The organism is Actinomadura sp. NPDC023710, assembly GCF_040639875.1.
Lineage (GTDB): Bacteria > Actinomycetota > Actinomycetes > Streptosporangiales > Streptosporangiaceae > Spirillospora > Spirillospora citrea.
The window spans coordinates 55,390-110,981 of sequence record NZ_JBFAGB010000020.1 but is presented as its reverse complement, the minus strand read 5'-3'; the positions used below and the strand labels follow the sequence as shown (position 1 = coordinate 110,981).

50 protein-coding genes and 2 riboswitches (1 of these 52 running past the window's edge) are annotated in these 55,592 nt (G+C 73.8%); of the genes, 17 read left to right on the top strand and 33 right to left on the bottom strand.

Annotated features, from left to right (window positions below):
• From menD to AB0H37_RS23495, 4 genes are all read right to left on the bottom strand, one after another.
• On the bottom strand, positions 1–902 hold the 5' portion of the coding sequence (menD, locus tag AB0H37_RS23510; RefSeq protein WP_360615119.1) for a 2-succinyl-5-enolpyruvyl-6-hydroxy-3-cyclohexene-1-carboxylic-acid synthase. The gene continues 766 nt to the left of window position 1, outside the view; 902 of the gene's 1,668 nt are visible here — the first part of the coding sequence; it begins with the start codon at positions 900–902; its stop codon lies off the left edge, out of view.
• The gene (locus tag AB0H37_RS23505) at positions 899–1,849 is read right to left on the bottom strand and encodes an o-succinylbenzoate synthase (protein ID WP_179834870.1); all 951 of its coding nucleotides are present in this window, start codon (positions 1,847–1,849) and stop codon (positions 899–901) included. The genes menD and AB0H37_RS23505 overlap by 4 nt, the downstream gene beginning before the upstream one ends.
• 406 nt (positions 1,850–2,255) lie before the next feature.
• The gene (locus AB0H37_RS23500) at positions 2,256–2,603 is read right to left on the bottom strand and encodes a hypothetical protein (RefSeq protein ID WP_360615116.1); all 348 of its coding nucleotides are present in this window, start codon (positions 2,601–2,603) and stop codon (positions 2,256–2,258) included.
• Positions 2,604–2,691: 88 nt separating this feature from the next.
• Entirely contained in the window at positions 2,692–3,009 is a 318-nt protein-coding gene (locus tag AB0H37_RS23495; RefSeq protein ID WP_360615115.1) for a hypothetical protein, read from the bottom strand.
• Between the two features lie 806 nt (positions 3,010–3,815).
• On the opposite strand from AB0H37_RS23495, the gene AB0H37_RS23490 reads away from it, so the two are divergent.
• Positions 3,816–4,202, top strand: a complete 387-nt coding sequence (locus AB0H37_RS23490; protein WP_329090888.1) for a hypothetical protein — start codon at positions 3,816–3,818, stop codon at positions 4,200–4,202.
• A gap of 162 nt (positions 4,203–4,364) precedes the next feature.
• On the opposite strand, the gene AB0H37_RS23485 is transcribed toward AB0H37_RS23490, so the two are convergent.
• The gene (locus tag AB0H37_RS23485; RefSeq protein WP_360615113.1) at positions 4,365–4,577 is read right to left on the bottom strand and encodes a hypothetical protein; all 213 of its coding nucleotides are present in this window, start codon (positions 4,575–4,577) and stop codon (positions 4,365–4,367) included.
• 537 nt (positions 4,578–5,114) lie between these two features.
• Here AB0H37_RS23485 and AB0H37_RS23480 point away from each other — a divergent pair.
• Positions 5,115–6,779 (top strand): TROVE domain-containing protein, encoded by a 1,665-nt coding sequence (locus tag AB0H37_RS23480; protein ID WP_360615111.1) that lies wholly within the window; start codon positions 5,115–5,117, stop codon positions 6,777–6,779.
• A 748-nt stretch (positions 6,780–7,527) separates the two neighbouring features.
• Here the strand turns inward: AB0H37_RS23480 and AB0H37_RS23475 are convergent.
• On the bottom strand, positions 7,528–8,427 hold the full coding sequence (locus tag AB0H37_RS23475; protein ID WP_179834861.1) for a 1,4-dihydroxy-2-naphthoyl-CoA synthase: 900 nt from the start codon (positions 8,425–8,427) through the stop codon (positions 7,528–7,530).
• A gap of 111 nt (positions 8,428–8,538) precedes the next feature.
• On the opposite strand from AB0H37_RS23475, the gene AB0H37_RS23470 reads away from it, so the two are divergent.
• The 3 genes from AB0H37_RS23470 to AB0H37_RS23460 all read left to right on the top strand — a co-directional run bounded on the left by AB0H37_RS23470 (position 8,539) and on the right by AB0H37_RS23460 (position 12,421).
• Positions 8,539–9,702: an AMP-binding protein gene (locus AB0H37_RS23470; RefSeq protein ID WP_360615109.1), complete on the top strand. Its 1,164-nt coding sequence runs from the start codon at positions 8,539–8,541 to the stop codon at positions 9,700–9,702.
• A 73-nt stretch (positions 9,703–9,775) separates the two neighbouring features.
• Positions 9,776–10,813, top strand: a complete 1,038-nt coding sequence (locus tag AB0H37_RS23465) for a cation diffusion facilitator family transporter (RefSeq protein ID WP_360615107.1) — start codon at positions 9,776–9,778, stop codon at positions 10,811–10,813.
• A gap of 255 nt (positions 10,814–11,068) precedes the next feature.
• Entirely contained in the window at positions 11,069–12,421 is a 1,353-nt protein-coding gene (locus AB0H37_RS23460; RefSeq protein ID WP_329090898.1) for a sigma-70 family RNA polymerase sigma factor, read from the top strand.
• A 79-nt stretch (positions 12,422–12,500) separates the two neighbouring features.
• Here AB0H37_RS23460 and AB0H37_RS23455 read toward each other — a convergent pair whose 3' ends face one another.
• From AB0H37_RS23455 to AB0H37_RS23445, 3 genes are all read right to left on the bottom strand, one after another.
• Complete coding sequence (locus AB0H37_RS23455) at positions 12,501–13,703, bottom strand: esterase-like activity of phytase family protein (RefSeq protein WP_360615105.1); 1,203 nt, start codon at positions 13,701–13,703, stop codon at positions 12,501–12,503.
• A 79-nt stretch (positions 13,704–13,782) separates the two neighbouring features.
• On the bottom strand, positions 13,783–14,670 hold the full coding sequence (locus AB0H37_RS23450; RefSeq protein WP_329090901.1) for an ABC transporter permease: 888 nt from the start codon (positions 14,668–14,670) through the stop codon (positions 13,783–13,785).
• Positions 14,671–14,672: 2 nt separating this feature from the next.
• The gene (locus tag AB0H37_RS23445) at positions 14,673–15,656 is read right to left on the bottom strand and encodes an ATP-binding cassette domain-containing protein (protein WP_329090903.1); all 984 of its coding nucleotides are present in this window, start codon (positions 15,654–15,656) and stop codon (positions 14,673–14,675) included.
• 117 nt (positions 15,657–15,773) lie between these two features.
• On the opposite strand from AB0H37_RS23445, the gene AB0H37_RS23440 reads away from it, so the two are divergent.
• Positions 15,774–16,301 carry a MarR family transcriptional regulator gene (locus AB0H37_RS23440; protein WP_360615102.1) on the top strand — a complete coding sequence of 176 codons (528 nt, stop codon included), beginning with the start codon at positions 15,774–15,776 and terminating at the stop codon, positions 16,299–16,301.
• Here AB0H37_RS23440 and AB0H37_RS23435 read toward each other — a convergent pair.
• The 4 genes from AB0H37_RS23435 to AB0H37_RS23420 all read right to left on the bottom strand — a co-directional run bounded on the left by AB0H37_RS23435 (position 16,253) and on the right by AB0H37_RS23420 (position 20,774).
• A complete protein-coding gene (locus tag AB0H37_RS23435; protein WP_360615101.1) occupies positions 16,253–16,984 on the bottom strand; it encodes a sirohydrochlorin chelatase in 732 nt (243 codons plus the stop codon). The genes AB0H37_RS23440 and AB0H37_RS23435 overlap by 49 nt on opposite strands.
• Entirely contained in the window at positions 16,977–18,191 is a 1,215-nt protein-coding gene (locus AB0H37_RS23430; RefSeq protein WP_360615099.1) for a uroporphyrinogen-III synthase, read from the bottom strand. The genes AB0H37_RS23435 and AB0H37_RS23430 overlap by 8 nt, the downstream gene beginning before the upstream one ends.
• Complete coding sequence (gene nirD, locus AB0H37_RS23425) at positions 18,175–18,567, bottom strand: nitrite reductase small subunit NirD (protein WP_179834854.1); 393 nt, start codon at positions 18,565–18,567, stop codon at positions 18,175–18,177. The genes AB0H37_RS23430 and nirD overlap by 17 nt, the downstream gene beginning before the upstream one ends.
• Positions 18,568–18,668: 101 nt before the next feature.
• Positions 18,669–20,774, bottom strand: a complete 2,106-nt coding sequence (locus AB0H37_RS23420; protein ID WP_360615097.1) for a molybdopterin oxidoreductase family protein — start codon at positions 20,772–20,774, stop codon at positions 18,669–18,671.
• A gap of 290 nt (positions 20,775–21,064) precedes the next feature.
• Here AB0H37_RS23420 and AB0H37_RS23415 point away from each other — a divergent pair, with 290 nt between their 5' ends.
• A complete protein-coding gene (locus AB0H37_RS23415) occupies positions 21,065–21,559 on the top strand; it encodes an NUDIX hydrolase (protein ID WP_179834852.1) in 495 nt (164 codons plus the stop codon).
• A 69-nt stretch (positions 21,560–21,628) separates the two neighbouring features.
• On the opposite strand, the gene AB0H37_RS23410 is transcribed toward AB0H37_RS23415, so the two are convergent.
• Complete coding sequence (locus AB0H37_RS23410) at positions 21,629–21,877, bottom strand: hypothetical protein (RefSeq protein ID WP_179834851.1); 249 nt, start codon at positions 21,875–21,877, stop codon at positions 21,629–21,631.
• Positions 21,878–22,065: 188 nt separating this feature from the next.
• On the opposite strand from AB0H37_RS23410, the gene AB0H37_RS23405 reads away from it, so the two are divergent.
• Positions 22,066–23,439 (top strand): nitrate/nitrite transporter, encoded by a 1,374-nt coding sequence (locus AB0H37_RS23405; RefSeq protein WP_329090911.1) that lies wholly within the window; start codon positions 22,066–22,068, stop codon positions 23,437–23,439.
• On the opposite strand, the gene AB0H37_RS23400 is transcribed toward AB0H37_RS23405, so the two are convergent.
• Together AB0H37_RS23400 and AB0H37_RS23395 are read right to left on the bottom strand one after the other, a co-directional pair.
• Positions 23,387–24,112 carry a maleylpyruvate isomerase N-terminal domain-containing protein gene (locus AB0H37_RS23400; RefSeq protein WP_179834849.1) on the bottom strand — a complete coding sequence of 242 codons (726 nt, stop codon included), beginning with the start codon at positions 24,110–24,112 and terminating at the stop codon, positions 23,387–23,389. The genes AB0H37_RS23405 and AB0H37_RS23400 overlap by 53 nt on opposite strands.
• Positions 24,113–24,291: 179 nt before the next feature.
• Positions 24,292–24,708, bottom strand: a complete 417-nt coding sequence (locus AB0H37_RS23395) for a plectin (RefSeq protein ID WP_360615094.1) — start codon at positions 24,706–24,708, stop codon at positions 24,292–24,294.
• Between the two features lie 117 nt (positions 24,709–24,825).
• Here AB0H37_RS23395 and AB0H37_RS23390 point away from each other — a divergent pair, with 117 nt between their 5' ends.
• Positions 24,826–25,425: a TetR/AcrR family transcriptional regulator C-terminal domain-containing protein gene (locus AB0H37_RS23390; protein WP_329090915.1), complete on the top strand. Its 600-nt coding sequence runs from the start codon at positions 24,826–24,828 to the stop codon at positions 25,423–25,425.
• A 6-nt stretch (positions 25,426–25,431) separates the two neighbouring features.
• On the opposite strand, the gene AB0H37_RS23385 is transcribed toward AB0H37_RS23390, so the two are convergent.
• From AB0H37_RS23385 to AB0H37_RS23375, 3 genes are all read right to left on the bottom strand, one after another.
• The gene (locus AB0H37_RS23385; RefSeq protein WP_360615092.1) at positions 25,432–26,073 is read right to left on the bottom strand and encodes an LUD domain-containing protein; all 642 of its coding nucleotides are present in this window, start codon (positions 26,071–26,073) and stop codon (positions 25,432–25,434) included.
• Positions 26,070–27,431 (bottom strand): lactate utilization protein B, encoded by a 1,362-nt coding sequence (locus AB0H37_RS23380; RefSeq protein ID WP_360615186.1) that lies wholly within the window; start codon positions 27,429–27,431, stop codon positions 26,070–26,072. The genes AB0H37_RS23385 and AB0H37_RS23380 overlap by 4 nt, the downstream gene beginning before the upstream one ends.
• Before the next feature lie 110 nt (positions 27,432–27,541).
• The gene (locus AB0H37_RS23375) at positions 27,542–28,270 is read right to left on the bottom strand and encodes a (Fe-S)-binding protein (protein ID WP_329090917.1); all 729 of its coding nucleotides are present in this window, start codon (positions 28,268–28,270) and stop codon (positions 27,542–27,544) included.
• Between the two features lie 279 nt (positions 28,271–28,549).
• On the opposite strand from AB0H37_RS23375, the gene AB0H37_RS23370 reads away from it, so the two are divergent.
• The gene (locus tag AB0H37_RS23370) at positions 28,550–28,753 is read left to right on the top strand and encodes a DUF5999 family protein (protein WP_179834844.1); all 204 of its coding nucleotides are present in this window, start codon (positions 28,550–28,552) and stop codon (positions 28,751–28,753) included.
• 34 nt (positions 28,754–28,787) lie between these two features.
• Here the strand turns inward: AB0H37_RS23370 and AB0H37_RS23365 are convergent, their stop codons facing one another.
• A complete protein-coding gene (locus AB0H37_RS23365) occupies positions 28,788–29,468 on the bottom strand; it encodes an alpha/beta family hydrolase (protein ID WP_329090920.1) in 681 nt (226 codons plus the stop codon).
• Positions 29,469–29,519: 51 nt separating this feature from the next.
• On the opposite strand from AB0H37_RS23365, the gene AB0H37_RS23360 reads away from it, so the two are divergent.
• Positions 29,520–29,945, top strand: coding sequence for a PPOX class F420-dependent oxidoreductase (locus AB0H37_RS23360; protein ID WP_360615089.1), 426 nt, complete (start codon positions 29,520–29,522; stop codon positions 29,943–29,945).
• Here the strand turns inward: AB0H37_RS23360 and AB0H37_RS23355 are convergent.
• On the bottom strand, positions 29,942–31,063 hold the full coding sequence (locus tag AB0H37_RS23355; protein ID WP_360615087.1) for a tetratricopeptide repeat protein: 1,122 nt from the start codon (positions 31,061–31,063) through the stop codon (positions 29,942–29,944). The two genes, AB0H37_RS23360 and AB0H37_RS23355, sit on opposite strands and share 4 nt — an antisense overlap.
• Positions 31,064–31,383: 320 nt before the next feature.
• On the bottom strand, positions 31,384–34,263 hold the full coding sequence (gene gcvP, locus AB0H37_RS23350; RefSeq protein WP_360615085.1) for an aminomethyl-transferring glycine dehydrogenase: 2,880 nt from the start codon (positions 34,261–34,263) through the stop codon (positions 31,384–31,386).
• A 172-nt stretch (positions 34,264–34,435) separates the two neighbouring features.
• Positions 34,436–34,530, bottom strand: a riboswitch (glycine riboswitch).
• Positions 34,531–34,801: 271 nt separating this feature from the next.
• On the opposite strand from gcvP, the gene AB0H37_RS23345 reads away from it, so the two are divergent.
• The gene (locus AB0H37_RS23345) at positions 34,802–37,276 is read left to right on the top strand and encodes a lysylphosphatidylglycerol synthase transmembrane domain-containing protein (protein ID WP_179834839.1); all 2,475 of its coding nucleotides are present in this window, start codon (positions 34,802–34,804) and stop codon (positions 37,274–37,276) included.
• 9 nt (positions 37,277–37,285) lie between these two features.
• Here AB0H37_RS23345 and AB0H37_RS23340 read toward each other — a convergent pair whose 3' ends face one another.
• From AB0H37_RS23340 to AB0H37_RS23305, 8 genes are all read right to left on the bottom strand, one after another.
• Entirely contained in the window at positions 37,286–37,891 is a 606-nt protein-coding gene (locus AB0H37_RS23340; protein ID WP_179834838.1) for a MerR family transcriptional regulator, read from the bottom strand.
• Positions 37,892–38,214: 323 nt separating this feature from the next.
• Positions 38,215–38,685 carry a bifunctional nuclease family protein gene (locus AB0H37_RS23335; protein ID WP_179834837.1) on the bottom strand — a complete coding sequence of 157 codons (471 nt, stop codon included), beginning with the start codon at positions 38,683–38,685 and terminating at the stop codon, positions 38,215–38,217.
• Between the two features lie 142 nt (positions 38,686–38,827).
• Positions 38,828–39,559 (bottom strand): MerR family transcriptional regulator, encoded by a 732-nt coding sequence (locus AB0H37_RS23330; protein WP_360615082.1) that lies wholly within the window; start codon positions 39,557–39,559, stop codon positions 38,828–38,830.
• Between the two features lie 39 nt (positions 39,560–39,598).
• Complete coding sequence (locus tag AB0H37_RS23325) at positions 39,599–40,129, bottom strand: FHA domain-containing protein (RefSeq protein ID WP_179834835.1); 531 nt, start codon at positions 40,127–40,129, stop codon at positions 39,599–39,601.
• Positions 40,130–40,440: 311 nt separating this feature from the next.
• Positions 40,441–41,259, bottom strand: coding sequence for a DUF881 domain-containing protein (locus AB0H37_RS23320; RefSeq protein WP_360615080.1), 819 nt, complete (start codon positions 41,257–41,259; stop codon positions 40,441–40,443).
• Positions 41,256–41,588: a small basic family protein gene (locus tag AB0H37_RS23315; protein WP_179834833.1), complete on the bottom strand. Its 333-nt coding sequence runs from the start codon at positions 41,586–41,588 to the stop codon at positions 41,256–41,258. The genes AB0H37_RS23320 and AB0H37_RS23315 overlap by 4 nt, the downstream gene beginning before the upstream one ends.
• A gap of 22 nt (positions 41,589–41,610) precedes the next feature.
• The gene (locus tag AB0H37_RS23310; RefSeq protein ID WP_360615078.1) at positions 41,611–42,534 is read right to left on the bottom strand and encodes a DUF881 domain-containing protein; all 924 of its coding nucleotides are present in this window, start codon (positions 42,532–42,534) and stop codon (positions 41,611–41,613) included.
• Positions 42,535–42,619: 85 nt separating this feature from the next.
• Entirely contained in the window at positions 42,620–43,255 is a 636-nt protein-coding gene (locus tag AB0H37_RS23305; protein WP_329090937.1) for a LysE family translocator, read from the bottom strand.
• A gap of 93 nt (positions 43,256–43,348) precedes the next feature.
• Between AB0H37_RS23305 and AB0H37_RS23300 the strand changes: the two genes are divergently transcribed.
• The 3 genes from AB0H37_RS23300 to AB0H37_RS23290 all read left to right on the top strand — a co-directional run bounded on the left by AB0H37_RS23300 (position 43,349) and on the right by AB0H37_RS23290 (position 47,875).
• Positions 43,349–44,689, top strand: a complete 1,341-nt coding sequence (locus AB0H37_RS23300; protein ID WP_360615076.1) for a PLP-dependent aminotransferase family protein — start codon at positions 43,349–43,351, stop codon at positions 44,687–44,689.
• Positions 44,690–44,761: 72 nt separating this feature from the next.
• Positions 44,762–46,354, top strand: coding sequence for an ATP-binding cassette domain-containing protein (locus tag AB0H37_RS23295; RefSeq protein ID WP_329090941.1), 1,593 nt, complete (start codon positions 44,762–44,764; stop codon positions 46,352–46,354).
• A 141-nt stretch (positions 46,355–46,495) separates the two neighbouring features.
• Positions 46,496–47,875, top strand: coding sequence for an aminotransferase class V-fold PLP-dependent enzyme (locus AB0H37_RS23290; protein WP_329090943.1), 1,380 nt, complete (start codon positions 46,496–46,498; stop codon positions 47,873–47,875).
• Between the two features lie 7 nt (positions 47,876–47,882).
• Here AB0H37_RS23290 and AB0H37_RS23285 read toward each other — a convergent pair whose 3' ends face one another.
• The 3 genes from AB0H37_RS23285 to AB0H37_RS23275 all read right to left on the bottom strand — a co-directional run bounded on the left by AB0H37_RS23285 (position 47,883) and on the right by AB0H37_RS23275 (position 52,355).
• The gene (locus AB0H37_RS23285; protein ID WP_179834827.1) at positions 47,883–50,381 is read right to left on the bottom strand and encodes a mannose-1-phosphate guanyltransferase; all 2,499 of its coding nucleotides are present in this window, start codon (positions 50,379–50,381) and stop codon (positions 47,883–47,885) included.
• Positions 50,378–51,061 (bottom strand): CDP-alcohol phosphatidyltransferase family protein, encoded by a 684-nt coding sequence (locus AB0H37_RS23280; protein ID WP_360615073.1) that lies wholly within the window; start codon positions 51,059–51,061, stop codon positions 50,378–50,380. The genes AB0H37_RS23285 and AB0H37_RS23280 overlap by 4 nt, the downstream gene beginning before the upstream one ends.
• A 130-nt stretch (positions 51,062–51,191) precedes the next feature.
• Complete coding sequence (locus AB0H37_RS23275; protein WP_360615071.1) at positions 51,192–52,355, bottom strand: histidine kinase; 1,164 nt, start codon at positions 52,353–52,355, stop codon at positions 51,192–51,194.
• Between the two features lie 178 nt (positions 52,356–52,533).
• On the opposite strand from AB0H37_RS23275, the gene AB0H37_RS23270 reads away from it, so the two are divergent.
• Together AB0H37_RS23270 and thiC are read left to right on the top strand one after the other, a co-directional pair.
• The gene (locus AB0H37_RS23270) at positions 52,534–53,529 is read left to right on the top strand and encodes a hypothetical protein (protein ID WP_360615069.1); all 996 of its coding nucleotides are present in this window, start codon (positions 52,534–52,536) and stop codon (positions 53,527–53,529) included.
• Between the two features lie 50 nt (positions 53,530–53,579).
• A riboswitch (TPP riboswitch) is annotated at positions 53,580–53,693 on the top strand.
• The gene (gene thiC, locus AB0H37_RS23265) at positions 53,689–55,455 is read left to right on the top strand and encodes a phosphomethylpyrimidine synthase ThiC (RefSeq protein ID WP_360615067.1); all 1,767 of its coding nucleotides are present in this window, start codon (positions 53,689–53,691) and stop codon (positions 55,453–55,455) included. Its footprint overlaps the riboswitch before it by 5 nt.
• Positions 55,456–55,592: the final 137 nt, after the last annotated feature.

Here is a 55,592-nt window from a genome sequence, read left to right as displayed (position 1 = left end):
TGCTCCTCCGCGCGGCGCAGCAGCGACAGCAGCGGGCGCGACAGTCCCGGCTTGCCCAGCGTCACCACCACCTCGGGACGGTGCCGCTCCACGAACTCCGGGACGCCCAGCAGGAAGTGGTGCGACGACAACGCGTGGTCGCCGTAGCGGGCGTTGCCGTTCGGCTCGGAGAGCACAGGCCAGCCGGCCATCGACGCCGCCGCCACGTACCGCTTGACGTTCACCGCGCCGTCCCCGACCACCAGGACGCCGCGCCGCGTCGGCGGGACGTGCAGCACCGACCCGGGCGTCGCCGGACGCACCCTCGTCCACGCGCCGGTCGCGTCCCCGTCCAGGGGCTCGCACCACGTCTCGTCACCGTCGGGGATCAGCGGCTCGCGGAACGCCGCGTTCACGTGCACCGGCCCGGGGACGGGCGCCTGCGCCAGCCCCCACGCGCGGCTCACCAGCGACCGCCAGTACGCCACCATTCCCGGACGGTTCTCCGGGACGCCGATCTCGGCGCTCCACCGCACCGCCGTCCCGTACAGCTTCACCTGGTCGATCGTCTGGTTCGCGCCCGTGGCGCGCAGCTCCGGCGGCCGGTCCGCCGTGATCACGATGAGCGGGACGCCGGACTCGTGCGCCTCCACCACCGCCGGATGGAAGTTCGCCGCCGCCGTCCCCGACGTGCACACCAGCGCGACCGGCCGCCCCGACCGCTTCGCCATGCCCAGCCCGAGGAACGACGCCGACCGCTCGTCGATCCGCACGTGCAGCCGCAGGAGGCCGGCCTCCTCGGCCGCGTGCAGCGCCAGCGCCAGCGGCGCCGACCGCGACCCCGGCGCCAGCACCACGTCGGTCATCCCGCAGCGCTGCAGCTCGTCGACCAGGACGCTCGCCAGCGCGGTCGCCGGGTTCACGGCGCCACCTCGACCACCGCGGGGCCGTCCAGATGGGCCTGCGCGGCCAGCGCCCGGCTCCGCCAGGACGCGCCGGGCGCCTCCCAGCGGCGCAGCGCCTCCTCGTCCACCGCCGGCCGGCGCACCTCGAGCTCCCCCGCGACCGGACGCAGCGGATCGCGCACCACGTCGCCCTCCAGCAGCGACAGCGTCCCCAGCCCGCAGGCGTACCGCAGCTCCGGCAGCGCGGCGGCCAGCGCCACCCCGGCCGCCAGCCCCACCGACGTCTCCACCGCGCTCGACACCACCACCGGCAGCCCGCACGCCTCCGCGACGCGCAGCGACGCCGCGACCCCGCCCAGGGGCTGCACCTTCAGCACCGCAACGTCGGCGGCGCCCGCCGCGCGCACCTTCAACGGGTCCTCGGCGCGGCGGATCGACTCGTCCGCCGCGATCGGCACGTCCACACGCCGGCGCACCGCCGCCAGCTCCTCCAGCGTCGCGCAGGGCTGCTCGGCGTACTCCAGCTCCCACCGGTCCAGCGACCGGATCATCCGGGCGGCGCGGTCGACGTCCCAGGCGCCGTTCGCGTCGATCCGGACCCTGCCCTCCGGGCCGATCGCCGCGCGAACGGCCTCCACCCGGGCCAGGTCGTCGGCATCGGTCTGGCCGCGCTCGGCGACCTTCACCTTCGCGGTCCGGCAGCCGGACTCGCGCGTCATCGCAAAGGCCCGCTCCGGGCCGACCGCCGGGATCGTCGCGTTCACCGGGATCCGGTCGCGGACGGGCGCCGGCCAGCCCTCCCGCGCGGCCTCGCGGGCCGCGGCCAGCCAGCGGGCGCACTCGGCCGGCCCGTACTCGGCGAACGGAGAGAACTCCCCCCAGCCGGCGGGGCCCTGCAGCAGGGCGCCCTCCCGCCGCGTCACGCCACGGAACCGCGTCCGCATCGGGATGGAGTACACCCGCACTCGCCGACCCCCTGACCTGCCCGTTTCATCACGGCATTTCCGAATCACACCGCGCGCTCGGACCCTTAGTAGTACCACCGAAAACGTATCGGATGGTGATGGCTGATGATGGCCCCGCCCGTTCCCGCCCGATACGGCCGCCTCGCCATGCCGGATGGTGTCAACGGATCCGCCCTGGGCAAGGGCCGTCCCGTCCTGCCGGGCTCCTGCGGGCTCCCCCGCTTCGGCATCGAGCGCCCAACCGCGACCTCGCCTGGACCTGCGGGCGACCGCCCGTGCCTTCGGCCAGGTGGAGCGAAGGTGGTGGGCCGGGAAGTGTCCCTAACAAGATCCAGAACACGCCGTTTTCGCAGGTGGCAGCACGCGGCCCGATGATCTTTGCTCTTCTCCGCCTGCGGGCGGCCCCCTAGCTTGTCCGGCGGAACTCCTCTAGGCGCTTGGCGAACGCGTCAGCATCCTCACTCGGCTCCGGGTACATCTCGGCCGGCCCCTCGGGTGGGCGCCGTCCCTCGTCGTCAAGACCGGGCTCAGGCTCCGGTTCCACCCCGAGCTCCTCACCGGTGTCCAACGACTCGGGCCCCGGGTCATGCTCGATCGTGAAAACGCTGCCGTGCTCTACCCCGCGCTCCTCATGAATCGTCATGTACGCCGGAACCCGCGGAGCAAGAAAGACCGTCACGACCTCGGTGTTCGCGGGGACGTTGTCGAACTCCTCGATCCAGGACCCATCAATCAGAGCCCGCAGGAACTCCAATGCCAGACGCTGGTTCCCCGGGCCCTGCTCCCCCGCCCACTCCGCTACGACTGCCCACGTCTCTTGGTAAGCCGCAGCGGGCGCATGGCTACCCCTCCAGGCGCCTCAGCAGATCCTCGACGTCGGCCGGGTCGGCCGGTTCGGGCACCGCGTTCCGCTGGTCGCGGATCCGCTGACGCAGATCGGTGGTTGACTCCAGACGAACCATCCGGTCAACACTCTCCGCAAAGCGGGTGAGGTGGTCAATATCCTTCGTGTGGCCGTAGGCGGCAACCGTCCGGTACAACGACTGAAACACCTCACGCTGCTCGTCCGACGTGAGCGCATCCCACACTCCCATCGCGACCTTGACCTGCGGATCGTCCTTCGCCGGTACACCAGGGCGGGCCACATCAACGGGCTTCATCACGACCTCCGTCGCCAGGGATACATGTTCGTTGTAACGGGACGCTTCGACAAAGTAGAGGCGGCACGGTGATCGGGTCAGGTGTTGCGGGAGACGGTGGCCGATGTGGGCCCATCCCTCCGGCAGGTGAACCGGAGCGGCGCCCAACACGTCCCAGTGAACCAGCGCGGCTCAGAAGACCGGCATCCCCAACGCAGGCGCGCGAGCCCCACAAACGACTCCACGCCACGCCCTCAGTTCACAACCTGACCGGCGGCATCGCCGCGTTCCTCTTCGGCGGACTCGTGTTCCTCCTCAGCACCGATCCCCACGGACGCCAAGAATCCACCACGCCTTCAGACTCCTGCTCACGGCCTTCTTCGGCTTCGTCACAATGGCCTACTTAACGGCCGGCATCTCAGAGGAGCAGACCGCCATGGGGCGCTCGCTACGCGTCTGGTGGGACGCGCCGCCCGCACGCCACCCTCGCGCTCGTCGTCGCCGCCCTCCAAGGTGGGCAGGTCGGCAACAAGCAACTCCAGCAGTGGAAGTTGTACGGAAGAGGGATCAAGCTCTAGCCCTGCTGGAGGACGTGGCGACCATCTTCAGTTCGTTGCTTCCGCAGTTCGAACGAACTGTGTAGCACCCCGCCAACACGCTGGACCGCTAAGCAACTTCCCCATGCGTGGCGGGCGTTCCAAATACGTGGTTGAGGCAGCGGTACCGACGCCATTCTGGCATCGCCACCGACTTGCCGCTGCGCCTTAATACAGGACGGTCTCCACTGTTTCCCGTCATCGCGATGGGAAGTCACCAAAGGAGAGACCATGCACAAGTCGGCACTCACCAGCGTTGCCTTCGGCATCGGCGGGGCGCTCTTCGGAGTCCTCGTCATGGCTCTGGCGCTCGGCATCTGGGACTCGGACCTGACCACCGCCTTCACCATCCGCGGCGCCAGGTTCCCCATCCGCACCGGGGCCATCGCCGGTTTCGCCGGTGGCCTCATCGGGGGCCTGGTCGGAAGCCGCATGAGGCGTGACGCCGCGGTCTTCGTCCTGTGCCTGTGCGGGGGCATCGGTCTGGTGGTCGCCTGTGGAGAGACCGTCGACGACCGCATCCTGAACTACTACACCGTCGGTTACGGCGTTGTACTGCTCAGCATCGGCATCAGCACCATGATCGCCAACCGCATCGCCGCTAGAAGGCGGCGGTGACCACCTGAGGTGTCCGGCCTGCCGGGCACCACTTGAAGGGGCCCGGCGAGCCGGGCCCCTTTCTTGATATCCAGCGCGATCAGTCCGACGCATTCGTCGGTGTGGCTAATCAAGTAGGTTATGTCCGTCACGGGTCCTGACGGCCGGGGTCCCGCCAGCCGTTCACGGGTCCTGCCGCCCAGCCGTATGAGAGGCGCTTCTGCTCTTCCACTGTGGGCGACCGCGGACCTCGATGTCCTCGTCGAAGCGAACCGGGCCGTAACCGCGGTCGGCGAGGCGGGCGTAGATCCCGGAAGGGCCGGTGTCAGGCATCGCCAAGGCGACGCTGCCGGCGTACCGCATGGGGATGTAGAAGACCGCGATCGGGATCAGCACGTCTGGACGTGGTGCCTGCACGGCGCAGGCGTCGGAGGCGGAGTACCGCGAGTTGAAGCGGGCGCGTGCGGAGCGGTGGAGTCTCGCCGATCAGCTACAGGGCCACCCGTGGCGGGGCACCGTGGACGACCGGCTCGCTGCGGAAAGGCGCACGCGAGCAGTCCTGCCAATATCAAGGTGCGCACGGTTCTGGAACGGGTTACCTTCTGATCAACGCGTCGGGCCCGGTGCCCGCACGGGTCGAAGACCATCGGTTACCTTAGACGGATTCCCCGGTGGTCATTCACACATCCGTGCGAGCGCCCGGCCCTACGGGTCGAGCAGGACGTACAGGGGAGGGCGGGTCGAAGCCCGTCGGTTATCCGGATCCGAGGGTCGCAGGTTCAAATCCTGCCCAGCCGACAATGTCGGGTGGTAGCTCAGCCAGGCAGAGCATTGGACTAAAAACCCGGTGGGCACCACCACATCCGCCCTCCCCCACGCGCCGGCTCCTCCCCCACATCCGCCCCTGAGGCGGGTCGAAACCCCTGGAGGCCCATGATGGCCCGTGATCCTCTCGCGTCGATCTCCACCATCCGGACGCCGCAGAACCAGCCGATCCCCGGCCGCGAAACCGAGCAGGTCCGCAACAACGCCGGCGGCTACGGGTTCGCGAAGGACCTGTGGACCCGGCTGGAGGACTTCCTCATCCTCGGCACCACCGGCGGCACCTACTACGTCGGCGAGGACAAGCTCACCGCCGACAACGCACAGGTCGTGTTCGACGCGATCGCCGCGGACGGTGTCCGTGTTGTGGATTTCGCGACGGAGATCTCCACGGCGCGTCCGCCGCGGGCTCCGAAGAACCGTCCCGCGCTGTTCGTCCTCGCCGCTGCGGCGGCTCGTGGTGACGCGGACACCCGGCAGGCCGTGAAGGCGTCGCTGGCGAAGGTCGCACGGACCACGGACCACTTCGCGTCGTTCTTCGGGTACTGGAAGAACCTCGGCGGTAAGGCCACTGGTAACGGGACGGCGCCGGTGATCGGGCGGGCGATGCGGACTGCGCTCGCGTCGTGGTTCCTCAACGGCGACGTCGACCAGGTCGCGTGGCGGGTGTGCAAGGCACGGCAGCGCAAGACCCCCGCGGGTGAGGGGTTCGCGCTGCGGGATGCTCTCCGCATCGCGCACCCCAAGGCGGACTCCCCGGCGCGGCGAGCCCTGTTCGGGTGGATCGCCGGGAATGTCTCTGACGGGGACGCCCGCGCGCTGGTGCCCGCGGTGGACGCGTTCCTGGCGGCGCAGGCTGTCACCAGCGTGGCCGACGCGATCGACGTCGTGCAGGACCGTGGCGTGCCGTGGGAGTTCCTCCCCGACGCGGTTCTCACCGACGCGGGCGTGTGGGGCGAGCTCGTCGACACGATCGGGATGACCGCACTGATCCGGAACCTGTCCCGGATGACGCGGATCGGGACGCTGACCCCGATGGGGGACGCGACCCGGCGCGCCACCGAGCGGCTCACGAACGCCGACGCGCTCGCGAAGGCGCGGATCCACCCGATGGACCTGTTCCTCGCCCTGCGCGTTTACGGGGGCGGCCACGCGTGTCCGAACCCGCGCGCCGACGTGCAGCACTGGACGCCGGTGCCCGCAATCGTCGACGCGCTCGAGGAGGCGTACGAGCTGTCGTTCGGGCACCTGGAGCCGTCCGGTCGGCGCCTGCTGATCGCGGTCGACTCGTCGGGGTCCATGAGCTACCACCGCATCACCTCGGGTGGTGCGTCGCTCGGGTCCTGCTATGAGGTCGCGAACGCGATGGCGGTCATCCTGAACCGGATCGAAGGGTCCAACGCTCACGTCATCGACGTCGACACCAGCGTCCACGCATCCCGGGTGACGAAGCGGACGAACCTGCGGGAGATCTCCCAGTGGCGGCCGTCGGGTGGCGGCACGGACCTCTCGCTGCCGTTCCAGTGGGCGCAGCAGCAGCGTCTCAATGTCGACGGGGTGGTCGTGTTCACCGACAACGAGACGTGGGCAGGCCGTCAGCATCCGTCGCAGGCGCTCACCGCCTACCGGCAGGCCGTGAACAGCGACGTGCGGGTCGTGGTGGCGGCGATGGCTGCGAACGGGCACCGCATCGGTGACCCCCGCGACGAGGGCGTGCTGAACATGGCGGGCCTGGACGCGTCGCTGCCGATGGTGGTGAACGGCTTCATCCGTTGAGATTCCAGGGCAGATAGACGATCTGCCCTGGAATCTGGCTGTGGGTCAGATGTAGACGATCTGTCATGGATGACGATGCCCGACGGGACGTGGGCCCCACCAAACTCTCCCTTGCTGGCGCCTACGACTTCTCCCCGGCGACGACAGCACCCGCACCGACCGGCTCACCGTGCTCTCCTTCGAGGAGAAGTGGCCGGGCATCGCACCCGACGCCGTCGCCAACGCCCACTTCCTTCAGCGTGTCGTGCGGTACATGGCCGGGCGAGGCATCCGGCCGATCCTCGGCCTAGGCGCGGGGAACCGAAGACGCAGTCCGGCAACAACGTCCACGAGATCCTTGGCGAGACGACCGGGGACGGCCGCGTCGTGTACGTCGGGAAGGATCCGAGAGCGCACCCGCATGCCCGCGCGATCTAGGGGCGGCGTGACGGCACTGGGTACGTGGCCGCGGACTTGCCGGACGTAGACGAGGTCCTCAACCTTCTTGCGGGCAACCGCATCTCGGGCACATCGAGCCCGACAGGCTCCGGGTCCGGCACCTTGACGACATGTTCGCTGCGATCGAGACCGACGCGCGGGAGGCCGTGGAGGGCGGCGCGGCGCTGGTCCCGAGGGCCGCCGCGGCAGGCTCAGCGAGCACTGACGGGCTCCCCTTCCCCGCAGGGCGGGGCGCCACGCCGCTCAACGTGGCGAAGCAGGTCAGAGCGTCACGAATGCCGCGCCCCACGTCCCCAATCGCGCCCGGGTCTTAGTAGTACCACGGGAAACGCGACCAATCGGGTTCGCGCTTCTCCAGGAACGAGTCCCGCCCCTCGGCGGCCTCGTCGGTGCCGTAGGCCAGGCGCGTCGCCTCCCCGGCGAACACCTGCTGCCCCACGAGACCGTCGTCGACGAGGTTGAACGCGTACTTCAGCATCCGCTGCGCCGTCGGGCTCTTGCCGTTGACCTTCCGCGCCCACTCCAGCGCCGTCGCCTCGAGCTCGGCGTGCGGGACGACGGCGTTCACCATGCCCATCCGGTGCGCGGCCTCGGCGTCGTAGTCGTCGCCCAGGAAGAAGATCTCCCGGGCGAACTTCTGCCCCACCTGCCGCGCCAGGTACGCCGACCCGAAGCCGCCGTCGAAGCTCGCCACGTCCGCGTCCGTCTGCTTGAACCGCGCGTGCTCCCGGCTGGCGAGGGTGAGGTCGCACACCACGTGCAGGCTGTGCCCGCCCCCGGCCGCCCAGCCCGGCACCACGCAGATGACGACCTTGCCCATGAAGCGGATCAGCCGCTGCACCTCCAGGATGTGCAGCCGCCCCGCCCGCGCCGGGTCGATCGTGTCCGACGTCTCGCCCTCGGCGTACCGGTAGCCGTCCCTGCCGCGGATCCGCTGGTCCCCGCCCGAGCAGAACGCCCAGCCGCCGTCCTTCGGCGACGGCCCGTTGCCCGTCAGCAGCACGCAGCCGATGTCGCTGGACATCCGCGCGTGGTCCAGCGCACGGTACAGCTCGTCCACCGTGTGGGGACGGAACGCGTTGCGCACCTCCGGACGGTTGAACGCCACCCGGACCGTCCCGTGGTCGACGGCCCGGTGGTAGGTGATGTCGGTGAAGCCGAACCCCTCGACCTCTTTCCAGGCGTCCGCGTCGAACAGCTCCGAGACCATGTCTTCCTCTCCGTCGGGCGACCGCGCCACGGCCGGGGCGCGGCGCTCGGCACCATTCAACCGGCCCCGCGTTTGAACGCGTTCAGCGGGGTCGTCTACGCTGATGAGATCATGGATCGCCCGCTGCACGCCGTCGTCCTGCCGCCCGGCCCCCGCCTGCTGGACGCCCTGGCCGGCGCCCTCGACGGCGGCCCGGCGATCTGCCCCCTGCCGCCGGACCTGCCCGAGGCCGCGCTGCGCGGGCTCCTGGACGCGCTGGCGCCGGACGCGATCGAGACGGCCGACGGCATCGTCGCGCACTCCCCCGGTGGCGGGCGCGCACCGGCCGAGGCCGACACGGCCGTGCTCATCGCCACGTCCGGCTCCACCGGCGCCCCCAAGTTCGTCGAGCTGTCGGCCGGCGCGCTGCGCCACTCCGCCGCCGGCACCCTCGCCCGCATCGAGGCCGGTCCCGGTGACCGGTGGCTGTGCTGCCTGCCCACCAGCCACATCTCCGGCGTCCAGGTCCTCGTCCGCTCCCTCGTCGCCGGCACCGACCCCTGCATCGCCCCCCGCTTCGACGCCGCCGCCGTCGCGGCCGCCGAGGGGTTCCACGTCTCGCTCGTCCCCACGCAGCTGCGCCGGCTGCTGGACGCCGGCGCCGACCTGTCGCGGCTCGGCGCGATCGTCCTCGGCGGCGCCGCCGCCTCGCCCGGCCTGCTGGCCGAGGCGCGCGGGCGGGGGGCCCGCGTGTTCACCACCTACGGGATGAGCGAGACCTGCGGCGGCTGCGTCTACGACGGCACGCCGCTGGACGGCATGCGCGTCGCTCTCGGCGACGGCGGCCGGATCCGCCTCGCCGGCCCCTCGCTGTTCACCGGCTACCGGCTGCGCCCCGGACCGACCGCCGGGGTCCGGGACGGCGACTGGTTCCTCACCCAGGACCTCGGCGCGATCGAGGGCGGCCGGCTCCGCGTCCGCGGCCGCCTCGACGACGTGATCAACACCGGCGGGGAGAAGGTCGTCGCGGGCGAGATCGCCACCGCGCTGTCGCGCCACCCGAAGGTCCGCGACGTCGTCGTGGTCGGCCGCCCCGACCCCGAGTGGGGCGAGCGGGTCACCGCCGTCGTCGTCCCCGCCGCCTCCGGCCTGCCGGAGCTGACCGAGCTGCGCGCGTTCGTCCGCGAGACGATGCCCCCGTACGCGGCGCCGCGCGAGCTGGAGCTGGTGGAGTCGATCCCGCTGCTGGCGTCGGGGAAGCCCGACCGGGCCCGGCTGCGCGCCCCCGCGTCCTGACGGCGGCGCAGCGCGGGCGCGTCTCCGCCCTCGCGGCGCATGGCACGGCGACCACCTGGGCAGGGGACGGACCATGGCGGCACAGAGCGGCGGGCGGACCGCAGGGCGGCGGGACGGCGGCGGACCGCAGGACGAGAGCCTCCTGACCGTCGCCCTCGCGTTCGCCGCCAACCTCGGCATCGCCATCGCCAAGGTCGTCGCCGCGCTGATCACCGGGTCGGCGTCGATGGCGGCGGAGGCCGCGCACTCGATCGCCGACACCTTCAACGAGGTGCTGCTGCTGGTGGGGCTGCGCCGCAGCGGGCGGCCCGCCGACCGCCGCCACCCGCTCGGCCACGGCAAGGAGCGCTACATCTGGACCCTGCTCGTCGCCGTCGCGATCTTCGGTATGGGCGCGCTGTTCTCCTACTACCAGGGCATCGAGACGCTCACCGGGCACCGCAGGGCCGCCGAGACCGGCGCGATCGTCGGGTACCTCGTGCTCGCCGTGGCGTTCGCGCTGGAGGCGGTCTCGTGGCAGCAGGCCGTCCGGCAGGTCCGGGCGGCCGCGCGGGCGGAGGACCTGCCGCTGCGCGCCTACATCCGCCGCACCGACGAGCCCACCTCGGTCAGCGTCCTGCTGGAGGACTCGGCGGCCCTCGTCGGCCTGGTCATCGCGTTCGGCGGCCTGGGCCTGCACCAGCTCACCGGGTCGGCGGTCTGGGACGGCGTGGGATCCCTGCTCATCGGCGTCCTGCTGACCGCCGTCGCGCTCCTCCTCGGCCGGATCAACCTGAACCTGCTGACCGGCTCGCAGGCCGACCCCCGGATCGTCGCCGACGTCCGCGCGCGCCTCGGCCGCGCGGACGAGGTGGAGTGGGTCGTGGACATCGTCACCGTGACCTTCGGCGCCGACCGCGTCCTGGTCTGCGCCCGGCTCGACTTCCGCGACTCCCTCACCGCCGCCGAGGTCGAGCGCGCCTGCGTCCGGATGGCCCGCGAACTGCGCGACGCCCACATGGAGATCGACGAGGTGTTCCTCGAACCCGTCCCCCGCGACGACCCTGAGCTGCGCGAACGGGTCATCGCGCGTTATGGTCGGACATTGAGGCCGAGGGACTCGGAGACGTAGTGGGCTTTCTCACGTTGCCACGGCCCCGGGTCTTTACGAAGTAAGGTCGAAACAGACCGGTTCAGGCGGTGTGAAACCGCTGGCCGTGGGCACCACGACCGTCTGGATCGCTCCTCCACGATCCCCCGGCGGAGCGCCGCCCGGCGACGGAGCCGGGAACAACAGGCCCGTCCTGGGACGTTCCGTTAAGTGCGTGCGCCACGAGCGAACACAATCCGCGCCGCACTCACACACCGAAGGGAGGGGGGTGTCCTCATGCCGCGAAGCGCCGTCGAGACCCCGCTCACGGAGTCGCCGAGCCCCGCGCTCAACGACCTCCTGAAGCGTGGCCGCGCCCACGGGCGCCTCTCGCTCGACGAGGTGAGGGGGGCCTTCGAGACCGCCGGGATCAGCCCGGCCCAGGGCCGCTCCATCCTGCGCGAGCTGTCCGAGGCCGGCATCAGCCTGGCGGGCGAGTCCGACGCCGTCCGCAAGATGGCCGCGGCCGCCGACCACGCCGGCGGGGAGACCGCCCAGGACACCTCCGCCGCCCCGGGCGCCAGGAAGCGCGCCGCCCGCAGGGGCGCCGCCAGGAGCACCGCCAAGTCCACCGGCAGGGTGACGCGGCCGGGCGGCCAGGCGGACGCCGCGGTCGACGAGGGGTTCGAGGTCACCGAGGTCGAGGCCGAGGAGACCTCCGCGGACCTGGACGACCAGTCGACCACGATGGGCGACTCCGTCCACACCTACCTCAAGGCCATCGGGCGCCGCCAGCTCCTCACCGCCGAGCAGGAGGTCGACCTCGCCAAGCGCATCGAGGCCGGCCTGTACGCCGAGCACAAGCTGGAGAGCGAGGACCTCTCCCCCGCCGTGCGCGCCGACCTGGAGTGGGTCGCCGCCGACGGCCGCCGCGCCAAGGCCCACATGCTGGAGGCCAACCTCCGGCTCGTGGTGTCGGTCGCCAAGAAGTACTCCGACCGCGGCCTGTCGCTGCTGGACGTCGTCCAGGAGGGCAACCTCGGCCTGATCCGCGCCGTGGAGAAGTTCGACTACTCCAAGGGCTACAAGTTCTCCACCTACGCGATGTGGTGGATCCGGCAGGCGATCCAGCGCGGCTTCGCCGACTCGGCCCGCACGATCCGGCTGCCCGTGCACGTCCTGGAGATGCTCAGCAAGCTGAGCCGCGTCGAGCGCGACATGCACCAGCGCCTCGGCCGCGAGCCCACCCCCGAGGAACTGGCCGCCGAGCTGGACAAGAGCCCCGAGCAGGTCCGCGAGCTGCTGCGCACCAGCCGCCAGCCGATCAGCCTGGACTCCACCATCGGCGAGGACGGCGAGACCCGCATCGGCGACCTCATCGAGGACACCGACAGCCCCGAGGCGTCGGAGCTGGTGGACCGCCAGCTCATGGCCGACCAGCTGCGCCGCACCCTCGACATCCTGTCCCCGCGCGAAGCCAAGATCATGGCGATGCGGTTCGGGCTGTACGATGGGACGCCGCGCACGCTGGACGAGATCGGCAAGGCCCTCGGCCTGACCCGCGAGCGGATCCGGCAGCTGGAGAAGGAGTCGCTGTCCAAGCTGCGGCACCCCAGCAACGCCCGCCCGCTGCTGGACTTCGCCGTCTGACCCGGCACCCGGCCCGGCACGCGAAGGGCCCGCGGGACCGTCACGGTCCCGCGGGCCCTTTCGCATCGCGCGGCGGCGGTCAGCAGCCCCGGGCGGCGAACGCCAGGAACTGGGTGGCCTCGCTCTGGTCGAAGTTGTCGTCGGAGCCGACCACCAGCGTGCACTCCCCCGACCTCAGGCGCGGCCCCCACGCCAGCGCCTCCAGGTTCTGCGTGGGGTCGGCGTAGCGGCCGAGGTCGGCGACGAGGCGCTTGCGCGCCGGGCGGAACCGCCCGCCCTGGGCGAGGCCGTCGCGGCGCAGCACGTCCGTGGCGCCCCTCACGTCGAACTCGTACAGCCGGACCTTGTATCCGACGCCTTCGAGCCAGGACCGCTCCAGCGCCAGGAACCGGTGGTCGCCGGCGGCGAGGATCTCCGAGACGCCGCTGTCGGCGGCGCCGGTGGGCGGCTTCGGCGCGGCCGGGAGCCGGTCGACGGGGTAGGCGTACTGGGCGGCCACGCGTCCGGCGCGGTCCCACAGGGTGAGGCGGGTCGTGGCGCCGTGCCGGACGGTCGGCGGCTCCCCGTCCTCGTACCGGGGGCCTTCGACCATCGCGGCGATGCCGTGCGGGGTGAGCGTCAGCGCCTCGAAGCCGGCGTTGCGGCGCGGCCCCCGGTGCTCGGCGGTCAGCCGCAGCGACGGCGGAAGGGGCAGGGCGCCGGCGTACCGGCCGTCCCGCCCCGCCCACCGCAGCGACATCGGCGCCAGGGGGATCCCCTCGTGGGTCTCGTCCGGGCGGTCGCCCTCGTTGCCCCACAGGACGCGCCGGGACCGAGCGTCGAAACGGATCGTCTCCGGATCGACCGACCCCGGTTTGCCGAACGCGGGATAGGGGTGGCCGTCCGGGCCCCGCAGCGTGGACACCCCGGTGATCCTGACGCCGGTGAACGCGCCGGTGGCGGGGTCGATGGCCAGGCGGCCGGTGTAGAACCGGGCCGGGTCGTAGCGCCACCGGTCGTCGGAGACCAGGTACCAGGTCCCGGTGCGCGGGTCGCGGTCGATGCCCGACAGCCCGCCGACCGTGGTGCCCCTGAACTTCGCCATGTGCGGCAGGCGCCGCTCCCCCAGGAACCGCGTGATCCGCAGCCCCGGCGCCGCGGCCGCCGGCCGGGCCTTGTCCGCGGCCGCCGCGCGGACCGGTCCGTCCAGGGTCGCCGCGCCCGCCACCGCCGCCAGGACGGCGGCCGTCGCCGCCGCCCCGCGCCATATCGTCCTGTGCCCGTTCACGTTGTCTGCTGTCACCCTTCGCATCCGACCGAGCGCGCTGCGTTCGCGCACGCGGTCAGTATCCTTCATCACGGTGGGTGACGGCGGCGTTTTCTCAGTCGGCGCGGCGGAACTCCAGGATGGCCACGCCCATCAGCCCCACGCCCATGCCGAGGACGAGGAGGATCTCCAGCCAGATCGGGACCACCCAGCCGCCCCAGGTGACGCCCGGGTCGAACGTCCGCATCAGCTGCGGCGAGACGTCCAGGTGGGAGAACACCGCGTGCCGCAGCGGGTCGACGGCGTAGGTGAGCGGGTTGAACCGGGTCAGCACGGTCAGCCACGCGGGGAGCCCGCTCAGCGGGTAGAGGGCGCCGGACAGGAACATCATCGGCATCATCGCCATCTGCATGAGGCCGAAGAACGACTGCATGCTGGTGATCCGCGCGGCCATCATGACGCCGAACCCGGTGAGCGCGAACGCCCCGATGAACATCAGCCCGAGCAGCTCCAGCAGCAGTCCCGGGTCGTAGGGGACCCCGGCGAGACCCGCCAGCAGCACGATCACCGCGCCCTGCAGGGTCGCCACCAGGGCGCCGCCGATGCACTTGCCGACGACGATGGCGCCGCGGCTCACCGGGGCGACGAGCATCTCGCGCAGGAACCCGAACTCGCGGTCCCACACGATCGACCCGGCGGAGAACATCGCGGTGAACATCACCGACATCGCGCACACGCCGGGGAAGATGAAGGTCTTCAGGTCGACGGTCCCTGCGGGGCCGCCGCCGCTGGCCATCAGGTTGGACAGCCCGGTGCCCATGACCAGCAGCCACAGCACCGGCTGGACGAGCCCGGACACCATCCGCAGCTTGTCGCGCCAGAACCGGATGAGCTCCCGGTGCAGGACGATCTTCACGGCGCGCAGGTCCTGCCGCAGGCCGCGCTCGGGCACCCTGACCCGGACGACCCCGGCGCCCGCCGCCCTTTCGGCCGTGTTCGCCATCGTCACCTCCTCATCGCGCGCATCGCGACGCGCATCCCGTCGCTCGCCGAGGCCTCGGCGTCGCGGATCGTGGTGCCGGTGTAGGACATGAACACATCGTCCAGGGACGGCCGCGCCACGTTCACCGACCTGATCGGGACGCCCAACTCGGCGAACAGCCGCGGGACGAACGCCTCCCCGGAGGCCACCGAGAACGCGACCGCGCCCTCCGACACGACCGCCTCCAGCCCGAACCGGTCCCTCAGCGCGGCGATCGCGGCCTCGTCGTCGGCGGTCTGGATGCGGATCCGGTCCTTGCCGACGCCGGCCTTGAGCGCCTCGGGGGTGTCCAGCGCCACGATCCGCCCCGAGTCCATGATCGCGATGCGCTCGCAGAACTCGGCCTCGTCCATGTAGTGCGTCGTCATGAAGATCGTGATCTCCTCGGCCGCCTGCAGCTGCCGGATGTACTCCCAGATCGACGCGCGGGTCTGCGGGTCCAGGCCGACGGTCGGCTCGTCCAGGAACAGCACCCGCGGGGAGTGCAGCAGACCGCGCGCGATCTCCAGGCGGCGCTTCATCCCGCCGGAGTAGGTCTGCACCAGGTCGCGGCGCCGGTCCCACAGGTTGACCATCTCCAGCACCTGCCGGATCCGGTCGGCCGTCAGCGAGCGCGGCACCCCGTACAGCTCGGCGTGGAATCGCAGGTTCTGCTCGCCCGACAGGTAGCCGTCGAGCGTCGGGTCCTGGAACACCAGCCCGATGTTGCGGCGGACGTCGTCGCGCTCGCGCGCCACGTCGTGGCCGGCGACCCGCGCGCTGCCTCCGCTCGGGCGCAGCAGCGTGCACAGCATGTTGATCGTCGTGGACTTGCCCGCGCCGTTCGGGCCGAGGAATCCGAAGATCTCCCCTGGCCGCACGGTGAAGTCGATCCCCCGCACGGCCTCCACGTCGCCGAACCTCTTGGTCAGGCCGTCGACCTCGACGGCCGGTCCCCCGTCCGGCATGGGGGCCTCCCTCCGCGATGGAGTAAACACCCATATTTTGGGCTATCCAACGGTAGGGATAACCTATTTCTCAGGTCAAGAGAAAAAGGACCTGCCAAGGACCCCGAGGGAGCAGTCGTGGAGGACCGGCCCGATCCCCTGTGCGCGTCGCCCACCTACCTGCTGTTCGAGACCGGGCGGCTCGTGCGGCGCACCTCCGCCCGGATGTTCCCCGACCAGCCGGGGCTGCCCCATCTGCTGGTGCTGTCGTGCGTGGCACGGCAGGGGCCGCTGTCGCAGCGGCAGGTCGCCGAACGGCTGCGCATGGACGCCGGCGACCTCGTCGGCATCGTGGACGCGCTGGAGAGGGCGGGCCACGTCCTGCGCCGCCGCGCCCCCGAGGACCGGCGCCGGTACGCGCTGGACGCCACCGAGGACGGGCGGCTGTTCCTCGGCGCGTGCCTGGACAACCGCGCCCGCCTCGACGACGCGCTGTTCGCGCCGCTGTCACCCGACGAGACACACCTGTTCAAGGAGCTGCTGCTGCGGATCCTGGCCCACCACGACGACCGGTTCGCGGGCGCCCCGGATCCGCGGCGCCGGCGGGACGGGGCGGGTCAGCGGACGGGCGCCGGGATGGCGAGCGGCAGCACGGCCTCGTCGTAGCGGCGCAGGACCAGCCGGGCCGCCGCGCCGTGCGCGCCGAGCGGCGCGGCGACCACATCGGCGCCGCAGGCCCGCATCCGGTCGTGGAACCGGCCGGGCGCCAGCAGGTAGGACGCCACGGCGATCCGGCGGGCGCCGCCCCTGCGCAGCCCCGCGACGACCTCGTCCAGCGGCGGGCCTCCCGCCGCGACGAAACCGTGCGGGACGGGCCACCCGAGCCGCCGCGCCAGCAGCCGGGCGGCCGCGCGCACGTCGGCGGCGCCCGCCGGATCGGCGGACCCCGCCGCGCCGAGGACGACGGCGTCCCGGCGGTGCGGCGAGGTCCGGTCCTGCTCGGCCAGCCGGGCGGCCAGCGCCCCGGCCAGCAGCGCGTCCGGGCCGAGCGGCCGGGACGTCACCGCCCCCGGCAGCAGGCGCCCCGCCCGGCCGGGGACGTCGACCAGCGCGTGGTACCCGCGCGCCAGCAGCAGCGGGACCACGACCACCGGGCCGCCGCGCAGTCCCTCCGCCGCCTCCTCCAGCGACGGCTCGGACAGCTCGCCGTACGCCTCGGCCACCCGCAGGCCCGGCCGCATCGCCCGCACCCGGTCCAGCAGCGCCCGCACCACCGCGGGCCCCGCCGGGTCCCGGGTGCCGTGCGCGACCGCCAGCAGCGCGGGCGCCCCGGCGACGGCCTCAGCCACCGGCGCCCGCCGGGAGCCGGTCGATGATCCGCGGGTCGCACGCCAGCCGGTAGCCGCGCTTGACGACGGTCTCGACGATGCCGGGCCGGCCGAGGCCGCGCCGCAGCCGCGCCACCGCCATCTCCACCGCGTGCTCGTCGGCCTGCGGGCGGGCCTCCCGGGGCCGCGCCTCCCGCGCCCAGGCGTCCCTGATCCCGGGTGCGACGGCCAGCCGGCCCGGCAGCACCCCGCACAGCTCCGCGCGCGACACCACGTGCCCGGGGCGCCGCGCGAGGGCCCGCAGGATCGCCATGGGCGCGGGGGCGATGGGCCGCAACTGGCCGTCCAGGACGACGGCGTGCCCGCGCAGCTCCAGCGAGAACCCCCGCACCAACAGCCGCCGCGACCGGCGCCGCGGCAGGTCGGCGACCAGGGCCCGTACGAGCGCGCCGAGGCGGGCGCGTTCGGGCTGCACGGTCGGGACGCCGCGGTCGGTGAGGGCCTGCGCGGTGACCGGGCCGACGCACGCCGCCACGACATGGGTGCGCATGGCCTCCAGCAGGGCCTCCTCGAGGTCGTCCTCGGCGGCGACGGCGAGCGTCGCGGCGACGGCCGGAGCGCTGGTGAAGGTGATCGCGTCGATCGTGCCCGCGACCGCCTGCCCGACGAGGCGGCGCAGCTGCGTGGAGTCCTCGGACCGCGACCACCGGTACACCGGGATCTCGATCACCTCGGCGCCGGCCGCGCGCAGCGCCGCGATCAGCTCCGGCTGGCGCTCCCCGTACAGCTGCACGGCCACGCGCGCCCCGGCCGGTTCCCGGTCCAGCAGGTGCCGGATCACCTCGGCGCACTCCTCCGAGTCCGGCGACCAGCGCTCCTGCAGTCCCGCCGAGCGGATCGCGCCGCGCGCCTTCGGGCCCCGCGCCAGGATGTCGGTCTCGGCCAGGCGGGCGATGAGGGCGTCGCGCATGCCGTGCCCGTCGGCCGCCTCCAGCCACGCCCGGAACCCGATCCCGGTCGTGACCACGACGTGGTCGAGCGGCCCGGCGAGGCACGCCCGGGTGGCCTCCAGCAGCTCGGCGTCGTCGGCGAGCGGGACCAGGCGGATGGCGGGCGCCAGCACGACCCTCGCCCCCCGCCGCTCCAGCAGCGTCGCGAGCTCCTCGTGGCGCCGGGCCGCGGTCACGCCGACGGCGAACCCGGCCAGCGGCTCACTGCCGGTGCTCATCGGTGAGCGCCACCTCCACCCGGTCCCCGGAGCGGCGGACCGGGAAGGTCGGCAGCGCCACCCGGGGGTCGTCCAGGCACGCCCCGGTCCGCAGGTCGAACACCTGCTTGTACATGGGGGACGCGACGGTCGGCGCCTCGTCCCTGGTGCCGAGGATCCCCCGCGACAGCACATAGGCGCCGCTGAACGGGTCGAGGTTCGACAGCGCGTACAGGCCGCCGTCGAAGGTCCGGAAGATCGCCACCTGCGTGCCGTCCACCATCGCGCAGGCGCCCCGCTCGGGGGTCAGGCCGGCGTAGGAGCAGATGTCGAACCAGCGGGCCGCGGGGCGGCCCGCCCGCTCCCTGACGATCGTCGCTTCGGGTGTCGTGGTCATCGCGCGGCAACCTCCTGGCGGGGAACTGTCCGATGGTCCGATACTCGGAAGGGGCGGTTTCGCGGTTGGGTCTCCTTTGTCACCGCCGTGTTAAAAGAGGCTCACCGTGTGCCGGGGGCGCCGTCCCCCTCGACGGGCAGGGGCAGCAGGCGGACGGCGCACACCTTGAACTCCGGCATCCGCGAGACCGGGTCCAGCGCGGGGTTGGTGAGCAGGTTCGCGCGGCCCTCCCCCGCCCAGTGGAACGGGATGAAGACCGTGTCGGAGCGGATCGCGCCGGTCAGGCGCGCGGTCACGGTGGCCGCGCCCCGGCGGCTCTCCACCCGCACGCCGGCGCCTTCCTCGATGCCCAGGCGCCCGGCCAGGTCGGGGTGCAGCTCGACGAACGGCCCCGGCGCCGCCTCGGCCAGCGGCCGGACGCGCCGGGTCTGCGCACCCGACTGGTACTGCGCGAGAACGCGCCCGGTGGTCAGGTACACCGGGTAGTCGGCGTCGACGTCCTCGGCGGCGCCGCCGTGCTCGACGGGGACGAAACGCGCCCGCCCGTCCGGGGTCGGGAAGCGGTCAAGGTAGGGCCTCGGCGTGCCCGGGTGGTCCGGCGACGGGCAGGGCCAGAACACCCCGCCCTCGGCCTCGATCCGCTCGTAGGTGATGCCGGAGTAGTCGGCGATGCCGCCCGCGCTGGCGCGGCGCAGCTCTCCGAACACCGCCCGCGGGTCGGTGCTCCACTTCCCCGGCGCCTTGAGCCGCTCGGCGAGCGCGGCAAGGATCTCCAGGTCGGTGCGCACGCCGTCCGGCGGGCGGACGGCGCGGCGGCGCCGCAGCACCCGGCCCTCCAGGTTCGTCATCGTCCCCGATTCCTCGGCCCACTGCGCGGTCGGCAGGACGACGTCGGCGCGCCGCGCGGTCTCCGACGGCACGAAGTCGGCCACCACCAGCAGATCGAGCGCGGCGAGCCGCTCCTCCACCGCCGCGGCGTCGGGCGCCGACACGACCGGGTTGGACCCGAAGAGCAGCAGCGCCTTCGGGCCGCCCGCGGTGCCGAGCGCCGACAGCAGTTCGTAGGCCGACCGTCCCGGCCCCGGCAGGTCCCCGGGGTCGACGCCCCAGACCCCGGCGACGTGCGCGCGGGCCTCCGGATCGTCGATCCTGCGGTAGCCGGGGAGCTGGTCGGCCTTCTGGCCGTGCTCGCGCCCGCCCTGCCCGTTCCCCTGCCCGGTCAGGCACCCGTAGCCGGAGCCCTCGCGGCCCGGCAGTCCGAGCGCGAGGGCCAGGTTGATGAAGGAGCTGACGGTGTCGGTGCCGCGGGCGTGCTGCTCGGATCCCCGCGCCGTGAGGACGTGGGCGCGGGCGGCCCGGGCCAGCAGCCGGACGGCCTCGCGCATCAGCGGCACGGGCACGCCGGTGATGCGCTCGGCGCGGTCGGGCCAGTAGGCGTTGGCGACCGTCCGGACGGCGTCGAACCCGGTGGTGCGGGCCGCGATGTACTCCTCGTCGGCCAGGCCCTCGGCGAGCGCCAGGTGCAGCAGCCCGTTGGCGAGGGCGATGTCCGTCCCGGGCGTCGGCTGCAGGTGCAGGTCGGCCTGGCGGGCGGTGGCGGTGCGGCGGGGGTCCACGACGATGAGGGCGCCGCCGCCCTCGCGCATCCGCGTCAGGTGCCGCATGAAGGGCGGCATCGTCTCGGCGACGTTGCCGCCCGCGAGCAGGACCGCGCCGGACGCCGCCAGGTCGGTGACCGGGCCGGGCAGGCCGCGGTCCATGCCGAACGCCCGCCCGGACGCCGCGGCGGCCGACGACATGCAGAACCGCCCGTTGTAGTCGATCTGGGAGGTGCCGAGCGCGATCCGCGCGAACTTGCCGAGCTGGTACGCCTTCTCGTTGGTCAGCCCGCCGCCGCCGAACACCGCGACGGCGTCCGGCCCGTGCAGGTCGCGCAGCCGCCCGGTCTCGGCGGTGATCCGGTCGAGGGCCTCGTCCCAGCCGCACGGCTCCAGCGGCGCGGCCCGGCCCCGGCGCATCATCGGCGCGGTCAGCCGGTCGGGGACGGTGAGCAGCTCCGCCGCCGTCCACCCCTTCTGGCAGAGCCCGCCGGCGTTGGCCGGCACGTCATCGCGCGGCGTCACCCGCACGGGTTCCGAGCCGCCGTCGTGCAGGGTCATGCCGCACTGCAGGGCGCAGTACGGGCAGTGCGTGGGAGTCCCGGCCATGCGCCGAGACTCGGTCTGCCCGGTTTCGCCGCCGAGTCCCGGGTGTGACCCCGGCGTTAAATGGCGTTCACGCCGTGCGCCCCCCGATGTCAAGGGGTCCGCCCCACCGGGACGCGCTACGCCTTGACGAACGCGTGTCAAGCGTTGTCGATCCCTGTCATGGCCCATTCGTTGCCTTTTGCCCGGTTGTCGAACGGATTCATGGTGGCCCGGCGATCTCGCGGACGGATGCGGCCCCCGCCCTGGGACGGCCGGAACCGGTCCGGGGTGATCACGCTTAACCTCGGAGCATGCCCGACCTTGCCTACTACGCCTCCCTGCCGCGGGCCCGCGGCGCCGCGGCGGCCCTGCTGCTGGACGACCTGGGGCGGGTGCTGCTGGTCAAGCCCACCTACAGCGAGGGCTGGTTCCTGCCCGGCGGGGTGATCGAGGCAGACGAGTCCCCCCTGTCGGCGTGCGTGCGCGAGTGCGGGGAGGAACTCGGCCTCGTCCCCCGGCTGCACGGGCTGGCCTGCGTCGACTGGGGGTCCCCGCGCGACGACGGCGTCGACGCGGTCAACGTCTTCGTGTTCGGCGGCACCATCACCGGCGCGGAGATCGCGGCGATCCGGCTACCGCCCGAGGAACTGTCCGACCACATCCTCGTGGCGCCCGAGAAGGTCCCCGAACTCGCGCCGCCGCACGTGTCGCGCCGGATGGAGCCCAGCCTGCGGGCCATGGCGACCGGCAGCGCCGTCTACCTGGAGGACGGCCGCGAGCAGGCGTTCGGGACCGCCCGCGCCTGAGCCCGGGCCGGGCGGTCGCCCCGGCACCCCTTCCCCTACACCGGCACCCCTTGCCTACACCGGCACCGCCTACACCGGCACCGCGTCCTGGATCGTGCGGGCGCGTTCGGGCTCGGCGGCGCGGGCGCAGTGGGCGCCGCAGTAGAAATGCCCGCCCACGTCCACGCCGTGCCCCATGATGCGGCACTGGCAGTGCTCGCAGATCGGCGCCATCTTGGTGACCGCGCACTCGAACGAGTCGAACGTGTGCACCTGGCCCTGCGCGTGCACCTCGAACGCCATCGCGTAGTCGTTCCCGCAGACCTCGCAGGTTCCCATCGTCGTGCCTCCGTTCCCCCGCCGCCTCCCTCCGTGCCTACCCGGGCGCGCCCGGGTCTACCCCGCGCCTCACAGCGGGCGGGACACGCTGTGCAGCGGAGTTATCACTGCCGTACGACCGGTCACACACGCGCGAAACCCCGGATTCCTACGGTCGGGCCGTCCGAGCGACCCAAGGAGACCGACTGATGACCGCCACCACCGAAGCCGCGCGCGCCGAGCGCGCCCATCCGCTGAAGGGCCGCTGGATCGACGACTGGCGCCCCGAGGACCCCGCCTTCTGGGCCGCCGGCGGTGCCCGGACCGCCCGCCGCAACCTCGTGTTCTCGATCTTCTCCGAGCACATCGGGTTCTCGGTGTGGACGCTGTGGTCGGTGCTGGTGCTGTTCCTCGGCCCCGCCTACGGCATCGACCCGGCCGGGAAGTTCACGCTCACCGCCGTCCCCGCGCTCGTCGGATCGGCGCTGCGCATCCCCTACACCCTCGCCGTCGCCCGCTTCGGCGGCCGCAACTGGACGATCTTCAGCGCCGCGCTGCTGCTCGTCCCGGCGGTGCTCGCCGCGGTCCTCATCGAGCCCGGCGTCTCGTTCACCACGCTGCTGGTCCTGGCGGCCGTCGCGGGCGTCGGCGGCGGCAACTTCGCGTCCTCGATGGCCAACATCAACGCGTTCTACCCGCAGCGGCTCAAGGGCTGGGCTCTCGGGATCAACGCGGGCGGCGGCAACCTCGGCGTGGCCGTCGTCCAGCTCGTCGGGCTGGCCGTCCTCGCCACCGCGGGCAAGGACCACCCCGGCCTCGTCGCGGGCGTCTACATCCCGTTCATCGTCCTCGCCGCCCTCGGCGCCGCGCTCGCCATGGACAACCTCGCGCACGCCCGCAACGACGGGCGGGCCATGCGGGACGTCTGCCGGGACGGCCACACCTGGATCATGTCGGTGCTCTACATCGGCACCTTCGGGTCCTTCATCGGGTTCGGCTTCGCGTTCGGGCAGGTCCTGCAGGTGCAGTTCAGGGCCGAGTTCGACACCCCGATCAAGGCCGCCTACCTGACGTTCCTCGGCCCCGCGCTCGGGTCGCTGATCCGCCCCGCCGGCGGGTGGCTCGCCGACCGGATCGGCGGCGCGAAGGTCACCTTCTGGACCTTCGTGGCGATGGCCGTCTCGGCGGTCCTCGTGCTCACCGCCTCGCAGCTGGGGTCCCTCGCCCTGTTCCTCACCGGATTCGTGCTGCTGTTCGCCTTCAGCGGCCTCGGCAACGGGTCCACCTACAAGATGATCCCGGCGATCTTCAGGGCGAAGGCGCAGGCCGGCGTCGCCGACGGCGGGGACCCGGACGCCGCCGAGCACGAGGCCCGCCGCCTCTCCGGCGCGCTGATCGGCATCGCGGGCGCCGTCGGCGCGTTCGGCGGCGTGCTGGTCAACATCGCGTTCCGGCAGTCGTTCCTGACCTACGGGACGGGCGACGGCGCCTACATCGCGTTCATCGCCTTCTACGCCGTGTGCTGCGCTCTCACTTGGCTGGTCTACCTGCGGGCCCGCCCGGGGAGGCCGGCGGGCGTCTGACGGCGGACTGCCGCCCCGAACGCCGTCGCCGCGCCCGGCCGGGCCCCTCCCCGGGGTCCGGCCACCGCGGCGAGCGGCCCGAGGAGCGCAGCACCGCCTCCCACGCGTCCCCCGGCTCCAGCGGCAGGTGCGGGACGCCCCAGTGCCAGGCCGGCACCAGCAGGTCCGGGTCGCGCGGCCGGTAGTCGGTCCCGATCGCGCGGGCCATGTCCCAGGCGTGCAGGTGCCACTCCACGCACGCCGCGCCCGCGTGGTCGCCGACCGTGTACTTGGTGCCCCGGTAGATCAGATGCGTCCGGTCCCACATGTCGGGCATCAGGTCGGCGTACGCCCCCGCCGAGACCCCGAACGCCAGGATCCGCTCCGGGCCGGGCTCGGGCGGCAGCACCGCCAGCTCCGCCGCGTTCTGCCGCGCCTGCTGCCTGATCAGCACCGCCGTGGCGGCGTCCTGGGCGAACAGTTTCGCCAGCCGGCTGTCGGGCGCGTCCTGGAGGTACTCCAGGAAGTTCTCCGCGACGCACCGCAGATGCCCCGCCAGATCGATCAGTTGCCAGTCGGCGCAGGGAGTCGGCACGTCCCAGTCCGCGACGGTCTCCGCCAGGGCGATGATCGCCTTCACCCCGTCCTGGTAGGACTCCAGTACGCGGCACCGGTCCGGCGGCGTGCGCTCCACGTGACATCCCCCAACGTCCAGAGCACCCTGTGCCCTCCCCGCCGGGACGCGCCGGCGCCCGTCACGCTGGCGCGACGTGCGGCGCGAGCACCCCCGGCGTTCCCCAGAGAGGGCAGACTCTCAAAGTTCGGTGGCCCGTGCCACCCGGTGACGCCGTGTCGCCACGCGTCCGCGGGAGCTCACACGCGCGCCGTGGGCCGCACCCTGAAGCTCAGCCGGTGCGCCTCCCGCGCCGTGCGCAGCCGGTCGACCTCGTCCGTCCACGGGCGCACCGCCGGGCGCGCCTTGGCCTTGCGGTAGGCGATCTCGGCGGCGCGGCGCGCCTTGGCGTCCTGCGCCTCCGTCGAGTACACCTTCGGGCCCATCGCGGCCCGCTCGGCCGCCTCGGCGGCGACGAGCACGGCCGTCATCGCCCGGTCGAACGCGACCGTCAGCTCCCGCAACTCCGGCTCGGCGGCGCCGGCCGCCTGCGCGTCCCGCAGCGCCCGCTCCGCGTCGCCCGCCGCCGCGAGCCGGTCGTCGTACTCGGCGGCCAGCCGCTGGTCGGCCTCGTACGGCTCCGCGACGTCCTTGCTCACCCGGCGGCCCAGCGGCATGGCGGTACTCCCTCGACGGTCGTGCAGTGTTCGATCGACGTAAGCGTACGCGGGCTCCCGGCGTGTTGTGGCGGCGGACACCCGGCTTCGGCCCTTTACGTAGTAAGGTCTCTCCTCATGGTCAGGCAGCCCAGCATCAACGCCCAGAACCGCGCCCCGCTGACCACCGAGCGGATCGTCGAGGCGGCCCTGCACATCGTGGACGGCCAGGGACTCGGCCGGCTCACCATGCGCCGGCTCGGCGACGCGCTGGAGGTCGAGGCGATGGCGATCTACCACCACCTCCCCCGCGGCAAGGAGCAGCTACTGGACGGGCTGGTCGCGCACGTCGCGGCGGCCCCGGCCGACACGTCGGCCTCCGGACGCTGGCAGGACGTCCTGCGGGCGTGGGCGGGCGGCTACCGCGAACGCCTGCTGGCCCACGCGGGCGTCCTCCCCCTGGTCGTCACGCGCCGCAACCCGGCCGCGCTCACCGCCACCCTCGCGTCGTTGCGGGAGGTGCTGCGCCGCGGCGGCGTCGCCGAGGACGCCGCGGCCGTCGCCGCGCACACCCTGCTCGGCTACGTGATCGGCCACGCGGCCCTCGAGGTGCGCGGCACCGCCGAGGACGGCGCCGCCGCCCGGATCGCCTCCGGCGAGGGCGGCGAGGCCGGCGCGGTCGACTGGGACGCGCGCTTCCGCGCGGGCCTCGGCGTCGTCCTCGGCGGCGTGCGCTAGGAGCGGTCAGTCCTCGATGAGGATGATCTCAAGGTGCCGGGGGCCGTGGGCGCCCTCGACCCGCGTCGTCTCGATGCCGTAGGTGGCGGACGGCCCGCTGATCCACGTCAGCGGGCGCGCCGGGTCGAGCCGCCCGACCGCCTCCGGGACCGTTCCGACGATCTGGTCGGCGTGCACCACGCACAGGTGGTAGCCCGGGACGAGGGCGAGCGCCCGCCTCCCCTGCGCCCGGCCGCCGTCGAGGACGACCGTGCCCGTCTGCGCGACGGCCACCGCGCAGCCGGTGACGACGCCGTCCGCCGCGGCGAGCGTGTCGAGGTCGACCGCCGGGGCATCGGCCAGCGCCCGCACGCCGTCCAGCTCGGCGAGCCACCCGAAGGGCAGGTCGGCCGGGACCACGATCTGCTTGGCCTCCCTCCCCCACAACGCGGCCGCCACGGCCGTGCCCGCCTCGTCCGCGCCGACGTGCCGGACCGCCGCGCGGTTGTCGGCGACCCGCTCGGTGAACAGCGCGAGGACGTCGGCCCTGGTCTCGGCGTCGGCCGCGGCCAGCCGCCGGGCGTAGCCGCGCGGCACCGGCGGACGCGCGCCCCGGGACCCGGCGAGCGCCTCGCGGACCCGGCGCAGCACCTCCTCGCGCGAGCTCATGCCCGCGTCCTGTCCCACCAGCCGCGGAAGCTCTCGGGCGGCGGCGCGGGAAGGTCGCGGGCCTCGGTCCACTTGCCGAGCAGGCCGGGGAGGCGGCGGATCCGCCCGCCGCGCGACAGCAGCCGCGCCCACCTGGCGCCGCGCCGCACCGCCGCCTCGTGGCGGCGCGGGTCGCCCATCGTCCAGGCGAGGCCGCGCATCAGCGCCATCTCGGGCGTCGGGACGGGACGCCGCCGGCGCGACTCCACCACCTTCCCCCGCAGGTGCACCAGCATGTCCGGAATGTCGATCTTTACCGGGCAGACGTCGGCGCAGGCACCGCAGAGCGTGGACGCGTAGGGCAGCGAGGCGTCGGCGGCGCTCTCCACACCGCGCGTCAGCGGGGTGAGCACCGCGCCGATCGGACCGGGATGGACGGGCCCGTAGGGGCGCCCGCCCGTCCGCTCGTAGACGGGGCAGACGTTCAGGCAGGCCGAGCAGCGGATGCAGCGAAGGGCGGCGCGGCCGACCTCGTCCGCGAGGGCGCGGGTGCGGCCGTTGTCGAGCAGGACGAGGTGGAGGGCGCGCGGCCCGTCGCCCGGCGTGACACCCGTCCACGACGAGACGTACGGGGTCATCCGGTCGCCGGTCGACGAGCGCGGGAGGAGCTGAAGGAACACCTCCATGTCATCCCATGTCGGGACAACCTTGTCGATACCGGCGACGCTGATCAGCGTCTCGGGGAGCGTCAGGCACATCCGCGCGTTGCCCTCGGACTCCAGCAGGACCAGCGTGCCGGTCTCGGCCACCAGGAAGTTCGCGCCGGTGACCGCGACGCGGGCGCGCAGGAACCGGTCGCGCAGGTGGGCGCGGGCGGCGGCGGCCAGCGCCTCGGGGTCGTCGGCCAGGCCGGGCCCGGCAGCCGGGACCGCGCGCCGGAACAGCTCCGCGATCTCCGCGCGGTCACGGTGCGCGGCCGGGGACAGCAGGTGGGACGGCGCGTCCTCGCCGAGCTGCACGGCCATCTCGGCGACGCCGGTCTCGCGGACGGTCACGCCCGCGCGGGCCAGCGCGTCGTTCAGGCCGATCTCCCGCGTCGTCGCGGAGGCCGCCTTGACGACCTCCTTGGCCCCGGTCGCGCGGACCAGGCCGGTGACGACGCGGCGCGCCTCCGCCGCGTCCGCCGCCCAGTGCACGGTGCCGCCGGCCTCGGTGACGGCCCGCTCCAGCTCCTCCAGGTGGGAGTCCAGGTCGAGCAGCGCGTCGTCCTTGATCGCGCGCCCGGCCTCGCGCAGGTCCTCCCAGTCGGCGGTCTCGGCCGCCGCGGCGGCCGCCCGCCCCCGCAGCGCGGCCGTCGCGCCGCGGAGGTTGCGGCGCATCCGGGTGTCGGCCAGTTCCGGCCGCGCGGCGGCGGCGAACTTCGGCCTCGGCGCCGGGACGGGCCCGCTCCTGCCTGAGGAGGACGGCGTCGTCCCCGGAGAGGAGGCCGTCACGCCGGCCCCGTCTCCGCGAGGATCTCGGCCAGGTGCATCGTCCGGACCCCGCCGCGCAGCCGCGACAGCGCGCCGCCGATGTGGGCCAGGCACGAGTCGTCGACCGCGCAGACCACGTCCGCGCCGGTGTCGCGGACGTGCCTGACCTTGTCGGCCACCATCGCGACCGACACGTCCGCGTTCTTCATCGCGAACGCGCCGCCGAACCCGCAGCACTCCTCGGCGGACGGCAGCTCCACCAGGTCCAGGCCGCGCACCGCGCGCAGCAGCCGCACCGGACGGTCGCCGACGCCGAGGGTGCGCAGGGACCGGCAGGACGGGTGGTAGGTGACCCGGTGCGGGAAGTACGCGCCGACGTCGGTGACCCCCAGGACGTCGACGAGGAACTCCGTCAGCTCGTAGACGGCGAGGGCCTCGGCGGCGCGCGCCAATCCGGGGTCGCGGGCCGTCCGGGCGATCTTCGGGTAGTCGTCGCGGACGGTCGCGGCGCACGACGCGGACGGCGCCACCACGACCTCGCAGCCCTCGAACGCGGCGGTGTGGGAACGGGCGAGCCCGGCCGCCTCGCGGTGGTAGCCGGCGGTCCAGTGGAACTGGCCGCAGCAGGTCTGCCCCGGCGGGAACGCCACCTCGTGCCCGAGCCGCTCCAGCAGCACGGTCACGGCCTTCGCGGTGCCGGGGAACAGCACGTCGTCGAAGCACGCGACGGACAGCGCGACCCGCACCGGCCTCACTCCCCCAACCCCTGCAAAGCCCGTTCCCCCGCCGAACATGGTAAGGGTTTCAGGCTCCGGCGGCGTGTCGTTCTTCGTCCGTTATCGCGCGGGAGGGACGCTACTGCGTGTCACCCCGGAGTGGGAGGGATCACACCCGTCCGGTACTCCGGTACCAAGGGACAACCGTCCCAACGGGCTATGGCCGGTGGGGGCGAACCACTCCACACTGGGGTGCGTCAGAACAGGAAAGCACCACGACCTACCAGTAGTTGAGACCGGAGGCACGCCATGTGCCCGCACCAGCCGCCTTGTCCCTCCCACAACGCACCCGACCGCGACGCCGCACGCACGCTGGCCTCGCACCCCGAACAGGGGTGGAGCCTGCTGTGCAACGGGGTCGTGCTGTTTGAGGACACCGGTGAGCTGCTGCCCGACGGGGAAGTCATCGCGCCGCACCGGCCGACGGACGCGCAGGCCACGTCCGCCGCTTGAGCGGTCTCCACGGGGGACTAGTTCAAACGGGTGATCATCCTCGGGGGCACGCCCACCCACCACCGGCCTCTGGGCCCGCACCGGGCCCGGAGCCACTGTACTCCCGGCCCGTCCGCATCGGACGGGCCGCCCATCGTCTCAGCCACGGCTCCACCGCCCGGCCGACCGCCGCGGGGTCCTTGCCGAGGTCGTGCCGCTCCTTCGGCAGGATCGTGACCTGCGCCGCGTCCGCCGGGTCGGGGACGCCGAACGGGTCCCGGTCGCCGTTGACGACGAGGACCTCGACCCCCGCCGACCGCAGCTCGTCCACCCGGGTCTTCTCCGGCCTGCCCGGCGGGTGCAGCGGGAACGCCAGCGCCACCACGCCCGCCGCCCCGGCGGCCGCCGCCGTCCGGCACGCCACCCGGGCCCCGTTGCTGCGGCCGCCCTGCACCAGCGGGACGTCCCCGAACCTCTTCCGCAGGACCGCGACGACCTCCAGCCACGCCTCGTCCTGCTTGGCCGCCGGGCCGGGCGCCCGCCGCCCGGCGAGCCGGAACGGCTGCGTCACCCGGGCGACGGCGCCGCCGAGCCGCAGCGCCTGCGCCCGCACCGCCAGCAGGTCGGCCGCCTCCACTCCCCCGTTCGACCCGTGCGTGAGCACCAGCAGGAACGCCGGGTCGTCGACCACGTCCAGCACCATCTCGGCGGGCCCGTGCGCCGTCGCGACCTTCATGTGACTCACGGTAGCGGCAGCCGCGGATGAGCCGTGCGGCAGACTGGGCCCATGGAAACGATGACCGACAGTGAGTGGCGCGCGTTCGTCCTGGAGGGCACCCGCACCGGCAAGGCCGCCGTCACCCGCAAGGACGGGTCGCCGCACGTGACGCCGATCTGGTTCGTCCTCGACGGCGACGACCTGCTGTTCAACACGGGCCGCCACAGCGTCAAGGGCCGCGTCCTCGCCCGCGACCCTCGCCTGTCCGTCTGCGTCGACGACCAGACTCCGCCGTTCTCGTACGTGCTGATCCAGGCCGAGGCGTCCCTCGTCGAGGACCTGGACGAGGTGCTCCGCTGGGCGACCGTCATCGGCGGCCGCTACATGGGCGCCGACCGGGCCGAGGAGTTCGGGCGGCGCAACGCCGTCCCCACCGAGTACCTCGTCCGCGCCCGCATCACCAAGGTGATCGCCGAGCGCGCCATCGCCGGCTAGCCCTCGGTCCAGTCCGGGGCGGCCGTGCCCGTCGCCAGGCGGAACCGCTCGGCGAAGCTCTCGTGCAGCAGCGGCCCCCACCCGTAGTCGCTCGGCACCCGCACCGCCCTGCCGAGGGTCTCGCGGGCGTCGCCCGACCGGCGCTCGGCGTACCGGACGGCGAGCAGCGCGTACATGTGGTCGAGGGCGCCGAACGCCTCGCCGGCGAGGGCGGGGAGCGACCCGTCCGACACGGCGTGCTCGACGACCGGCTCCCACCACAGGTCGCCGTCGCCGTCACCGTCGTCGTCGGTGTCGCCGAAGTCGCGGCGCAGCCGCGCCCGCACCTGCCCCGCGGTGCCGGGCTCGGCGAGCCCCCGCCGCCATACCTCGCCCGCCTCGGCGCCCCGCCCCCGCAGCGGCAGCGTCCGCGCCAGCAGCTCGGTGGCCAGCGGCCCGAACTCCGGGTCGGGCGGCTCCTCCCCCAGCGCCGCGCCGAACGCGCCGATCGCCTGGTCGAGGTAGGAGATGCCGAGCGCGACGGCGAGCCGCCCGTAGGCGTAGGGGGCGGTGCCCCGGTCGATCAGCTTGAGCCCGGCGGTCAGGACCCGCTGGGCCCGGGCGGGCTCGTCGCGCTCCAGCAGCCGCTGGGCCAGGTCATGCGCGGCGGGCGGCCCGTACTCGGCGTCCCCGGTCGCGATCACCGCCTCCCAGTGGTCGCGGGCGGTGTCGAAGTCGCCGGCGTCGTCGGCGATCCGGGCGAGGGCCAGGTGGGCGGGCGGCAGGTAGGCGGGGTTGCCGAAATCGACCACGACCCTCCAGGCGGGCGCCGCCCGCTCGTGCTCACCGGCCCGTTCGTGGGTGAGGGCCAGGTGGTAGGCGGCGCGCGGCCCGTACTCGGGGTCGGCGGTGGCGATCGCGGCCCGGTCGGCCTCCCGGGCGCGCTCGACGTGCCCGGCGTCGTCCAGGACGACCGCCAGCCCCAGCGCCGCCCGCGCCCGGAAGGGGGTGTCGCCCAGCGCGAGCACCCTCTCGAACAGCAGCGCGGCCCGCTCCGCCTCACCGTTCTCGGCGAGGCCGCGGGCCTCCTCGCACAGTCGCGCCGCGTCGTCGGATACCGCGTCCGGAGACTCGATCATCGCTCTTCTGCCCTCTGGGGGTCGGGGTCCGCAAAGAGCGTAGCGATCCGCCCTCTCCGACCACCTCCCGACACCCCGAAACCCCCGCCATGATCACAAATCCGTTCGACCGGACCGTCCCAAGAGGCACAGAGGCCACAGCGAGACGCGGACGGCGCTCGACCACCGTCCCGGCCACCGGCGACCTGAACCACCGCGATCGCGCCCGGAGGCAGGTCCGAGCGAAGCGAGAACCTGATCGCGCAGCGGGTCGGAGCGATGCCAGCGATCACACGGGTTACTTCTGGGCAGGCGCCTGGGGGCAGCTGCCCAGAAGGAACTCAATCTTCATACGCCTCAGGGGGCGGGCAGGAGCAGACGAGGTTGCGGTCGCCGTAGGCCTGGTCGATGCGGCGGACGGGCGCCCAGTACTTGTTCTCCCGCAGGGACGGGAGGGGGTAGGCGGCCTCCTCGCGGCTGTAGGCGTGCTTCCAGTCGTCGGAGACGAGGCAGGCGGCGGTGTGGGGGGCGTTCTTCAAGGGGTTGTCCTCGGCGTCGTAGCCGCCGTCGGCGACGCGCTGGATCTCCCGGCGGATCTCGATCATGGCGTCGCAGAACCGGTCGAGCTCGGCGAGGTCCTCGGACTCCGTCGGCTCGATCATCAGGGTGCCGGCGACGGGGAACGACAGGGTCGGGGCGTGGAAGCCGTAGTCGATGAGGCGCTTGGCGACGTCCTCGGCGGTGATCCCCGTCTCCTTGGTGATCTTGCGGAGGTCGGCGATGCACTCGTGGGCGACGAGGCCGTTGCGGCCGGTGTAGAGGATCGGGTAGTGCGGGGCGAGGCGGGCGGCGAGGTAGTTGGCGCCGATGATGGCGCCCTCGGTGGCGGCGCGCAGACCGTCCGGGCCCATCATCGCGATGTAGGCCCAGGAGATCGGCAGGATGCCGGCCGAACCCCACGGGGCGGCGGAGATGGGGCCGACGCCGGTGCCGGGGCCGGCCTCCTCGCGCAGCGGGTGGTTGGGCAGGAACGGGGCCAGGTGCTCGCGGACGCCGATCGGGCCGACGCCGGGGCCGCCGCCGCCGTGCGGGATGCAGAACGTCTTGTGCAGGTTGAGGTGGGAGACGTCCGAGCCGAACTCGCCGGGGCGGGCCAGGCCGACGAGCGCGTTGAGGTTGGCGCCGTCGACGTAGACCTGGCCGCCGGCCTCGTGCACGGCCGCGCACACCTCGGTGATCGTCTCCTCGAAGACGCCGTGCGTGGACGGGTAGGTCAACATGATCGCCGCGAGCCGGTCGCCGTGCTCGCCGAGCTTGGCGCGCAGGTCGTCGAGGTCGACGTTGCCGCCCTCGTCGCACGTGACGACGACGACCCGCATCCCGGCCATGACGGCGCTCGCGGCGTTGGTGCCGTGCGCCGAGGACGGGATCAGGCAGACGTCGCGGTGCTCCTCGCCGCGGGAGGCGTGGTAGCCGCGGATGGCGAGCAGGCCGGCCAGCTCGCCCTGGGAGCCGGCGTTCGGCTGGACGGAGACCTTCGCGTACCCGGTGATCTCGGCGAGGAAGCCCTCCAGTTCGCCGATCAGCTCGACGTAGCCGGCGGCCTGGTCGAGCGGCGCGAACGGGTGGACGGCGGCGAACTGCGGCCAGGTGATCGGCTCCATCTCGGCGGTGGCGTTCAGCTTCATCGTGCAGGAGCCGAGCGGGATCATGGAGCGGTCGAGCGCGATGTCCTTGTCCTGGAGCCTGCGCAGGTAGCGCAGCATCGCGGTCTCGGAGCGGTGCGCGTGGAAGACGGGGTGGGTCAGGTAGGGGCTCTCGCGGCGCAGGGCGTCCGGGAACGCCTCGGGGACCTCGGGGACCTCGCCGGCCGCGGCGGCGCCGAATGCCTCCAGCACGGCCGTGACGTGCGCGGGCAGCGTCGTCTCGTCGCAGGCGATGGCGACCCGGTCGGGCCCGTCCGGGCGCAGGTTGACGCCGCGCTCGCGGGCCGCCGCGACGACCTCGGCGGCGCGGCCGGGCACCCGGGCCAGGACGGTGTCGAAGAACGAGTCGTGCACGACCTCGACGCCGCCGGCGCGCAGCCCCGCGGCGATCTCGGCGGCCCGGCGGTGCGTCCGCTGCGCGATCGCGGCCAGCCCCTCGGGACCGTGGTAGACCGCGTACATGCTCGCCATCACGGCGAGCAGGACCTGGGCGGTGCAGATGTTGCTGGTGGCCTTCTCGCGGCGGATGTGCTGCTCGCGGGTCTGCAGCGCCAGCCGGTAGGCGGTGGCGCCGTCCGCGTCGACGGACACGCCGACGAGCCGCCCGGGAAGCTGGCGCTGGATGCCCTCGCCGACCGCCATGTAGCCGGCGTGCGGGCCGCCGAACCCGTAGGGGACGCCGAACCGCTGCGCGGAGCCCACCGCGATGTCGGCGCCGAACTCGCCGGGCGGGCGCAGCAGCGTCAGCGCGAGCAGGTCGGCGGCCACGACGGCCTTGGCGCCGCGCTCGTGGGCCTGGGCGATGACCGGCTCCAGGTCGCGGACGGCGCCGGACGCGCCCGGGTACTGCAGCAGCACGCCGAAGAAGTCGCCGTCGGGGAGGCCGCGGGACAGGTCGGCGATGACGATCTCGATGCCGAGCGGGATGGCGCGGGTCCGGACGACCTCGATCGTCTGCGGGAGGGCGTCGGCGTCGACGAGGAACGTCCCGGGGTCCTTGCGCCTGGAGACGCGGTGCGCGAGGGCCATGGCCTCGGCGGCGGCGGTGCCCTCGTCCAGCATGGAGGCGTTCGCGACGGGCAGCCCGGTCAGGTCGCCCACCATCGTCTGGAAGTTCAGCAGGGCCTCGAGGCGCCCCTGGGAGATCTCCGGCTGGTAGGGCGTGTAGGCGGTGTACCAGCCCGGGTTCTCCAGCACGTTCCGCATGATCACGCCGGGGGTGGTCGTCCCGTGGTACCCGAGCCCGATCATGGACGTCAGGACGGTGTTGCGGGACGCCAGCTCGCGGAGCCGGTCGAGCGCGGCGGTCTCGCTCAGCGCGGGCGGCAGCTCCAGCGGCCGGGACGTGCGGATCGCGGCGGGGACCGCCTGGTCGATCAGCGCCTCGGCGCCGGAGTAGCCGATGGCGGCCAGCATCCTCGCCTGGTCGTCCGGTGAGGGGCCCACGTGCCGGTCGGCGAACGCCGACCGCGGATGCTGCGGCGCGGCCACAGGGGCGAAGAACTGGGCGGTCATGGAGGGCCTCCTGGCTGCTGCGGTCGCTCAGGTCCACCGCCGGCGCCCGGCCGGCGGCGGGTCTCCCCCTCTGTCATCGGCACCTGAGAGCTTCACCCGCGCGGCGGGGTTTCCCCTTCGGTGAGCCGTCCCGCCCCGCGCGCGGGGACCGACGGCTGCTTTCCAGAGGTGCCTCGCCCGAGCGGTCCTTTTGCCTGAGAGGTTCCGGGGATGTTGCCCCTTCGGCGCCCCACGCTGGCGGCGTGGGGTCTCTCCCGCACAGGGTCGACGGCATGTCCTGGGTCGAACCCTACCCAAAGGCGCGTCCGCGACGTCGTTCCGGCCCGCCGCAAGGGGCCGCGCCCTCCGGCGGCGAGGCCGTACCGGCGAGTATCATGTGCTGACTCACCTGGGACTCGACGGTCCCGGGCCGCACGGGGGCGGGGAGATGAGGCTGCGGGATGGACGCGCGTCCCGGCGGCGGCCCCGCGACTCGACGGCGCGCCGCCGGGTCTGGGACGCTGATCACGATGGCGGATGGTCAGGGCGGCGGTACGGCGTGACACAGACCCACGACGGAGCGGTGCGCCCGGCGCAGGGTGCGACCGCCGGCGCGCCCGTCGACGAGCCCGCCCAGCCGTACCGGATCCGCCGGCCCTCCGACGCCATCCGGTTCGCGGCGTCCGTGGTGGGGCTGGCGGCGGTGATGCTGCTGGTGTCGATCGCGCAGCAGACGACCCACGGCCTGCAGACCGACATCGCGCAGGGCACCGCGCACGCGCCGCGGCTGCTGCTGACGCTGGCGACGCTGGTGTCCAGCTTCGGGGTGCTGGCCGTGCCGATCGCGTTCGGGATCGAGCGGCTGTTCCACAAGGACGGCATGCGCGTCGCGATCGCGCTGCTGGCCGCGATGATCGCTTTCGGCATCACGGTGGGCCTGGACGACCTGGTGGTGCGGGCCGCGCCGGGCGGCGTGCTCGACTCGCTGATCTGGGGCGGCACCGAGACCGCGCCGGTGCACACCGACATCGCCCCGGTGATCGCGTTCGTCAGCGCGGTCGGGATGGCGGGCCGCGCCCGCTGGCAGGCCGCGACCTGGACCATGATCGGACTGGCGGCGCTGACGGGGCTGACCGCGTCCTACGCCTCCGTCGCCGCGCTGGCGGCCACCTACCTGCTGGGCCGCGCCATCGGCCACGGCACCCTCTACGCGGTCGGGACTCCGAACCCGCGCCCGTCCGGCGCGGCCGTGGTGGCCGCGCTCGAACGGCTCGGGCTGCACCCGCTGCGGGGGGCGCGCCTGGACGGCGCGCACCACGCCGACGAGACCCGCCGCTACGGCGTCGTCCTCGCCTCCTGCCCGCAGGAGGGGTACGGCGCCCGGCTCCCGGCGGGCCGGGGGCCGCACGGCGACTGGGACGTGGAGGTCCGCGTCCTGGACCGCGACCAGCAGACCGCCGGGCTGCTCTACCGGGTGTGGCGGTGGCTGCGGCTGCGCGGCGCCACGACGGGGCGGACGCTGCGGTCGCTGCGCCGTTCGCTGGAGCTGGAGTCGCTGATGGCGTACGCGGTGGACGCCGCGGGCGCCCGGACGCCGCGGCTGGTCGGCACGTGCGAGGTGGGCACCGAGGCGGCGCTGCTGGCCTACGAGCACGTCCCGGGGCGGCCGTTCGGGGACGCCCCCGACGAGGAGATCACCGACGAGCTGCTGGCGGACGTGTGGCGGCAGTTCCGCTCCCTGCAGGCGGGGCGGCTCGCGCACCGGCGCCTGGAGGACGAGGCCGTGCTGGTCGGCGACGACGGCCTCGCCTACCTCACCGACCTGCGGTCCGGGGAGACGGCGGCCGGCGACCTGGCGCTGCGCCTGGACCTCGCGCAGCTGCTCACCACACTGGCGCTGCGCGCGGGGCCGGAGCGGGCGGTGCGGACGGCGGCGCCGGTGCTGGGCGAGGAGGCCCTCGGCGGTGCGGTACCGCTGCTCCAGCGGGTGGCGCTGTCGCGGGCGACCCGCACCGCGCTGCGGCGTCACAAGGACCTGCTCACCCGCATCCGGGAGCAGATCGTCAGACTGAAGCCGGAGACGGAGGCGCCCCCGGCCAAGCTGGAGCGGTTCCGGCCCCGGACCATCGTCAGCATCGTGGCGCTGTCGGTCGCGGCGTACATCGTCATCCCGCAGGTGACGAGCCTGGACATCGGCCGTCTGGCGGCCACGGCGAGCTGGCACTGGGTCGCGGCGGCACTGGGGGCGGCGGCGCTCACCTACCTCGCCGCCGCGTTCATGCTGATGGGGTTCGTCCCCGAGCGGCTGCCGCTGGGCCGGACGGTCCTGGTGCAGCTGGCCGCGTCGTTCGTGAAGCTGGTCGCGCCGGCGGCCGTGGGCGGCGTCGCCGTCAACACGCGCTACCTGCAGCGCTCGGGCGTCCGGCCCGCCCTCGCCGTCGCGAGCGTGGGCGCGTCCCAGCTCGTGGGGATGGTCACCCACATCCTGCTGCTGGTGCTGTTCGGGTTCCTGACCGGTTCGACGGCGAAGGCGACGCAGGACCTGGCCCCGTCCCGGACGATCGTGTTCGCGGTGCTCGGACTAGGGCTGCTCGCGGGGCTCGCGCTGACGGTGCCGCGGGTGCGGCGGGTGGTCGCCTCGCGGCTCGGGGCCATGTTCTCGGGCGTGGTGCCGCGCCTGGTGGACGTGTTGCAGTCGCCGCGGAAGCTGTCCACCGGGATGGGCGGCACCCTGCTGCTGACGCTGGCGTTCACGCTGTGCCTCGACGCGTCGATCCGGGCGTTCGGCGGATCGCTGCCGTGGACGACGGTGGTGCTGGTGTTCCTCACCGCGAACGCGGTCGGGTCTGCGGCGCCGACGCCGGGCGGGCTCGGCGCCGTCGAGGGCGCCCTCACGCTCGCGTTGACGATCTCGGGGCTGACGGCGGAGACGGCCACGTCGGCCGTGCTGCTCTACCGGCTCCTGACGCTGTGGCTGCCGGTCCTGCCGGGGTGGGGGGCGTTCGCCCTCCTGCAGCGCAAGGAGGCGCTCTGAGGCCTGGCCTCAGCCGGTGCGGCGGGCGCGCCGCCGGTCGGCGAGTTCGTCGTGGTGGTGTCCGGCGGGGTCATCGTCGCCGGTGGAGGCGCGTTCAGCGGGCAGTTCCGCCAGACTGCCCTCCACCTCCTGCCACACCCGTCCGAGCGCGATGCCGAACACGCCCTGCCCGCCCTGGAGGAGGTCGACGACCTCGTCGGGTGAGGTGCACTCGTAGACGCTGACGCCGTCGCTCATCAGGGTGATCTGGGCGAGGTCCTGGACGCCGCGGTCGCGCAGATGGGAGACGGCCGTGCGTATCTGCTGCAACGAGACGCCGGTGTCCAGGAGCCGCTTGACGACCTTCAGGACCAGGACGTCGCGGAAGCTGTACAGCCGCTGGCTGCCGGACCCCTGCGCCGACCGCACGCTGGGCTCCACCAGCTTCGTGCGGGCCCAGTAGTCGAGTTGCCGGTAGGTGATGCCCGCCGCGGCGCACGCCGTCGGGCCGCGGTAGCCGACATCCTCCGGTGGCGCCGACACCTGGGTGTCGAAGAGCAGGCCCTGCTCTCCGGCACGGCGGGACGCCACGCGCCTGTCGGGGGTCGCCTTGCCCTCGCCGCTGCTCACCGCCACGCGGACCTCCGGCTTCTATCATCCCGCAGCGGTTCGTCAAGGGGGTTTGACGAATTACACCACGGGTGTTCCACCAGCACGGTAGGTGCCGGTCAGGGTGTGGTCAACGTTCATCGTCGGCGCGTCGCATGCCCGGATGAACCGGCTTCACGTGGGCAAACTGCGCACCTTCGCCACCCGCACAGTCCATACCCCGATGGTTCCCCCGCAAAAACCGCCAGGTCCGGCGCAATGGGCGACCAATCGCCCCATGGCATGAACTCGCACTCCAGAGTGACATACGCCACAGGATTCACCCGCCCCCGGGGCGGGCGCGAGGCGGCCTAACCGGCGCGGCCGAAGTCCTCCGGAGTGATCGTGTCGAGGAACTCGCGGAACTTCTCGACCTCGTCCTCCTGCTCGTCGGGGATGGCCACGCCGGCCTCCTCCAGCACGTCCTCGCTGGCGAAGATCGTGGCTCCGGTGCGCAGGGCGAGGGCGATGGAGTCGGACGGGCGCGCGCTCACCTCGACGCCGTTGGAGAAGATGAGGTCGGCGAAGAAGATCCCTTCGCGCAGCGCGGTGATGTTGACCGTGCGGAGCTGGACGCTCAGGGCGTCGAGCACGTCGCGGAACAGGTCGTGGGTGAGGGGCCGGGCCGGCAGCACCCCCTGCTGGGCGAAGGCGATCGCGGTCGCTTCGACCGCCCCGATCCAGATGGGCAGGTAACGATCGCCCTCCGTCTCCTTCAACAGGACGATCGGCTGATTGGAGGGCATCTCGACCCGGACGCCGACGACCTCCATCTGCTTCACTGCGGCTCCCTGCTGGTTCTCGCTGTCTCGATCACCACGTGCAGCGGATCGATTCCTGACCGAACCATGTAGCCAACGTACACCCAGGCTCGGACAGCTCGCGGCGCACGGGGGGCGGCAAAATCCTCCACCGGCCGCGCGATCAGTGGTCGAGGCTCTCGCGCAGACCCGCGCCTACCAGCGCGGCGTGCAGCCGGACCGACAGCGCGGCGATCTCCCGCGCGGTCTCGGCGGCCTGCTCGTGCGCGCCGCGGCTGCGGCGGCGCAGCTGCGGCGCGACCATCTGCTCGATCAGGCCGACCTGCCGGTCGGCGGCGGCCTTGACGGCGCGCAGATGCCGGACCTCGAAGCCGAACTCGCCGAGCGCGGCGGCCACGCGCGCGATGTTCAGCGCCTCGCCCTCGTAGTGGGTCCCGGTCCGGCGGACGAGGCCGTACTCCTCCAGGCGCGCGAGGAGGGCCTCGTCGATCCCGGCGCCGTCCAGGAGCTGCCGGCGGGTGAGCCGCACGGCGGGGTCCGGCGCGGTGGTGTCGGCGGCCACGAGCGTGCGGGGGCGCCGCCGGTCCGGCTCGGCCGGGCCCGGGGGGCGCGCACCGAGCGGCGGGACGCTCTCCCCGCGGTCGCGCGCCTCCAGGTGCTGCCTGATGACGCGCAGCGGCATGTAGTGGTCGCGCTGCGCGGTCAGGACGTACCGCAGGCGCTCGACGTCGGCCTCGCCGAACTTGCGGTAGCCGGAGGGGCTGCGCTCCGGCTCGACGAGCCCTTCGGACTCCAGGAAGCGGATCTTGGAGATGGTGATGTCGGGGAACTCGGGCCTGAGCAGCCCGAGGACGTCCCCGATCGTCATCGGGGACCGGGCCGGCTCCGCGCTCAAGGGCCCTCCCATCGTTCGCCGCGACCTCGCCGCGTTCCGTCAGCCGTGGGCCGGGTTGGTCAGGAACACCAGCCGGAACTTGCCGATCTGGACCTCGTCGCCGCCCGACAGCCCGGCCTGGTCGATCCGCTGCCGGTTGACGTAGGTGCCGTTGAGGCTGCCGGTGTCCCGGACGGAGAACGCGCCGCCCTGCCTCGCGAACTCGGCGTGCCGGCGGGAGACGGTGACGTCGTCCAGGAAGATGTCGCTCTCGGGGTGCCGTCCGGCGGACGTGCGGTCCTTGTCGAGCAGGAAACGGCTGCCGGCGTTGGGCCCTCGCTTGACGACGAGCAGCGCGGTGCCCGGGGGGAGCGCCTCCATCGCCATCTGGTCGGGCCCGGCCGGCTCCTCGGCGCCGGCGTCGGTGTCCAGCGCCTCGAACCCCCCGATGGAGATCGTGGACGTGGACTCGCCCGGCGACTCCCGGGGAGGCGGTGGCGCCGAACTCCTCAGCGGAGTGCCGCAGTTCGAGCAGAAGCGGGCATCATCCGGGTTGGCGTGACCGCACTGCGTGCAGTAGACGCTCGGCATCGATCGGCTCGGCCTCCTACCATCGGCGTGCCGCCCGCGAGCCACCCGCCGTAGCGGGGGCCGCCTGCGCCACGCGCATCCTTCACCCAACCCACGCCGGGGACCCGCCCCCGACCACGGTCTCCAACTCACCGCCCCGCTCACGCGACGGTCGCCGCAACTTACGCGGGTATTACCCGAGGGGTCAACTGGAACGGTGAACCGGCTGCACCAAACTACATTCGTCGATGATCGCAGGTCCATGCCGCCGCGCGGACCGCCGCGATCACGACGTTGCGGCCCGGCGTCCGTTCACCGTCCCCCCGTTCCCTCTAGGGAGACCGTACCGCGCCGACGGCCACCTTCGCGCGCCGGGTGATCAGGACGCGGGCCCCGGCGCCCTCCAGCGTGCGGACCAGGCCCCCCGGGATGTTGAGCGCCGTCGTCATCGTGTGCGGGTCGCCGATCGCCAGGAACCGGTACGGGGCGGTGAGGAGCCTGCCGTCAGCGCGGACGCCGTCACGGTCGTCCATAAAGTGGGTGTCGACGCCGGCGCGCACGTCGCCGACCTGGATGACCTCGGCCCCGGCGTCGCGGAGCTCCTCCAGGGCGTCCAGCAGGTTGAGGGCCCTCACGCCGCGGCCGGGGTCGTCGATGCGCAGCTCGATGCCGGGGCCCTCGGCCGGGAGCGTGCCCGCCAGCAGGCCGTAGGTGGTCGCCCGCTCGCGCGCCTCCTCCAGGGCCGTCCCGCCCTCGGCGTCGCGCTCCAGCCGGGCCTTCGTCTCCTCCAGGTCGCGCAGGTCGCCTCTCAGCCGCTCGGAGCGCTGGCCCAGGTCCGCCAGGATGCCGACGAGCTCGTCCTGCCGCGCGGTGGCGAACGTGGTGTCGCGCTCGGTCGAGCGCACCTGGGCGGCGACCGCGAACCCCAGCACGAGGCACAGGAGCCCGCCGACGAGCTGTCCCGGGCTGACGCGCGGGCGCAGCAGATCGGCGAGGGCGCGCAGCCCTCCGGGCTCCGGCGGATCCCGCTCCTCCCCGGGATCCTGCTCGTCCCCGGGAGCCTGCTCGTCCTCGGGAGCCTGCTCGCCCTCCGGGGCCCGCTCGTCGTCCGGTGCGGGCGCGTCGCGCCGGGTGACCTCGCCGCCGGTCATGCGCCGAACAGCTTCCGCCGGATGGCCGCCGCGTTGGAGAAGATCCGGATGCCGAGGACGACCACGACGCCGGTGGACAGCTGCGAGCCGACGCCGAGCTTGTCCCCGAGGAAGACGATCAGCGCGGCGATCACGGTGTTGCTGACGAAGGAGACCGTGAAGACCTTCTCGTCGAAGATCCCCTCCAGCCGGGCCCGGACGCCGCCGAACATGGCGTCGAGCGCCGCCACGATCGCGATCGGCAGGTAGGGCTGGAGCCAGAGCGGGACGTCCGGCTGGATCAGGAAGCCCAGCGTGACGCCGACCACGAGCCCGATCAGCGCGATCATCGCCGGTTCCCCCCTCCCCCGCTCATCCGCCGGCCCCCTCGCGGGGGACGGCGTACCGCAGCCGGACCGCGCCGGCGGCGGGCAGCCGCACCTCGCCCGAGCGGCGCGTGCCGTATCTGATCCCGAACCGGTCGCGCAGCGCCGCGAGCCGCCGGTCCGCGGGCGATCCGGCGAAGGCCGCCCGCAGCCGCCCGGCGTCGCCGAGCGCCGTGACCTCGTAGGGTCCGCCGAGCGGCCGGTAGTCGACCATGATCGCCTCACCGGCGGCGCGGATCGCGGTGGTCGGGGTGAGCCGCTGGCCGTTGACTCCGATGGCCCGCGCGCCCGCCGCCCACAGCCCGTTCACCAGGACCTGGAGGTCCTGATCATAGACCCGGCCGCCGTCGGCGGCGTGGCCCGGCGCGGCCGGGACCCCGCGCGGGGCGTCGTCCAGCGTGACCACGAGGCCCTCGCCGGCGACGGGGGTGGCGGCCGCCGCGGCGCCCGCCGCGGCCACGTCCCGCCGGACGCGGCGGCCCTCGGCGCTGCGGGCCAGCGCGGCGGCCCGGCGGCGCTCGGTGTCGGCCCGCAGCCGGACGAGCCGGCGCTGCAGGGCGTCGGTCTCGGCGGTGCGGGCGCGGATCTGGCCGACGAGCTCGGAGTGCCGCTCGGCGGCCACCGGTTCGCTGCGGTGCACCTCGACGCCGGCGACGGCGGCCAGCGCCCCGGTCAGGGCGAGGACGAGCAGGACGCCCGCGCCCCGGAGCCGTCCCGGCCGCGGCGCGGCCCGGCCGGAGGCGGCCCGCCGCGCCGCGGCCTCGGCGTAGCCCGGGTCGAGGTGCTTGCCGGCGAACAGGTCGGCGAGCAGCGACATGGAGGCGTCGGGGCGCCGGCCGGGCGGCCGCGCCCGGTCCCCGGGCCGCCCGGCCTGCTCCCGCCTATCGGGCTCGTCCTGGCGTGCGATCACCGGCCCATCATGGCAAGGACCGGTACATCGGCGCGGGCCGCGTCCCCCGGAGGCCCGGGGCGTGCCGGGTCCGGGCGCGGGCGCCTCAGGCGGTCGCGGGGCGCAGGCCGATGTGGACGGCGAGGGCGGCCAGCACCGAGCCCATCAGGTAGCGCTGGGCGCGCCGCCAGCCGGGCCTGCGCGCGAGGAAGGCGGCGATGGAGCCGGCGCCGAGCACGATGAGGGCGTTGACGGTGACGGCGATCACGACCTGGACGGCGCCGAGCAGCAGGATCTGGAGGGCGACGTGCCCGCGCCCGGGGTCGGCGAACTGCGGCAGCAGCGACACGTACAGGACGGCGATCTTGGGGTTGAGCAGGTTGGTGACCAGCCCCATGGCGAACAGCCGCCGCGGCGGGTCGGCGGGCAGGTCCGCGGGCGCGAAGGCGGTGGTGCCGCCCGGCCGCAGCGTCTGCCACGCCAGCCACAGCAGGTAGCCGGCGCCGGCCAGCTTGATCGCCGTGTAGAGGGGCGGCACGAGCGTGAAGACGGTGGTGAGGCCCGCGGTGGCGGCCGCGACGTAGACGAGGAACCCCGCGGCGACGCCGCAGAGCGAGATCAGCCCGGCGCGGCGGCCCTGCGTCACCGACCGCGACACCAGGTAGATCATGTTGGGCCCCGGGGTGAGGACGAGGCCGAGGGCGAAGAGGGCGATGGCCGCGACGGCCCCGTACGAGATCATTGCGCTCCAGTCGACTCGAAGTTCTCCAAGAGTAGAAGTCGCGCTATCCTCGGTGCAATAAGAACATTGTTCTCGGTGCAATGTGGGGTTCACATGGACGACTTCCGGCGGGTCGCGGACGAGCTGGCCGCCGACATCGCGGCGGGCCGGCTGCGCCCGGGCGAGCGGCTGCCGCCGCAGCGCGCCTTCGCCCGGCGCCGCGGCATCGCGGGCTCCACGGCCAACCGCGTGTACCGGGAACTGGCGAGGCGCGGCCTGGTGGTGGGCGAGGTCGGGCGCGGGACCTTCGTCCGCGCGGGCGAGCGCCCGCCGGGGCCCGCGCTCGCCGAGCCCTCCGCCGCGCGCGTCGACCTGGAGCTGAACCACCCCGTGGTGCCCGAGCAGAGCGCCCTGCTCGCCGAGGGGCTGGAGCGCCTTCGCCGCCCGGACGTCCTGGACGCCGCGCTCGGGCCCGCCGGGGTCGCGGGGACCGCCGCCGCCCGCGAGGCCGCGGCGGCGCTGCTCGCCTCGCCCGGCCTGCGGCCCGCCCCCTCCGAGGTGCTGTTCGCGGGGAACGGCCGGCAGGCCATCGCGGCCGCCGTGGCGGCGCTGGTGCCGGCGGGCGGCCGGCTCGGCGTCGAGGCGCTCACCTATCCGGTGATCAAGGGGATCGCGGCCCGGCTCGGCGTGACGCCGGTCCCGATCGCGATGGACGAGCACGGGCTGCGTCCGGACGCGCTCGCCGACGCCCACCGCGCCGCCCCGCTCGGCGGCGTCTACGTCCAGCCGACGCTGCACAACCCCTGCGGCACCACGATGCCGGAGGGGCGCCGCGCCGAGCTGGCCGGCGCGCTGGAGCGGCTCGGCCTCCATGCCGTGGAGGACCGCGTCTGGGCGTTCCTCCCGGGCGGCGGGCCGGAGCCGCTGGCGGCGCACGCCCCGCATCGCACCGTGCTGGTCGACAGCCTCTCCAAGCGCCTGGCGCCCGGTCTGAGCCTCGGCTTCGTCGTCCCGCCCGCGGCGCTCGCCGGGCGCGTCGCCACCGCGCTGCGCTCCGGCGCCTGGGGCCCGCAGGGGTTCGCGCTGGAGGCGGCCGCGGGCTGGATCGCCGACGGGACGGCCGACAAGGTCGTGCGCGCCAAGCGCGCCGACGCCGCGGCCCGCCAGCGGATCGCGGCCCGGTGCCTGGAGGGCGCGGCCGTCCGGTCCGATCCCTGCTCGTACTTCTGCTGGTGGGAGTTGCCCCAGCGGTGGCGGGCCGAGACGTTCGTGGCGGCGGCCGCCCGGCGCGGCATCGCCGTCACCCCGGCCGCCGCCTTCGTCGTGGGCGGTGCCGCCGCCCCGCGCGCCGTCCGCTTCGGGCTGGCCTCCCCGCCGCCGGACGTCCTCGCGCGCGCCCTGCGGACCCTCGCCGGGATCGCCGCCGGGGATCCCGACGACGACGCCCCCGACTGACCGGTTCCGGCGGCTGGACGCGCACCGGAAGATCGTCCATCGTCGGGGTGGGGTCGCCCGGCGGGAGGACAGATGATCGAGGTCCGCGAGGTGGGGCAGCGAACGGCCGGGGGACGACGGACGCTGCGGGAGGTGTCGCTGGCGATCGGCGCCGGGGAGCTGGTGGCGATCATCGGCGGCAGCGGGGCGGGCAAGACCACCCTGCTGGACGCCATCGCGGGCGTCCGGCCGCCCGCCGAGGGCGAGGTCAGGTACGACGGCGCCGCGGGGGGCCCGGCCGCGGGCTCGCTGGGCTACGTGCCGCAGGACGACATCGTGCACCTGGAGATGCCGCTGCGGCGCACGCTGCGTTACGCGGCGGGGCTGAGGCTGCCCGCGGGGACGCCTCCCGAGCGCGCCGAGCGCGCCGTGGACGGCGTCCTGGAGGCGCTCGCGCTGACCGCCCGGGCGGGGCAGCGCGTCGGGTCGCTGAGCGGTGGCGAGCGCAAGCGGGCCAGCATCGCGGTCGAGCTGCTGACGCGGCCGCGCGTGTTCTTCCTGGACGAGCCCACGTCCGGCCTCGACCCGGCGACCGCGGCCGACCTGATGCGGCTGCTGCGCGGGCTCGCGGACTCGGGGACGACGGTGGTGATCACCACGCACCATCCGCCGGACGTCCTGGTGTGCGACCGGGTGGCCGTCCTCGCCGGGGACGGGCGGCTGGCCTTCTACGGCGAGCCCGGCGAGGCGCGCGAGCGATTCCAGGCGGACCGGATCGAGGACATCTACCTGCGGCTGGCCGAGGTGGAGGCGCACGAGTGGGCGGGCCGGTTCGGCGCGCCCCCGGCGCCGGCGACCGGCCCGGCGATCGGCGCGTTCCGGCAGTGGGCCCTGCTCACCCGGCGCAGCCTGGACCTGCTCACCCGCAACCGGCTCACCCTCGCGGTGCTGCTCGGGTCGCCGCTCATGGTGATGGCGATGTTCGCGGTCCTGTTCCGGCCCGGGGCGTTCTCGCCCGGGTCCCCCAGCCCCGCCGCGACGGTGATGATCCTTTTCTGGATCGCGTTCGGCGGGTTCTTCTTCGGCCTGACCTACGGGCTGCTGCAGATCTGCAACGAGCTGCCCGTGCTGCGGAGGGAACGGCTCACCGGGCTGCGGGTCGCACCGTACGTCCTGGCGAAGGCGGCCGTCCTGCTGCCGCTGCTGGCCGTGGTGGACGCGCTGATGCTCGGTGTCCTGCGGGCGCTGGACCGGCTGCCCGCGATGGGGTGGAGCACGTACGGGGAGCTGTTCGTCACGCTGCTGCTGTGCTCGCTGGCGGCGCTGGCGCTGGGCCTTCTGGTGTCGGCGGCGGTCACCGACCCGGCCCAGGCCACGATGGCGCTGCCGATGCTCTGCTTTCCGCAGGTGCTGTTCGTGGGCGCGATCCTGCCCGTCCCGGTGATGGCGCCGCCCGGACGGTGGCTCAGCTACGGCATGTCCAACCGGTGGGCGTTCGAGGGGCTCGGGCACAGCCTCGGGGTGGAGCGGCTCTGGGCGACCGGGCGCTCGCCGCTGGGCCCGCCCCTGCTCGACTCCTACGGTGACACGTTCTCGCGGTCGCCGGCCGTGGACTGGGCGCTGCTGGGCGGGTTCACGGCGCTGTTCCTCGCGGGAGCCTGCCTGGTCCTCACCCGGAGGACATGAAACCCCTTCCCTGTAGGCCATTTAAGGCCACCACGGCGCTCTTGCATCGTCCCAGCCGATTCTGGACCGTTTAGTGAGGGATGCGGCTTTTGCGCACGGGGGTGCATGGTGAGTGCTTCGCCCGGTTTTGATGTCGACCTCATGCCCGGCTATGCGGAGACGCGGCGGCTGGACGAGCTGCGGGCCGCCGAGTACGCCTACCTTGACGCGCAGACGTACCTGGACTACACCGGCTCGGGCGTCGCCGCCGCCGCGCAGATCCGCGCCCACGCCGAGCGCCTCTCCGGGCACTGCTACGGCAACCCGCACTCGGAGAACCCCACCTCCAGCGCCTCCACGGCACTCGTCGAGCGGGCCCGGCGGGCGGTCCTGGCGTTCTTCAACGCCTCCCCCGAGGAGTACGCCGTGGTGTTCACGCAGAACGCCACCGGCGCGTGCCGCCTCGTCGGGGAGGCCTACCCGTTCGGGCCCGGCGGCCGGCTCGTCCTCACCGGCGACAACCACAACTCGGTGAACGGGATCAGGGAGTTCGCGAGGGCGCGCGGCGCCGAGGTCGCCCACGTGCCCGTCGGCGGTCCCGACCTGCGGGTCCGCGAGGCCGAACTCGCCGCGGCGCTGGGCGACGGCGGCGGCCTGCTGGCCTTCCCCGCGCAGAGCAACTTCAGCGGGGTCCGGCATCCGCTGAGCTGGATCGACCTCGCCCACGCGCACGGCTACGACGTGCTGCTGGACGCGGCCGCACTCGCGCCCGCCTGCCGCCTCGACCTGAGCCGGGTCCGGCCCGACTTCGTCCCGGTGAGCTGGTACAAGGTGTTCGGCTACCCGACCGGCGTGGGCAGCCTGGTCGCCCGCCGGGAGGCGCTGGCCCGGCTGCGCCGCCCCTGGTTCGCCGGCGGGACCATCCAGGCGGTCAGCGCGCTCGGCGGCTGGCACGTGCTCGCGCCCGACGAGACCGCGTTCGAGGACGGCACCCTGAACTTCCTGTCCGTCCCGGACGTGGAGTTCGGCATCCACTGGATCGAGGACATCGGCCTGGACCTCGTCCACCGCCGCGTCGGGTGCCTGACCTCGCTGCTCCTGCGCCGCCTCGCGGGCCTGCGCCACGCCGACGGCTCCCCCCTCGTCCGGGTGTACGGACCGGAGGGCGTCGACGGCCGGGGCGGCACCGTCGCGTTCAACGTGCTCGACCGCCGCGGCGCGGTCGTGGACGAGCGGATCGTGGCCCGCGACACCGCCGCCGCCGGCATCTCGATCCGGACCGGCTGCTTCTGCAACCCCGGCGCGGGCGAGGGCGCGTTCGGGATCTCCGAGCACGCCCTGCGCCGGACCGCGAACCTGCGGATGCGGACGCTCGACGACTACCTGGGCGTGCTCGGGCTGCCGACCGGCGGCGCGGTCAGGGCGTCTCTCGGCCTCGTCTCGAACATCGCCGACGTGGAGCACCTCATCGCGTTCCTCGGCGCCCGGTACGCCGACCGGGAACCCGACGGGGCGGGCCTCAGGCCCCGCGACCGCTGCTGAGGGCCGTTCAGGAGCCCGCGCGCTCCACGACCGCGGCCCACTCCGCCAGGAGCGCCTGCGCGGCGTCGGCGTCCGGCCCCTCGGCCCACAGGTGCGTCACCGCCTCCGCGGGGTCGGGCAGCACGAGGACCCAGCGGCCGTCGCCCTCCACCACGCGCACGCCGTCGGTGGTGTCGAGCGTCCGGGTGCCCGCCGCCTCCACGACGTGGCGCATCACGCCGCCCTTGGCGGCCCACGGCGTCGGGACGGAGCGGCGCAGCAGGTGCGCGTCGGGGATGCGGCGGTCGATCTGCGACAGCGTCAGCCGCGTCCGCGCGACCAGGCCGACCAGCCGGACGAACGCCGCGATCCCGTCCACGGTGCCGCTGAACTCGGGCATCAGGAACCCCCCGCGCCCGTCGCCCGCGAAGACCACGCTCGGCTGCGCGGCCGCCTTGGTCAGCACGTCCTGGGACGTGGAGGTCCACTCGACCTGCACGCCGTGGAACCGGCACACCTGCTCGGCGACCCGCGTCGTCGTCACCGGCAGCGCCACCTTGCCGCCGCGCCGCTCGGCCGCGACCAGGTCCAGCATCACCAGCAGGGCCCGGTCGTCGCCCACCAGCTCGCCGTTCTCGTCCACCAGGGAGATCCGCTCCCCCACCGGGTCGAACCGGACGCCGAACGCGGCCCGCGACGAGGACACCAGCTCGCCGAGCCGCTCCAGGTCGCGCATCCGCTCGGCGAGCGTCTCGGTCGGGTTGGCCTCGTCCAGGCCCACGTTGCGGGTGAGGACCTCCACGCCGACCTTCCCGAGCAGGTTCGGCAGCACGAGCGAGGCCACCCCGCCCGCGCAGTCCAGGACGATCTTCAGCCCCGCCTCGCGGACGCCGCGGATGTCGACGCGGCGCAGCAGGTCGCGGGTGTAGGTCTCCACGACGCGCGGCGGGTAGGTCAGCTCGGCGATCTCGCCGGGGAAGGCGCGGCGGTACTCCTGCCGGCCGAAGACGCGCTCCAGCTTGCGCTGCGCGCCCTGGGACAGGTCGGCGCCGTCCGGGTCCAGGAACAGGATGTCGACGCCCTGCGGGTCGCCGAGGGTGGTGCGGATGTAGATCCCGCCGACGCTGTCCTCGCGGCCGGTCTCGAACCGGGCGACGGTCAGCGGCGTCGCCTCCAGGTCCTGGACGTTGATGGCGCTCGCGGTGAGAGCGCTGTTCACGGCGCGTTTCAGGGTGCGGGCCGCGCGCGAGACGTCCCGTCCCGTGACGACGGTCGTGCCCTTCTTCAGCGTCGTCGCGTAGGCGGAGGCGAGCCGTACCGCCAGCTCGGGGGTGATCTCCACGTTGACGAGGCCGGACACCCCCCGCGGCCCGAACAGGTTGCGCTGCCCACGCGACTCCCAGATCACGCTGGTGTTGACGACGGCGCCGGCCTCGATGGTCTTGAACGGGTACACCTTCACGCCGCTGGACACGTACGCCTCGGCCTCGATGACGCACTCGTCCCCGATGACGGCGCCCTCCTCCACGCGGGCCCCGGCCATGATGTCGGTGTTCTTGCCGACGACGCAGCCCCGCAGGTTCGTGGACGGCGCGACGAACACGTTGTCGTGGACGATGGCGCGGTGCAGGAACGCGCCCTCCTTGACGACGACGTTGCTGCCGAGCACGGTGAACTCGCGCAGCTCGACGCCCGCCTCGACCTTCGCGTAGTCGCCGATGTAGAGCGGCCCCTTGAGGACGGCCTCGGCGTCCACCTCCGCGCCCTCGGCGACCCACACGCCCGGCGACATCTCGAAGCCGTCCAGGTCGATGCCGACCAGCCCGGACAGCATGTCCGCCTGGGCCTTGAGGTAGCTCTCGTGCGTGCCGACGTCCTCCCAGTAGCAGTCGGCCACGTACCCGAACAGGCGGGCGCCCTCGGCGAGCAGCTTCGGGAAGACGTCCCCCGACCAGTCGACCGGCTCGCCCTCCGCGACGTGCTCCAGCACCTCCGGCTCCATCACGTAGATGCCGGTGTTGACGGTGTCGGAGAAGACCTGGCCCCAGGTGGGCTTCTCCAGGAACCGCTGCACGCGGCCCGCGTCGTCCACGATGATGATCCCGAACTCCAGGGGGTTCGGGACGCGCTTGAGCCCGATGGTGACGAGGGCGTCGTTCTCCTCGTGGAACCGCACCATGTCGGTCAGGTCGATGTCGGTGAGCGCGTCCCCCGAGATCACCAGGAAGCGGTCGTCGCGCAGCGCCTCCTCGGCGTTCTTGACGCTGCCGGCGGTGCCGAGCGGGACCTCCTCGGTCGCGTAGCTCAGCGACATGCCGAGCTCCTCGCCGTCGCCGAAGTAGTTGCGGATCAGCGCGGCCAGGAACTGGACGGTGACGACGGTCTCGCCGAACCCGTGCTTCTTCAGCAGCCGCAGCACGTGCTCCATGATCGGCCGGTTGACGAGCGGCAGCAGCGGCTTCGGCTGGTTGGCGGTCATCGGACGCAGCCGCGTCCCCTCGCCTCCCGCCATCACGACGGCCTTCATCGGGGGGTCTCAGCTCCCTTCTGGTCGCCGGCCGGCGGTTCCGCGCCCGGATCGCCCGTCCTGGACGCGGGGCCCGGCCCGGAGGCCGGGGGCGGTGAGGCGCGGCCGGCCAGCAGCAGTTGCCGCGTCTGCACCCAGTAGAGGACGGCCGCCCACCAGTACAGGGCGGTCCCCCAGCCGGCGAAGGCCCATCCGACGACCCGCGCCGCGGTGCCCGCGCCGCCGTCGTGGTCGCCGAGCAGCAGCAGCGGGAAGGAGTACAGCAGGCACATCGTCGCCGCCTTGCCGATGAAGTGCACGGGCAGCGTGCCGCCGTATCCGAGCCGCCGCACGATCGGCGCGATCGGCAGGATCGCCACCTCGCGGGCGACGAGCGCGAGCACCAGCCACAGCGGGATGATGTCGCGGATGGTGAGCCCGACGAGCGTGGCCAGGATGTAGAGGCGGTCGGCGGCCGGGTCGAGGACCATGCCGAGCTTGCTCGTCTGGTTGAACGCCCGCGCCAGCTTCCCGTCCAGCCAGTCCGACAGGCCCGCGAACACCAGCAGGCCGAGCGCCCACCAGTCCGCCTCGATCAGGACGAGCCACAGGAACAGCGGGACGCCCAGGAGCCGGGTGAGGCTCAGGACGTTCGGCACCGTCAAGATCCGGTCCTGCGGGGCCTCCTGCAAAGTGCTCACCGACGTTGCCTCCCCTGGTCCCCTTGATCCTGACCCTATCCGTAAGGGGTGGAAAGCCCCCCGGCGGTGTCCGCGTCGGAGTCGGGAGGTTCCCGGCTAACGGGTGCCACCGGATTCCGCCGGGCGCACGTCACGCCTGGCGCGGGGCGACGGCGTCCACGAGCGGGAGGAAGGCGGTGACGACGAACCCGCCGGACTCGCCCGGACCCGCGTCCAACGTCCCGCCCACGCTGCGCGCCCGCTCGATCATTCCGAGGATCCCGAACCCCTCGGGCGGTCCGCCGGACGGCCCCCCGCCGTCGTCGGCGACCCGGACGACGAGCCCCCCGCCGTCGCGTGCCAGGCTCACCGTCGCGCGCTTCGCATCGGCGTGCTTGACCACGTTGGTCAGGGCCTCCTGGACGATCCGGTACGCGGCGACCCCCGTCTCCGGGGGCAGCGTCCCGACGTCCCCGTCCCGCAGGTCGATGTCGATCCCGCTGCTGCGCGCCGCGTCCACGAGGCCGGCGACGGCGCGGGGCCCCGGCAGCGTCCCGGGGGTGCCGACGTCGGTACCGCGCAGGACCTGGAGCGTGCCGCGCAGCTCGGTCCGCGCGTCCCGGCACGTCGAGGCGATGGAGGCGAGCGCGTCGGCCAGCTCCTCCCGGTCGAGCGGCCGGTCCCCGCGCGCGAGGTGGGCCGCGGCGCCGGCCTGCACGCCGATCAGGGTGATGCTGTGGGCGAGGAGGTCGTGCAGGTCGCGGGCGATCCGCAGGCGCTCCTCGGCGACCCGCCGCCGCGCCTCCTCCTCCCGCGTGCGCTCGGCCCGCTCGGCCCGCTCGGTGATCGTCGCGAGCCGCGCCCGGTGCACCCGCCACACCTGGACGGCGATGACGACCGACACCACGGCCTCGATGACCGCGATCTGCTCGCGCAGGGAGCCGCCCCCCGCCCGCATCGCCATGCCGACCACGCAGACGCCGAGCAGGGACGCGACGACGCCGAGGACGATCCGCACCCGGCGCCCGAGCACCGCGTAGGCGAACAGCGCGATCACCTCGGCGGGCACCAGCGCGTGGTGCTGGTACTGCGCCAGGTGGTAGGGCAGCACCAGGGCCACCAGCGCCAGCAGGCCCGGGGCCGGCCACCGCCGGATCACTGCGAGCGGGACGTGCGCCGCCACCAGCAGCAGCACGCCCGGCGCGTCCAGTGCCCGGACGCCCGGCCACAGCACGGCGGCGGCCGCCGCCGCCCCCGCGAGCGCCGACGCCGCCAGGGCGTCCCTCACCGTCACATCGCCCCGGGGCACCGTCACCACGCGCTCATTCTCCCCCACTCGCGTGATCCGCGCACCGCGGCCCGCGCCCACGCGAATGATCTTTCCCGGCGGCGCCTGCGGGGCCGGAGGCCCGCCCTATAGTTCTGCAGACCCCGTCACGAAGGGCCGACAGTTGTCCGTCCCCCCGCCTGCCGTCCCCTCGCCCGGACTCCGGATGACGCTCGGCGCGCGAGCCTACCGATGGCCGTTCCGCGCCCTTCTCGCCGCGCTCGCGGCCGGCGCGGCCCTCGTCCTGGCGACCCGCCCCGGCACCGGAATCCTCGATCCGGACAAGGCCCGCCAGATCCTGCCGCCCTGCGGCGGCGGCTGCCTGCTCGCCGCCCTCGCCGCCGTCCTCTGGGCGGCCCGGCTCCACCGGACCCGCCTCATCGTGAGCATCGGCGAGGAGGGGGTGGTCCTCCGCCGCGGCAGGCGGGTGGCGGCCGTCCCGGCCGGAGCCGTGGACGCGGTAGGGATCAGGTGGCCCGTCGGCGACCCGGTATGGACGCTCTGGCTCGACCCGGAGCAGGCGCCGGTCGCCGCGGCCGTCGCCGAGGTCGACGGGAACGCGGTGGCGCTGCTCGCCGGCGGGTCGCTCCCGTCCGGATGGCTCCCGGCCGTCCGGACCGCGACCACGGGCATCCTCGGCGCCGCCTGGCGCGTCGTCGACGATGAGGGCGAGGAGGTGCCGCCGCCCGCGGACGGCGCCCTGGCCCAGGCCCGCCACCTGGTCGTGGACGGCAGGGGCCGGTACCGCGACCGGCGCGGCGGCGCGGTCCTCGCCGTGGCCAGCGGCCGGCGCGGCGGGCGGACCATCGTGCTGTGCGACCCCCACGCCGCCGCGCTGCTGGTGTTCCGGGGCCCGTCCCGGCTGCCGGGCCGCGACCGCGTGCGCGTCCTCGACGCGGACGGCCGCCCCCTCGGATTCCTGCGCGGCCGGCGCGAGCCGTCCTTCCACACCGCCGGCGGGATGCTCCTCGGCAGCACCCGCGCGACCGGCGACGGCCACGTCGTCACCGGCATCGACGGCCGGCACTCAGCCACGCTGCGCATCGGCGACGGCGACGGCGCTGAGGCCCGGATGGAGTTGGAGCGGTCGCCGTCCGCCCCGGACCCCCTCCGCACCCTGGCCCTCGCCCTGCCCGTCGCGATCCGCGCGGGCGCGTTCTAGCCCATGGACGGCGGTTGCGGCAAGCGGGGCCGCGCGGGTTAACGTCGTGGGCGACAGATCGCGGGGGCCCGGCGTACCGGGCTGAGATAGCGGCTGGGACGGCCGCTGACCGCATGAACCTGACCGGGTAATGCCGGCGTAGGGAGAGATCGAGTCGTCATGACCGAACCTGTGGTTCCAGCTGCCCGCAAGACCTACCTCCAGGGCTCGCGCCCGGAGATCCGGGTCCCGATGCGGGAGGTGCCGCTGACCAACGGCGACGTCGTCGTCCTGTACGACACGTCCGGGCCGTCCACCGATCCCGAGCAGGAGACCGACGTGCGCAGGGGGCTGCCGCCGCTGCGGGAGTCCTGGATCGCCGAGCGCGGCGACACCGCCCCCTACCAGGGCCGGGCGGCGCGCCCCGAGGACGACGGGCGCCGGTCCCCGGCCCCTGCCGTCCCCGCGGGCGGGGGAGACCGCCTCCCCCAGGCCGACGGCGAGGGCGTCCTGCCGCGGCGGCCGCGGCGCGCCACCGGCGGCGCGGTGACCCAGCGCGCCTACGCGCGGCGCGGGGAGATCACGCCGGAGATGGAGTTCGCCGCGCTGCGCGAGGGCGTGGCCCCGGAGTTCGTCCGGGACGCGCTGGCCGCCGGCCGCGCGGTGCTGCCCGCCAACGTCAACCATCCCGAGATCGAGCCGATGGTCATCGGGCGCGACTTCCTGGTCAAGGTCAACGCCAACATCGGCAACTCGGCCGTCGCGTCCTCGATCGAGGACGAGGTCGAGAAGATGACGTGGGCGACCCGCTGGGGCGCCGACACGATCATGGACCTGTCGACCGGCCGCGACATCCACACCACGCGCGAGTGGATCCTGCGCAACTCGCCCGTGCCGGTCGGGACCGTCCCGCTGTACCAGGCGGTGGAGAAGGTCGGCGGCGACCCGGCGGAACTCACCTACGAGGTCTTCCGCGACACCGTCATCGAGCAGGCGGAGCAGGGCGTGGACTACATGACCGTCCACGCCGGGGTGCTGCTGTCCTACGTGCCGCTGACGGCACGGCGCAAGACGGGGATCGTGTCGCGGGGCGGATCGATCATGGCGGCCTGGTGCCTGGCGCACCACGAGGAGAACTTCCTCTACACCCGCTTCGAGGAGCTCTGCGAGATCTTCGCCGCCTACGACGTGACCTGGTCGCTCGGGGACGGGCTGCGTCCCGGCTCCGTCGCGGACGCCAACGACGAGGCCCAGTTCGCCGAGCTGCGCACCCAGGGCGACCTGACGCGGATCGCGGCGCGGTTCGGCAACCAGGTGATGAACGAGGGCCCCGGGCACGTCCCGATGCACAAGATCAAGGAGAACGTGGACCTGCAGCAGGAGTGGTGCGACGGCGCGCCGTTCTACACGCTCGGGCCGCTGACCACCGACATCGCGCCCGGCTACGACCACATCACCTCGGCGATCGGCGCCGCGATGATCGGCTGGCACGGCACCGCGATGCTCTGCTACGTCACGCCGAAGGAGCATCTCGGGCTGCCGGACCGCGAGGACGTCAAGGCCGGCGTGATCGCCTACAAGATCGCCGCGCACGCCGCCGATCTCGCCAAGGGCCATCCGGGCGCGCAGGCGTGGGACGACGCGCTGTCGGAGGCGCGGTTCGACTTCCGCTGGGAGGACCAGTTCAACCTGTCCCTGGACCCCGGCACCGCCCGCGCCTTCCATGACGCGACGCTGCCGGCGGCGCCGGCGAAGACCGCGCACTTCTGCTCGATGTGCGGCCCGCACTTCTGCTCCATGAAGATCACGCAGGACGTGCGGCGGTTCGCGGCCGAGCGCGGCCTCGCCGACGGGGAGGCCCTCGCCGCGGGGATGCGGGAGAAGGCCGAGGAGTTCAGGGCCGCCGGCGGCCGGGTGAACCTCCCGGTCTCGTCCGCCGACGCCTGACCGGCCGCAGCACCACAGGAACGCCGGGAAGAGCACAGGGCCCGCCGTGCACCGTGCGCGGCGGGCCCGGTCCGTGTCCGGGCGCGTCCGGCGCGTCCGGGCGCAGGCCGGGGCAACGGCGCGGATAGGATCGAGGG

Excerpts from the sequence above, each read along its gene's own strand:
- AB0H37_RS23495 (WP_360615115.1), bottom strand. The coding sequence starts at position 3,009 with ATGAAGCCCGTTGATGTGGCCCGCCCTGGTGTACCGGCGAAGGACGAT.
- AB0H37_RS23490 (WP_329090888.1), top strand. The coding sequence starts at position 3,816 with ATGCACAAGTCGGCACTCACCAGCGTTGCCTTCGGCATCGGCGGGGCG.
- AB0H37_RS23480 (WP_360615111.1), top strand. The coding sequence starts at position 5,115 with ATGATGGCCCGTGATCCTCTCGCGTCGATCTCCACCATCCGGACGCCG.
- AB0H37_RS23475 (WP_179834861.1), bottom strand. The coding sequence starts at position 8,427 with ATGGTCTCGGAGCTGTTCGACGCGGACGCCTGGAAAGAGGTCGAGGGG.
- AB0H37_RS23470 (WP_360615109.1), top strand. The coding sequence starts at position 8,539 with ATGGATCGCCCGCTGCACGCCGTCGTCCTGCCGCCCGGCCCCCGCCTG.
- AB0H37_RS23465 (WP_360615107.1), top strand. The coding sequence starts at position 9,776 with ATGGCGGCACAGAGCGGCGGGCGGACCGCAGGGCGGCGGGACGGCGGC.
- AB0H37_RS23460 (WP_329090898.1), top strand. The coding sequence starts at position 11,069 with ATGCCGCGAAGCGCCGTCGAGACCCCGCTCACGGAGTCGCCGAGCCCC.
- AB0H37_RS23450 (WP_329090901.1), bottom strand. The coding sequence starts at position 14,670 with ATGGCGAACACGGCCGAAAGGGCGGCGGGCGCCGGGGTCGTCCGGGTC.
- AB0H37_RS23445 (WP_329090903.1), bottom strand. The coding sequence starts at position 15,656 with ATGCCGGACGGGGGACCGGCCGTCGAGGTCGACGGCCTGACCAAGAGG.
- AB0H37_RS23430 (WP_360615099.1), bottom strand. The coding sequence starts at position 18,191 with ATGAGCACCGGCAGTGAGCCGCTGGCCGGGTTCGCCGTCGGCGTGACC.
- nirD (WP_179834854.1), bottom strand. The coding sequence starts at position 18,567 with ATGACCACGACACCCGAAGCGACGATCGTCAGGGAGCGGGCGGGCCGC.
- AB0H37_RS23420 (WP_360615097.1), bottom strand. The coding sequence starts at position 20,774 with ATGGCCGGGACTCCCACGCACTGCCCGTACTGCGCCCTGCAGTGCGGC.
- AB0H37_RS23415 (WP_179834852.1), top strand. The coding sequence starts at position 21,065 with ATGCCCGACCTTGCCTACTACGCCTCCCTGCCGCGGGCCCGCGGCGCC.
- AB0H37_RS23410 (WP_179834851.1), bottom strand. The coding sequence starts at position 21,877 with ATGGGAACCTGCGAGGTCTGCGGGAACGACTACGCGATGGCGTTCGAG.
- AB0H37_RS23405 (WP_329090911.1), top strand. The coding sequence starts at position 22,066 with ATGACCGCCACCACCGAAGCCGCGCGCGCCGAGCGCGCCCATCCGCTG.
- AB0H37_RS23395 (WP_360615094.1), bottom strand. The coding sequence starts at position 24,708 with ATGCCGCTGGGCCGCCGGGTGAGCAAGGACGTCGCGGAGCCGTACGAG.
- AB0H37_RS23390 (WP_329090915.1), top strand. The coding sequence starts at position 24,826 with ATGGTCAGGCAGCCCAGCATCAACGCCCAGAACCGCGCCCCGCTGACC.
- AB0H37_RS23385 (WP_360615092.1), bottom strand. The coding sequence starts at position 26,073 with ATGAGCTCGCGCGAGGAGGTGCTGCGCCGGGTCCGCGAGGCGCTCGCC.
- AB0H37_RS23380 (WP_360615186.1), bottom strand. The coding sequence starts at position 27,431 with ATGCGCCGCAACCTCCGCGGCGCGACGGCCGCGCTGCGGGGGCGGGCG.
- AB0H37_RS23370 (WP_179834844.1), top strand. The coding sequence starts at position 28,550 with ATGTGCCCGCACCAGCCGCCTTGTCCCTCCCACAACGCACCCGACCGC.
- AB0H37_RS23365 (WP_329090920.1), bottom strand. The coding sequence starts at position 29,468 with ATGAAGGTCGCGACGGCGCACGGGCCCGCCGAGATGGTGCTGGACGTG.
- AB0H37_RS23360 (WP_360615089.1), top strand. The coding sequence starts at position 29,520 with ATGGAAACGATGACCGACAGTGAGTGGCGCGCGTTCGTCCTGGAGGGC.
- AB0H37_RS23355 (WP_360615087.1), bottom strand. The coding sequence starts at position 31,063 with ATGATCGAGTCTCCGGACGCGGTATCCGACGACGCGGCGCGACTGTGC.
- gcvP (WP_360615085.1), bottom strand. The coding sequence starts at position 34,263 with ATGACCGCCCAGTTCTTCGCCCCTGTGGCCGCGCCGCAGCATCCGCGG.
- AB0H37_RS23325 (WP_179834835.1), bottom strand. The coding sequence starts at position 40,129 with ATGCCGAGCGTCTACTGCACGCAGTGCGGTCACGCCAACCCGGATGAT.
- AB0H37_RS23320 (WP_360615080.1), bottom strand. The coding sequence starts at position 41,259 with ATGACCGGCGGCGAGGTCACCCGGCGCGACGCGCCCGCACCGGACGAC.
- AB0H37_RS23315 (WP_179834833.1), bottom strand. The coding sequence starts at position 41,588 with ATGATCGCGCTGATCGGGCTCGTGGTCGGCGTCACGCTGGGCTTCCTG.
- AB0H37_RS23305 (WP_329090937.1), bottom strand. The coding sequence starts at position 43,255 with ATGATCTCGTACGGGGCCGTCGCGGCCATCGCCCTCTTCGCCCTCGGC.
- AB0H37_RS23300 (WP_360615076.1), top strand. The coding sequence starts at position 43,349 with ATGGACGACTTCCGGCGGGTCGCGGACGAGCTGGCCGCCGACATCGCG.
- AB0H37_RS23295 (WP_329090941.1), top strand. The coding sequence starts at position 44,762 with ATGATCGAGGTCCGCGAGGTGGGGCAGCGAACGGCCGGGGGACGACGG.
- AB0H37_RS23290 (WP_329090943.1), top strand. The coding sequence starts at position 46,496 with ATGCCCGGCTATGCGGAGACGCGGCGGCTGGACGAGCTGCGGGCCGCC.
- AB0H37_RS23285 (WP_179834827.1), bottom strand. The coding sequence starts at position 50,381 with ATGAAGGCCGTCGTGATGGCGGGAGGCGAGGGGACGCGGCTGCGTCCG.
- AB0H37_RS23270 (WP_360615069.1), top strand. The coding sequence starts at position 52,534 with ATGACGCTCGGCGCGCGAGCCTACCGATGGCCGTTCCGCGCCCTTCTC.
- thiC (WP_360615067.1), top strand. The coding sequence starts at position 53,689 with ATGACCGAACCTGTGGTTCCAGCTGCCCGCAAGACCTACCTCCAGGGC.